Here is a 57,671-nt window from a genome sequence, read left to right as displayed (position 1 = left end):
GTGTTATGTTGGAAAATACGATGTATAGTAAACTTCATATCGGAAAAATCGAAGTTTATACTCTGAAGAAGCGATTATTCTAAAGTTTTCGACCGCTATACACTCTTATCATTCTTTGTTAATCGTTTATTAAGATAATAAATATAAGGACGAAACCATGAACGATGTCATTCGTGACTTTTTCAAAATGGAATCAGCTGGTGGTATTCTTCTCGTGATTGCCGCGGCAATTGCGATGACCATTGCTAACTCACCGCTGGGCGAAACTTATCAATCTGTACTGCATACTTATGTATTTGGTATGTCAGTTTCTCACTGGATTAATGACGGCCTAATGGCTGTTTTCTTCTTACTCATTGGCCTTGAAGTTAAGCGAGAGCTACTTGAAGGTGCGTTAAAATCAAAAGAAACCGCAATTTTCCCTGCGATTGCAGCGGTTGGCGGTATGTTAGCTCCTGCTCTTATTTACGTAGCCTTTAATGCCAACGATCCTGAGGCGATTTCTGGTTGGGCAATTCCAGCGGCGACAGATATCGCTTTCGCTTTAGGTATCATGGCGTTATTAGGTAAGCGTGTACCAGTAAGCCTAAAAGTGTTCTTGCTAGCGCTTGCTATCATCGATGATTTGGGTGTGGTTGTTATTATCGCGCTATTTTACACCGGTGACCTGTCGACCATGGCGTTGCTTGTTGGCTTCATCATGACAGGTGTCCTATTCATGTTGAATGCGAAGGAAGTAACAAAACTTACGCCATACATGATCGTCGGTGCGATCTTATGGTTCGCGGTGCTTAAATCTGGTGTTCACGCAACATTGGCAGGTGTAGTGATTGGTTTTGCTATCCCACTAAAGGGAAAGCAGGGCGAACATTCTCCACTTAAACATATGGAGCACGCGCTTCACCCATACGTGGCATTTGGTATTCTGCCTCTATTCGCATTTGCCAATGCGGGGATTTCGTTAGAAGGCGTATCTATGTCAGGTCTGACTTCAATGCTGCCACTCGGTATTGCTTTGGGTCTACTGGTTGGTAAGCCTCTAGGTATCTTTACCTTTAGCTGGGCAGCGGTAAAAATGGGCGTTGCTAAGTTACCTGAAGGCGTTAACTTCAAGCATATCTTTGCGGTATCTGTGTTGTGTGGTATTGGCTTTACAATGTCTATCTTCATTTCCTCTTTAGCGTTCGGAAATGTAAGTCCTGAATTTGATACCTATGCTCGACTCGGTATCTTAATGGGTTCGACGACAGCAGCATTACTTGGCTATGCCTTACTGCACTTTTCTTTGCCTAAGAAAGCGCAAGCGTAAGATAAAAATGCGCTATTTTGTAAAGCCTCCCAATCGGGAGGCTTTTTTATACCCATAGTTCAGTACATCAGCGACTTAATAGCGACACTTTCGTATTGAGCGGATGTCTAGACCATGGAGATGAACGGAATCATCGAAAAAGGTAGGTTGGTAGATCTGCGGGCGAAAAAAAGCCCAGCCGAAAATTTGACTGGGCGGATACAAACATAGGAGTTAATAAGAAAAAAGCAGCAACGTAACAATTAGATGGAAACAAGTTTGACGGCCAGTGAAACTTAAAATGCCCTAGTTGTTACATTTATTCAGACCGAGCCTTTTCCAAACAGTTCCATTTTTTTTCAAAAAAATTCGATTTAATTCTTTCTGCCCGCTTGTATCGTAAAGAAGTAAGAGAAGAGACGAACAGCGTAACCAACTTAATGGCGGTTTGAAACTCGATAGCCCTCTTTTCTATAGTAGCTATAAACTTAAATTGCATTTCAAACCCGCACCTCCTGCTCCGACCGCCCAACGACATTGCTAGCGTTTCAAATACGATGGTTTGCGAAACTTGGTCATTTTCTTCAGGCGAGCATCATTTGCTTATTAGACTTAAATTCAAAAGATTAGATCACACCTTCTAAGTTCTGGTCAGACCAATTGGCGAAAGTGTGATGTTAATCATTTGTTAATCTAAAGTTTCAGGAGTATATTTTCAAACAGTTGTTTAATACGAGTGATTAAAATGGCCCCGAGAACATCAACAAAAGAAAAAATACTCGATGTCGCAGAAGGACTCTTTGCTGAACATGGTTTTAATGATACTTCGCTAAGAACGATAACAGGTAAAGCGAACGTCAACTTAGCATCGGTAAATTATCACTTTGGCGATAAAAAAACGCTAGTTAGAGCGGTTTTAGATAGATACCTAGAAGCGCTCATGCCGAGCATTAAAACCTCACTAATTGAGTTAAATACGCGTGATAGCTACGACATGGACGACGTCTTTGAGTCATTGCGTTTACCTTTGCGTACATTAAATGATGTGCGCCCCAATGGTACTGCATTATTCATGTTGTTAATTGGCCGTGGTTACACAGACGTACAAGGTCATCTGCGTTGGTTCATCACCACTCGATATGAAGAGGTACTTAACCTCTTCACCTTCTCGATAATGAAGGCAAACCCGGAACTATGTGAGGAGCAGCTGTTTTGGCGACTGCACTTCACGCTAGGTACCTGCGTATTTACGATGGCTTCAAGCCAGGCTCTTTCGGAGCTTGCTGAAAGTAAATTTGAAAAGGAAGTGGATGTGAAATCTGTCGTCGACTTGCTGATTCCTTATTTGTCAGCAGGAATGTCAGCGAAGCAGTTGGCACAAGACAAATAAGAAAGTTAAACCAATAATAAAATTATGCCCAGAGCGGTTACGTGAACAAAAGGATCTGAACTATGAGCTCTCTACGAAGAAAATGGATTAGTGACCCAGCTTTTAAAGTGTTCAAAAAAGTATTGCCACCTCTCTCTAGTACTGAGAAAGAGGCGATGGAAGCGGGTAGTGTGTGGTGGGATGCCGAACTATTTTCAGGCAAGCCAAACTTCACAACATTGCATCATTATCCAACGCCTACACTGACAGCAGAAGAGCAGTCATTTATGGATAATGAGCTTGAAACCCTGCTAGAAATGCTTGATGACCAGAAAATTGTCAAAGAAGATAGGGATTTACCGCCTGAAGTATGGGAGTACTTACGTAAAGAGCGATTTTTCTCACTGATCATTTCAAAAGCGTATGGTGGTCGTGAATTTTCCGCTTTAGCGAACTCAACCATTGTTTCTCGTATTGCGACTCGTAGCATCAGCACCGCTGTATCGGTAATGGTACCGAACTCTCTTGGTCCAGGTGAGCTTTTATCGCACTATGGCACGCAAGAGCAAAAAGATTACTGGTTGCCTCGTTTAGCTGATGGTACCGACATTCCTTGTTTTGCATTAACAGGGCCCGAAGCGGGATCTGACGCCGGTGGTATACCAGATCAGGGCGTAGTTTGTTATGGCACTCACGAAGGCAAAGAAGTGCTTGGCGTGCGAGTTAGCTGGAATAAACGCTACATCACACTTGCGCCAGTGGCGACTGTACTCGGATTAGCATTTAAGCTACAGGATCCAGAAGGGCTACTTGGTGATAAGAAAGAGGTTGGAATCACATGTGCGCTGATCCCCGCTGACCATGAAGGTGTCGAGATAGGCGAGCGCCATGATCCTCTGGGTTCTGCATTCATGAATGGTCCGACTCGTGGTGAAGATGTCTTCATTCCTATGGACTGGTTGATCGGTGGCGCTGATTACGCAGGTAAAGGTTGGCGTATGCTGGTTGAGTGTCTTTCTGCTGGTCGTGGTATCTCTCTCCCAGCGCTTGGCACAGCGATTGGCCACCTTACTACACGTACAACCGGTGCTTATGCTTACGTACGTAAACAGTTTGGTATGTCGATCGGTAAGTTTGAGGGTGTTGCAGAAGCAATGGGGCGCATTGGTGGCCTTACTTATCTACTAGAAGCAACACGTACGCTGACGACGACTTCTCTCGATATGAAAGAAAAACCTGGGATTGTAACCGCGATTGCCAAGTACCACATGACGGAAATCGCGCGTACTATTCTAAATGATTCGTTTGATATCCATGCGGGTCGTGCGATTCAAGATGGCCCAATGAACTATCTTGCTAAACATTATCTCGGTATTCCAGTTGCTATCACTGTTGAAGGCGCGAATATTCTGACTCGTAACCTGATGATTTTTGGTCAAGGTGCGACTCGTTGTCACCCATATGTACTAAAAGAAATGGAAGCTGCTGCGAATCCAGATTCTGAACAAGGGGCGAAAGAATTTGACAACTTGCTCTTTAAACACATCAAACATGCGGTAGGCAATACATTTGGTGCATTTGGCGCGGCGCTAACTGGTTCTCGGTTTGTAAAAGCGCACATGAGTGGCCCAACACAGCAGTACTATAAAGAAATCACAAGATTAAGCCGAGCGCTTGCCGTTAGTGCTGACTTCGCGATGTTAACACTAGGCGGTGATTTGAAGCGTAAAGAAATGATTTCCGCACGTCTGGGTGATGGCTTAAGCTATCTATATATGGCGTCTGCCGCACTGAAGAAGTATGAAGATGAAGGACGTCAACAAGGCGATCTAGATTTTGTCCACTACGCCGTTCAACACTGCTTGTATAACGCATCTAAGTCATTAAATGAGGCTTATACCAACTTCCCTGTGAAATACGTTGGCGGTGTGCTTAAAGGGTTATTGTTCCCACTTGGTAATCATTTTAATAAGCCAAGCGATGAACTGTGTGTGAATCTGGCGGAAGCGATGATGACGCCAGGAGCACAACGTGATCGACTCACGCATCTTTGCTACATCGGAAAATCCGACGACGACAGCGTAGGCTTAATGGAGAATGCCTTCCTCGCAATGTACGAAATCAAACCATTAGAGCGTAAGCTTATGAAGGCGGCGAAGGATGGGAAAGTGGCTCGTAAAGGTCTTTTACACGACCGTTTGCAGCAAGCATTTGAAGCTGGCGTGTTAACTGAGCAAGAAATTGACCAAATCATGGCGGCAGACAAATTGCGTTACAAGGCGATTCAAGTTGACCACTTTAGTCATGACTTTTCTGAAGTACGAACCGATTGCCCAAAAAAGTCGCATTTGAACCCGGCGGCATAGTAAACCGTTAATACTAAGAAAAGCACCTCAATGAGGTGCTTTTTTGTGTTCTTGCAGAGTGGATGTTGGGATAGTGCTCCAACCACTTGCCTTTTCAGAGCATTTTTACAGAAATTAGATGCGAAATCCCGACGAAACTTTTATCCTAACAAGGTTTTTTAAAGGAAGTTGAATATGATCATCAAACCTAGAATTCGTGGATTTATCTGTACTACAACGCACCCTGTTGGTTGTGAAGCTAACGTAAAAGAACAAATTGCGTACACTAAAGCGCAAGGCCCAATCAAAAACGCACCTAAGCGCGTTCTTGTTGTCGGTGCATCAAGTGGCTACGGTCTATCTTCTCGTATCGCTGCGGCATTTGGTGGCGGTGCATCAACTATCGGTGTTTTCTTCGAAAAAGAAGGCACTGAGAAGAAACCAGGTACGGCAGGTTTCTACAATGCAGCTGCTTTTGAAAAGCTAGCGCGTGAAGAAGGCCTGTACGCAAAAAGCCTAAACGGCGACGCTTTCTCAAATGAAGCGAAACAGAAAACTATCGAACTGATCAAAGAAGATTTAGGTCAGATCGATATGGTGGTTTACTCACTGGCTTCCCCAGTACGTAAAATGCCAGAAACTGGCGAGCTAGTTCGTTCAGCGCTTAAGCCTATCGGTGAAACTTACACATCAACTGCTGTTGATACCAACAAAGATGTGATCATCGAAGCAAGTGTTGAGCCTGCAACAGAAGAAGAAATCAAAGACACAGTAACCGTTATGGGCGGTGAAGACTGGGAACTTTGGATCAATGCACTGTCTGATGCTGGTGTTCTTGCTGAAGGCTGTAAGACAGTCGCGTACAGCTACATTGGTACTGAGCTAACTTGGCCAATCTACTGGGATGGCGCACTAGGTAAAGCGAAAATGGACCTAGATCGTGCGGCGAAAGCGCTAAACGACAAGTTAGCAGCGACAGGCGGCAGTGCAAATGTTGCTGTACTTAAATCTGTTGTAACTCAGGCAAGTTCCGCAATTCCTGTTATGCCACTGTACATTGCAATGGTATTCAAGAAAATGCGCGAAGAAGGCGTACACGAAGGCTGTATGGAACAAATCTACCGTATGTTCAGCCAACGTCTGTACAAAGAAGATGGTAGCGCAGCAGAAGTGGATGAGATGAACCGTCTACGTCTGGATGACTGGGAACTTCGTGACGACATTCAGCAGCACTGTCGTGAGCTATGGCCTCAAATTACGACTGAGAACCTAAAAGAACTGACTGACTACGTAGAGTACAAAGAAGAGTTCTTGAAACTATTTGGTTTCGGTGTTGAAGGCGTAGATTACGAAGCGGATGTAAATCCAGCAGTTGAAGCTGATTTTATCCAAATCTAATCGAATGACTGATTAGACAACCGATATACAAAAGGCGCTCATTGAGCGCCTTTTTTGCTTTCATCAGTCAAAGTTATTAACTTAATATTATCAGGATCGTACCTGCCAACGTCATCAGAATATTGGCAATCGCATAGGTACCCGCATAGCCAAGAGCTGGGATGGTGGATTTAGCGTAGTCGTTGACGACATCCATAGCTGGGGCACAAGTTCGGGCACCAATAATGGCACCGAAGAGCAGGGCACGGTTCATCTTGAGTATGTGCGCGCCCACTAAATAGGCCAATACCACAGGCACAACACTAACAATGAATGCTAAACCAATCACTTTTGGACCAACTTGAGTCAAGTGCTCGAACATCTTTCCGCCTGCACTTAGACCTATTCCCACCATAAAGAACATCAAACCCAAATCTTTGACCATATTCAGCGCCCCCTGCGGGACATAGCCGAAAGTGGGGTGATTTGCTCGTAAGAAACCAAGTGTAATACCAGATAACAAAAGACCTACCGCGTTACCCAAGCTGAACGAAACCTGGCCGAATGTCATCGTGATGAGGCCAAACAGAATACCCAAAATAAAGAAGCTGCAAAAAGCGAGTAAATCGGCCATTTGACTGTGGATCGAGATGAAACCGATTTTTTCCGCGAGTCCATGTACTCGGCTTTTCTCGCCGCTCACCTGAAGGACGTCCCCTTTAGCGAGCACAATGTCTAAGTCCATCGGCATTTCTATTTGCGCCCGTACCACGCGGTTTAAGAAACAGCCAAACTCAGACAAGTTTAAATCCGATAAGCGCTTGCCTGCGATAGCGTCACTTTTTACGACAATTTCTTCTTCAACGATGCGCAAATCAAGCAAGTTACGATCAAATACTTCTTTACCGTTGCGGAAGCTAGGATCCAAGCGAGCATGACTATCAGGGAAACCAACCAGTGCAATTTCATCACCCTCTTGCAAAATGGCATCACCATCTGGATGGGCGAGAATACCATTGCGGCGGATTCGTTCAATGTAACAGCCAGTTTGACGATAAATACCCAGTTCACGCAAGTTCTTGCCGTCAGTCCAGTCAATCAATTCTGGGCCGACTCGGTAAGCACGAATAATCGGTAAGTACACTTTTCTTTGGCTTGAATTTCCAAGGCCACGTTCTTGAGCAATTTGCTGCGCAGAATCAGACAGGTTCTGCTTCTGCAGTTTTGGCAACAGCTTCGCGAACATGATCATGCTAATTAAGCCCACCAGATAAGCCATCGCGTAACCTACAGATAGATTTTCTAATACCAAAGAAAAATCCATATTGCGCGGTATAGTAGCAAGGCCGGAGTTTAGAGCGTCTTGTGCACCAACCAGTACTGGTGTTGCTGTCAACGCGCCAGCCATCATACCGGCTGACAAGCCAAAATCGAGGCCGAAATAGTGGCTCAAGCCATACGTTAAGCTGACTGCGGACACGAGAACGGTCATACTTAAAATAAAGTAATGCTTACCATCTCTGAAGAATATGCCAAAAAAGTTTGGTCCAGCTTCAATGCCAACGCAATAGATAAACAGCATGAAGCCAATGGTTAATGCTTCTGCATTGAATGAGAAGCCAAGGTGACCCATTACCAACGAGGTAATTAGAACGCCTATGGAGTTGCCTAGTTGTAATTTGCCAAATCGGATTTTTCCGATGGCAAGGCCAATGGCTAATACGACGAAGATTAGAAGGATAGGGTTTTGCTCAAGAAGGTATACGACGTCTATGTTCACTGTGTGGCTCGGTAAAGTGTGTGCCAAAAAGATTAAGAATTGCGAATTGTAACTAAATATAGCAAAAAGATAAGTGAATTTTTTTAGGTTTTACCATTAGTTGACGTAAGGTAATAACCAACTGAAAAATAATAAAAAAGCCGCATGAAGCGGCTTTCTTAAAAACTGTCTTTATTATTCGTCAAATAGACCTAGGTGCTCTTTCGCGTATGCTTCGAACTCGTCGCAGCCACCGATGTGCTCTTGGTCGATAAAGATTTGAGGAACAGTTTCAACTGGTTTACCAACTGTTTTCTCAAGATCTGCTTTAGAAATGCCTTCAGCATGGATATCAACGTAACGGTAGTTGAAGTCGTCACGCTTCGCTTTTAGCGTTTCTGCGTGTTCTTTTGCACGAACACAGAAAGGACATGCAGGGCGACCAAAGATAACAACGAACATAATCTTATTTCTCCTAAATCTATTCTTTTTTGAAAGCGTACAAAACATAGCGGCTGAGTGCGCTCTCTTTTGTTGCAGTAACTATGCCCGATCCAGATACGGAAATAAAGCGGCAATTACCTCTTGGTTCTATAGGTGAAATCTATCGAATAAAAACTAAACGCGCTCCCTTATTCTATGGCTCTAAAGTATGTGAAGTGACGCATAAAAAACATACATTTTAAGGGGTTAATGATGGCAAGGTGGAATTGGTCAATTTTTTTTATTCAAAAACATAGCAATCTACTCTGGCTATACGCAAATGACTTCAACTCTTACATAAGTGTTAAATCAGAGGGCAAGAGGTTATTTGGGTATATTATTTTGGGAGGATGTGTATGTTTCAGTTTATGACTGCAACAAGGATTATATTTGGTGAAGGTGCACTTCAGTCTTCATTATCCGTTATCAACCAATTTGGCTACAGTGTTTTGCTGGTAACTGGGAAGGACACCCAACGAGCCACGCCCATCATTAACTACCTTAAAGCTCAAAATATGCGTTACCAACACGTAGCAATCAATGGCGAACCTTATATCACAATGGTAGAAGAGACCGCGGTACTCGGTAGAAAATTCCAGCCTGATATGGTGATTGCTATTGGCGGTGGCAGTGTCATCGATATGGGTAAAGCCCTAGCCGCTATTATTCCTAATCAAGGCAATGTTTACGATTACGTCGAAGTGGTAGGAAGAAACGTACCATTAAAGGCAAAACCTCTTCATTTTATTGCAATTCCTACGACAGCAAGCTCGGGCTCAGAGGTGACTCGAAATGCGGTGTTGAAGTCTGGACAAGATAAAGTGAAAGTGAGTCTTCGAAGCCCTGATATGCTGGCAGACGTTGCCATTGTGGATCCGACGCTCACTTATGGAACCGATCAATACACATCCGGGCGTGGCGCGATGGATGCGTTCACTCATTTGATGGAAGCGTATGTGTGTGGTGAGCCAAACCCTCTTACAGATATGGTGTGCGAAGAGGGACTTCGTCGTTTAAGCCGTTCAGTGATTGCTGCTTGTAAGCAAGATAATCATAAGGCTCGCTCGGATTTATCATTCGCTGCGTTGCTCGGTGGCATGGCCATTACTAATGCCAAATTAGGTGCTGCGCATGGGCTTGCGTCGGCGTTAGGAGGTAAGTTAGATGCTCCCCACAGCGTGATCACGGCGCGTCTTGCACCGCACGTGATGCAGGAAAATATTAACGCCGCGAAGCTCGCTGGTAGGAATGATGTGATAAATCGTTATCGTAAACTTGCCCAACTGGTTACCGATCGTGCGAACGCGAATGAGCACGATGGGGTTCTTTGGGTAAATATGGTGTTAGATAAGTTAGCGTTGCCGTTACTTGGCCAATTCGGAGTATGCCAAACTTCTTTTGAACAAGTGGCGAACGATGCGCTTAAGTCGATGGCGATCAAAGGCAACCCGCTACCCCTTAATCAGGAACGTTTGATATACATATTGCAGCAAGTCTGTGATTGCAGTGGAGAGTGTGTGGCAGAGAGCACACAACACGTGAGCTCTGTAGAAGTGCTTGAATCAAGAACGGACTTATCGAGTGTGAACGACTTGGGTTGATGTATTGATCTAAAACACATTGAAAAAAGGGGGAGCGTCGAGCTCCCCTTTATTAAATCTTTCACTAAACAGCAGGACTTAGTACTGACTTAGCTTGTCATAGCGACTATCTTTCAACGCATCTTTTACGCGTTTTAGGTTCTCACGGAAACCTGTACCACGGCGGAGTGTGAAGCCAGTTGCCAGTACATCAATCACCGTCATCTGTACAACTCGACTCGCCATTGGCATATAGACGTCGGTATCTTCAGGAATATCAAGCGTAATAGCGAGTGAACTTGCCTTTTCTAGCGGTGAGTCCTTTGCTGTAATCGCAATGACCGTCGCGCCGTTTTCACGAGCAAGGTTTGCTATTTCGACCTGACTCTTCGTTCGACCTGTGTGAGAAATAAGAACCACAACATCATTATCACTGCAGTTAATACAACTCATGCGCTGCATGACAATGTCTTCAAAACAAGTAATTGGAATGTTAAAGCGAATAAACTTGTTTTGTGCGTCTCGGGCTACAGAAGATGATGCACCAAGGCCAAAGAATGAAATGCGCTTCGCTTGCGTTAGCAAATCGACCGCACGGTTCACTTGCATTGGATCTAGGCTGTTTTTCGCGACATCTAAACACGCCATGGTCGATTCGAAAATCTTATGGGTGTACGCGTCTGGGCCATCGTCTTCTTCCACGTTACGGTTAACGTAAGGGGTACCGTTGGCTAGGCTCTGTGCCAAGTGAAGCTTAAAATCTGGAAAGCCCTTGGTGTCCAGACGACGACAGAAGCGGTTTACAGTGGGCTCACTAACATCAGCCATTTTAGCCAACGTTGCAATGCTTGAATGAATTGCAGTTTGTGGAGACGCCATAATTACTTCCGCAACTTTGCGCTCTGACTTACTGAAATTCTCCAGGTTTTTTTGAATTTTTTCTAATGTATTCATAGTGTTCACGAGGGTATAGAGAACAACTCGCTGGCTCTGTTAACGAAAGGAAACACGAAGATTCCAGAGTAGAGTGGGGCGTTAACGAAAACAACCAGCGCCATAGAATCAGTATAAACCTGATCTTCAATCAGTCTAAACCAATAACGGATACTATTTAGTGAGAATTTGACAGGCCTCAAACAAAATGTTGTAAAAACTACAGAATTGGATGTGTAATCGATGTTTTGTTGCGCCAGTCGCACGAGAATGATGTTTGAGTTACATCAAAACGAAAAAAAATTTCAAATTGATGTAACTCTTTCGGGCCATTAAGACGATTGGATATCAGTGACCACCTGCTGAATTCTTTCCATCAAATTTGGCGCTTGCTTGGCGATTTCACGCTGTTCATCAAGCACCGAACTCAAAATCTCTTTGGTCGTCAGCGGATTTGCCAAAACCACTCGGAACACAATTGTGTTCATGCGCTGCCATTGGTCTGGGTTCAGTCTTGTACGTGAAACAAACGATTTGCCCGTTTCGCGCTGACGCTTTTGAATAAACTGTGTTAATTCATTAATCAGTTCATTCAGTTGTTCTTTTTGTGAACCTTCCGCTTTTGCTAATGCCTCACGGATGAATGGCGGCAAGTAGCGGTACGTGAGGAGACAAAGCTCTGGTTCAGAAACCAATTCGAAATCATCTTGCTGCTTGATTAAATCTGCAAAGTAGCGAGCTTTTTCAATGCTTTGGTCTATCAGCAGCTCATAGCCAGGGCGGCTGATGATGTGCATTGCGGCATAGACTAACATTGCCATGCCCGAACGAGAGCCTTCTAATGTATGGCTGCCTAGGTCTTTTGAGCCTTTACGCAAGATATATTGAGCGTGATGCTCTATGGATTTCATTGCGTCAGGGTCTTTGAACAGAACCATACCAGCGCCCATCGGGATGTAGAGTTGCTTGTGCGCATCAATGGTTACTGAGTCTGCCATTTCCACACCGTTAAGAAGGTGACGATGGTGATTAGACATAAGTGTTGCGCCACCCCATGCGGCATCCACATGGAAATGACAACCGTGAGCTTGACAGACTTCTGCGATTTCAGGTAGCGGGTCGACATTACCTGTCTCTGTTGTACCAGCTACACCAATAACAGCAATAGGCTTGATGTTTTGTTTCTCTAGTTCAACAATTTTCGCTTTAAGGTCGTCGACAATAATACGGTTGTTGGCATCCGTTTTAACCGCAACCAAGCCTTCTTGACCTAAACCTAGTACATCGGCTGCTTTCTTAAGGGAGTAGTGACCACGCTCAGACACCAATACCGCTAAGCCATCGTAGCCATAATGCTTCATGGCTTTAAATAGGCCTTCTTTCTCAACGCCTTTAAATGAACCATTGGCTCTTAACGCCTTGTTACGTGCTACCCAAAGTGCAGTGATATTGGCAATGGTACCGCCGGAGCAAAATGCGCCCAATGAGTGGTTTGCGCTATGCATCCACTGATCGTAAAACGTATCGCTCTGACCATAGATCAAGCGATGTAGCATGCCCAAAACTTGACGTTCAAGCGGGGTAAAGGCTTTAGAAGTCTCTATCTTTACCAGGTTTTGGTTTAAGGCGATCATGATCTTTGACAGTGGCATCAAGAAATAAGGCAGCGCCGATGTCATATGACCAATGAAGCTTGGTGAAGAAGTGTGAACGGAGTGCGACACCAAAGTGTCGAGTAAGTGTTCTGTATGATCTGACACGAACTCTGGCTGCTCAGGAATCTGAGCAGAAGAAAAGTCTTTTTCGATTTCGCGTAAAGGCTTTTCTTCTGCCACGATGTGTTCACGAAGAAATTGATTTAGATTTCGCGAGAGGCTCTCGTCAATTTTGGTTAACGTTGAGTCAGGACCTTCTGGGACAGTGAAGATCTTTAGCAAGCTCTCAAAGCTAACGTCAGCGGTTTTTTGTTCCTTAACCATAGCAAAGAATCTTTGTAGTTATTTTGGTAATGCGAGCGGCACAATCTAAACTAAAACGGGCGCAAAGTCCCGTTTTAATTATTGAAACCCATGTTGCTGAAATGAAAATTTTAGGTGAGGGCTACAATCTTCGCATTAAAAAATCGTTGATTTTAATGTGTTAAAACACTTGGCGTTTTCGAGCATCCTCAACGATTAATTAATCACACTTCTGCTTTTCAATCTTCTCTATTGACTGATTGTACTTATTAAGCGCGGTATCAATTTGTTGTGGATGGCTAAGCAGGTCGGCGAATGCTGAACGGAGTTCGTAGTTTTTTGGATGGTTAGTCGATTGACGGTCACTAAACGTTTGTTTTGCGACTTCACCTAACTTATCACTTCGGCTTGCTAGCTGCTTAACGTCGTGTTGTTCCAATTTTAGCCATGCTTCGATTGGCTGTTCTGTTGCAACACGGCTAGGATCGTTCTCTAGAAAATAGTGAACCGCTTCACGGTTTAATTCAAAGTGATGTTTACGGCCGTCCAAGAACCACTGGCTAACTTCTTTTAGATCTGGATACTGGGTAACCGTCAAATCAACAAGATCTTGATACCACTGTAGTGAGGCATCAACATAGCCGTCGTATTTGCTTGCAAGACATTGTTGATCTGCGGCAAACGTAAAAGTTGAGCTTGTAGCGAGGAGCGCTGCAACGACAAAGCGTTTCATTCTTCTTCCTTCTGGTTGTTATCCCTTTATTAACGCAAGGCACATAAGTTGATGTTTCACCCTTCTTTCTCTTTAGTCGTGATAAATCATTGGGCTAATTGATAAAAAGAAAGCGGATTATTGCCAAAATCTTGATCACTTTGACGTTAACTGGGTATTTGAATTTTTGCCGTATTGTAATGGATGTTAAAGCGAAAACCTGAGATCTAGCTAGCAAGTGATACAAAGAAAAGCATCATAACTGGTACCAGTAAACTCAAAATAAACCCACTAACGATGGCGACTGGGACACAACGCACACCCCCTGTAGTCTGAATAACCGGTAGGGTAAAGTCCATTGCTGTTGCACCTGCATAACCAATTGCTGTGCACGGATAGCTACGAATAAAGAGAGGAATGGCTACCAGCGCGACCAGCTCTCTCATCAATTCGATCAGGAAAGATGCCCCCCCAAACACGGGGCCAAAAGCGTCTCCCATCAAAATTCCTGCGAGTGAATACCAGCCAAAGCCTGAAGCCATCGCGAGGGCTTGATAGAGAGGAAGGTCCAAAAGTATGGCTGCAATAACGCCACCAAGCATACATGTTGCGATCACAATTGCCGCAATGGCCATACCCTGTTTATTTAATAGAATTTGGCGAAGAGTAAGACCACTATTGCGAAGCTGAATACCAATAAAAAATAGGAGCAGGAAGAGTATCCATTCGCTCGCTGTATCCACCCAACTTAAATCGATGGGTAACAGCAGACCAAATACTAGCCCGCCACCAACGACAACAATCAGCTTTACTGATTCTAAAGCCATCGAGGATAATGGCAGCTTCTTTTGATTCTGATTGGTCTGGAGAGGAATAATCCTATCGATAATAGGCAGCGCCAACAGATTACAGGTACTTAAACATAAAAAGAAAGTACTCGCATAGAGGAGAATACTCTGTAAGTTGCTACTTAAGTTATCGAGCGCTGCTAGGCTAAGTCCCATCAACGACAAAATGACGTAAATAAGGTAGGACGTTGATTGATTGATCTTCTCCAGTAACGAGGCTCGAGATATAGGAATTAGATACCCCACAACAAGTGGAGCGAAAATAAATAGCATCCCTGAGAACATAAAGCTCTATGATTCCTTTTTTGAGATAATACCAACACACATAAATCAAATTATTTATCGGTTGAAATTAGAGAGATATTTCACCAAATACCAAACGCTGCTCAGCCTTGAGCGAATCGTTTATCGCGAATTAGGTGTGAGAAAACGATAAATTACAAGCCGCTAGCACTTAGCACTGCACGTATTTGGTCATTGAAGTCAGTATCACTCATATTGCTGAGTTCATACAAGACCTCTGCACCTGTTAAGTTGAATTCAACTTCGTGTTCATCAATGCGTTCATCATGATTGCGGAACATCAATAGGTGATGCGCGATTCTTGCAATGTCTAAATAACTCACTTCCGGTCGCGTTTGCTCGTACTTCTCGTTTGAGGAGACCTCTCTAAAGTCATTGTCAAATCCCCAGCGCTCGAGCACCAGTTTGCTTGTTGCTGAACAACGAGTTTGGAAGATTTGCAACGCAATTTCAGGATCTAGGTAATTGCCTCTATCTAAGTACAGGTGGTACTCGTTAATTAGACAAAACAAACCGATATCGGCTAGCAGACCAACCAGCAATGCTTTTTCTTGCTCCAAGTGCCCATAAGTACCTGGCTCGTGTTTACGAAACGCTTGAACTAATATCACCATGACGGCACCGAGTTCTCGGGATACCGCTGCACTTTTCACCAAGATAGCATTACATTCTTTGGTTAAATTTACTGAATGTTTAAGTTGTTCAATCGCTTGTGCGGTAACAATATCACGCACGCGCAGTATACCAAGGCGAGATACCGCGGTGGTTAAGTCGTTGCAGGTAATGTTTCTGCGATTGAAAATTACAGAGTTTGCTACTCGCAGAACGACCGCCGCCAAGCCGGGATCTTCTAACAAACAGTTAGCAACATCTGAAATAGTGGTGTGTTCTTCGACACATAACTGCTGAATTTTAAGCACGACATCAGGAATAGGGGGTAATGAAATCTTACCCGTTGAGATGGACTGTTCTACCAGCTGAGCAAACTCGGATTCCAGTGCGTTTATAAGCTTATCTTTATTATTTGGCAGCCAAAAAAATGATAAATGTTCCATTGTGACGCTGTACTTGAGATCTTTCGTACAGTGTACCCTTACAGCGTATTCTTTATCAATTAAATGCGTATCACGTGCTCGTAATTGCCAGCGAGATCATAATGATGGCGTGTTTTGGGCATGCCGTGCGTCAAAAAAATATCACCACATGAATAATAAGTGTGAAACTAATCACGTATGCTGAATATATACTTTTTTATATGTGACCTATGTCCTAACTTATTTTTCAACGTTAAGTATGATTAAGCAAGTTGGTGAGCACAACTCACAAAAATATCGCCAACAAATCGACATTTATAATTCGCTATAAGCTGCTGTTTATCTGGTGACATCGCTAATCGGGGTAATTTATTCAGATTAAAGAGGTCAATGGACATGACAGACCAAGCTTTTTTTAAATATGTACGCAACTTTAGTGAGTATCAAAAACGTTCTATGTTCGGTGGTATCGGTTTATTCACCGATGATGCTATGTTTGCGCTTGTCAGCAATGATTGCTGCTACTTACGTGGTGGTAATGGATTGGACGAAGTGTTTACTCAACTGAATTGCGAAAAATATAAGCACGTCAAAAAACAGACGACGGCAACCGTAAATTATTATGACGTAACAGATTTGTTTGAATCCGGATATGCGGGACTCGATGAACTGGTACAAAAATCAATTGAATACTCAATTAAGGAACGAAAATATCAAAAGTCTTCTGCCAGTAGACGTTTGAGAGATCTGCCAAATATGCAGTTAACTCTTGAGCGAATGGTCAAGAAAGCAGGTGTTGATGACGTAGAAACCTTTTTAGAACTTGGACCTGTAAAAGTCTTCAACAAAGTTAAAGTGGCTTATGGCAATGACGTTGATGTTAAGTTGCTTTGGAAATTCGCTGGTGCAACTGACGGTGTTCATTGGAAACTGATTCAAGAGCCGCGTAAAAAGCAGTTATTGGCGCTGTGTGAGTAAGCAAGCTGAACGCACGATGATTGACTCGTTTTGATGGAGTTAGCGGGTCGTAAAGGCAAGTGTTGAAAGCGGAAAAAGGACATTGAAGTTTTTGACCACTTCATTGAGTTAGTCATTAGATTAGACAAAAAACCGAGGCATGGGCCTCGGTTTTTGTTTTTTAATTTGCTCTTTTCTTAAAGCACAAATCTTAAAACTTAAAACGCGTGGTGAACATTACCTGATCACCATAAAAGTCGTTGATACGCGCTTCAGCGCCTAGAGAGAAAAGCTCAGTTGAGTGGAAACGAGCGTATGCTGCACCGGTCCAGTCGTCATCGTTATCAATAGAAACGTAGCCGACTTTGCCGCCTACTTCTAATTGAGGACCTAACCATTGACGAACACCTAAGTTCAGTTCCATACCTACGTCAGTGCTGCTATCGCTTGAAGGTTGTACAACGCGCATTAGCATTTCACCTGTAAGGTCAGCCCAGTTGTTTAGTGGCGAATGAAAGCCAAAACCAGCGGCTGAGTCAAAGTCACTTTCAAACTCAGAGTCGATACGAGCAATAACATGTGCGTTAGGGTGAATTGATTTGCTGAATCCAGCACCAAATGTCACAGGACTTGCGCCAATACGTGCTTCGAAATAGTCGTAGCTAAAGTTGCTCATAGTTGCTGGCGCATTGCGGTCGTTTGCGGCTAGGGCATGGCTTGATGCCACTAGTAAGGCAGCGGCTAATAGTGTTTTACGCATAACTAACGATAAACCTTGTTCATTATTTCCATGGATTCAAGTAACCACTTGAACCGTAATCTGATTTGTCCGACATCATAATAAAAAGGAAGGTCCACGACCAACAAAAATGTGTCGATGTTTTGTCAATTAACTTAATAGTTAGTTGGTTTAAGCAAAAACTACGCCATATACATAACGTCTAAGAGCATCAATCGGATAAATAGTGATGCTTTTCCATACTCGCGCTATTGCGCGAAATAACGTGGATCAGCTGGCTTTGGTGACATTCAAGCTAGAGCCACGCATATTACTCGCCGAAGCTTGCTCTGCGTTCAGCCATGGCATTGAGGATCGCCTCAGAATCAAGGACTTGAGTCCAAGATAATAAGTTATCATCATTTGCAATCATAAAAGCAGTAAGCTGAGACACGATTGCTTTTCTCAATTCTTCACCTCTCCATGGTTTGGCAATGTAATAGTCCAGACTTGCGTTATTGACGGCCTCAACGGTGTCTTCTAAGCCGGCTTGTCCTGTAAGTAAGACTTTGCGGGCCGCTTTTGTGTCACCATTTTGACTGAGTTCGATTAAGAAGCTAATCCCAGTTTGCTCCGGCATAATGTGGTCGCATAAAATGAGCGCAAGCTGAACTTCCTCTTCCGCCATCTCCTCGATCACTTGCCTTGCTTCAGTGACTGATTCCGCTCCTTCGACAATAAAATGTTCCTCAAAGGGAGCGAGATCCTGGAGCACGCTATCCAAGACTTCTCGTTCGTCATCGACACATAAAATTAAATACTTGGTCATATTTCATCTCCTTTTTCGATGACTGGTAACCAGACTGTCATTCGTGTGAACTTGTCGAGCTCTGATTCGACGTCAATCCATCCCTTATGTGCTGTCACGATTTGCTGGCAGATGGACAGCCCAATGCCTAAACCAAAGTTGCCTTCTTTTTTCGTCGTGAAGTTGAGCTCGAAAATGGCTTCTCTTTGCGATTCAGGAATGCCACACCCATTATCTTCAAACGAGATAACGGCGTAATGTGTATGATCTTTTTCTGCAAGACGTGTTTGTATTTTTAAAACGCCTTTTTCCGGAAATGCATCAATGGCGTTAGAGACCAAATTCGTCCATACCTGTTGGAGCGCGATTGGTTGACAAAGGATAGGAGGTAAATCCGCGTAATTAGTGGAAACCTGATGCATTTTTAGTTTGTTTTCGAAGATCACCAAGGTGTCTTCAATACCTTCATGAATATCAGCATAGTGCTGGGTCTCATCATCTGAGCGTGCGTAACCTTTAAGGCTTTTCACCATATCTGCAATTCGCGCAGCACAGACGTTAATTGAGCGAAGAGTAGAACCTGCTTTGTGGTATTGCTCAAGAGTATCGAGAACATGAGAAGATATTTGCTGTTTTTTCGTTAGTTGAGTGAGTAACTCGTGATCTGGCTCTAGCCCAAGGTTCACCACTTTCTTTGCCAGTGTTCGGTCTGGAAGGGCATGATTAAGTGCTTTAACGCGTGATCTGAGCTCAGCGGTTGAAGCGGGTTTTGCGGTTTGAGCTTTGCTCAACAACTCAATGCCTTTGGTTTGTATATCGGAACTGGGTATTTCGTTAAGTAATCGTTCTAGCGTATGAGTTAAATTTTCTACGCCCCTCAATATCGCTGCTATCGGATTATTTAGTTCATGCGCCACGCCCGCAACCAACTGGCCGAGCATTGCCATTTTTTCTCTTTCAATGAGTTGCTGGTGGGCAGACTCCAGCGATTCGAGCGTTTTTTGAAGTTGCAGCTTAGTGTTGATGCTTCTTTGTAACCGGCGGTTGAAGTGGCGTAAGAGCAAGTTTGTAAAAAGAGGCAGTAAGTTTGAGTCGCTTTGCATCACTTTATTGAATACGTTGCGATCGAGTTTGATGACCTCTGTCTTTGTCAGCGTTAGGGCTGTCGAGAAAGAACATTCTCCAGTAACAAACGACATGCCTCCGACAATATTACCTTTGTTATGGCGTACAACCTCTCGCTGCATGCCTTGCTCATCGCGCTTGTACAGAGCCACTTCACCATCGGTGATAAACCACAAGAAGCTATTTGGCTCGCCTTCTACGGTTAATAAGTGTTCAGTTGAATAGGTGCGGCAGGCTCTTGTTTCGTCATTGTCTTTAAAGAACTGTTGGAGAGCTGAGATCACTTGCTCGGCTAACTCAGCATCAGACATCGAGTGGTAGTCGTGTAAAAAGCCCGCTTGATAATGGCTCATCTGATTATTGATGTGCGCTCGCAACAAGCTGTGATGATCCAATATCTGACTGTAACTTAGCAGGTCTTCTTTACCGTTTCGCAATATAAATTGGGTCAGCTCTTTTTGCACTGTGTTAAATAAGACGTGATCTGGCAAAGGTTTAGTGAGGCAGTGGTCGAGCCTGCCCTCATTAACGGCAGTGAGAATTGCCTCTATATCAGACGAGCAGCTAATAAGAATTTTTCTTGCTTGCTCGGTATGCGGCATCCGGTCTAAACCAATAAGAAAATCCACGCCATTAAAATGAGCGTGATGGCTCGCTATAACTAAAGCAACAGTCTGTTCTCTTTCTTCTAGATACTCTAAAGCGCTTTGAGCCTCTTCTATCGATTCGACAGAAAAAATATCAAACTTACTTGAGAAGGCAGACAGCTCCAATCGAAACTGTTCAGCACTGATTGGGTTGTTGTCGAGACACAACACAGCATAACGATTCACAGATGTTTTAGCTCCGGTTAAAACTTCGCCACGCAAACTTTAACAATAAAAGGACATGATGAGTGGGAGCCAAGTATGATTCCTGATTAATGGACTAGAATAAGCATCAATAGTCTGATTTGTCTCAATGTTTTCTCCGCAGAAGGTTTGGGGTAGACTGACCGAAAATACCTAATAAGTGACGTTATGCAAAATCTTAAAAAAATCGGCGCCATTGGTGGTGCTATCTCATTAGCGCTGTGTTGGCCATTGGCTGTCGGACAAATTGGTCAGTCCATCATTGAAGATGGTATTACCAATATGAATGATGAAATGATTAAAGGCGAGGTGGTCGAGTATCAGCGTGGCTATTTGTCTTCAGTCGTGCTGACTCGTTATTCAGTTGTTGACCCTGAGCTTAAAACGCAGCTAGAGCGTGATGGCATGCCAACGACGTTTGATGTAACCAGTGATGTTAGCCATGGTCTAACAAGCCTAACAGCAGATTCAAAATTGGTGGACAATGACTTTTTGCCTCTCACGATGCATAGTCAGACCCAACTAAATGGCAATACGGCATTCACCCTTGACCTAGACAGTTGGCATTATCGTAACGAAGCGCAAGGTGTTTCTGTTTCTACAAGCCCTGCAAAAGTGACAGGGGATGTGACGGTATTGGGTGATCTCAATTACCAAGTTTCTGTTCCTTCTGTTCAAGTGGATTTTGAAAACGGTGAAGAGCTTCATCTGAATGCATTGACAGGTCAGGGTAAAGGTAAGCAAGCAAAAGGCTATTGGCTGGGTGAGCAATCTTTTTCTCTAGAGAAGCTGGATGTGGTTGATTCGAACTTAACGCCTGTCTTTTTGATTGAGAATGCAAGTTACCGCGGCAACACTACGATGAATGAGTCTGGTGATAAGCTGAACAGTCAGCTGAACCTAGATGCTAAGAAACTGCGTTTAACTGATGGTACGGATGTCGATAACTTTAAGTTGGATTTCTCAATTGCAGATGTGGATAGCCAGTCATTTGGCCAAATTATGTCTATCTATCAAAGCTCTCCAATGTTAGACGAGCAGGAAATTGCGAGCTTATTGCCGCATGTTGACACGCTGTTTAGCAAAGGTTTTGATTTATCCGTGAATGAGCTTTCACTTGCGTTTGGTGACGGTAAGTTCCATAACGAGTGGCAATTATCCATTCCTGAAGGTACTGACCACATTACTCAAGACCCAATGAAGTTGATGACGGCGACTACTGGTGAGCTCAGCACTTACTTCTCTGACGAATTAGTGACGCACTACCCATTTATTCAAGAAGGAATTGATGAGCTGCTAATAATGGAGTTGATCGAGAAAGTAGAGGGCGGTTATCAACTCAAAGCAGAAATCGGTGAAGGCAAATTGAAGTTCGAAAATGGACATGAGTTCCCATTAGTGGCGCTACTCATGCCTGCCTTGATGCAACAACAGTAGCCAAGTATTGTTGCGGAATTAATCCAATTTAACGCTTAGTCTTTAAAAAGAGGTCGTAAGACCTCTTTTCTTGTTTTTATCGCTGCGAAAACGTGATATTAATTTCGTAATATTTACATAGCAGGAGCAATGAGCATCATGGAACAAAATACGGACAACGTATTTAACTTCAGTGCAGGGCCAGCGGGTCTGCCGAAAGCAGTCATGCAGCAAGCACAACAGGAACTAATCGATTGGCAAGGCCTTGGTACTTCGGTCATGGAAATCAGCCATCGAAGCAAAGAGTTCATCAAAGTTGCAGAAGAAGCCGAGCAAGATTTACGTGATCTTCTGAATATTCCAGACAACTATAAAGTGCTGTTCTGCCAAGGTGGTGCTCGTGCTCAGTTTGCTGCTGTTCCTCTAAACTTACTTGGTGATGCCGAGACGGCAACTTACATCGACGGCGGTTATTGGGCTGAAAGTGCGGTAGCTGAAGCGAAGAAATACTGCGAGCCAGACGTATTTGATGCAAAAACAGAAATCAACGGAAAAGTAGCCGTTCTACCTGCAAACGAATGGAAAATTGCTCCAGAAGCGGCTTACGTGCATTTCTGTCCAAATGAAACCATTGACGGTATCGAGATTAACGATCTTCCTGTCACCGACAAACCAATCGTTGCTGACATGTCTTCGACGATTCTTTCTCGTGAGATTGATGTATCGAAATACGGTGTGATTTATGCGGGCGCTCAGAAAAACATTGGTCCTTCAGGCATTGCTATCGCTATCGTGCGCGATGACTTGTTAGGTATGGCGAAGCAGGTACTGCCAAGTATCTTGGATTACACTGTTCTGGCTGAGAAAGAGTCAATGTTCAACACGCCACCAACCTTTGCATGGTACCTGTCTGGTCTTGTTTTCAAATGGTTAAAGGCGCAGGGTGGGGTAAAAGCGATCGAGCAAGTGAACCGCGCTAAAGCCGCACTACTGTATGATTACATCGACCAGTCTGATTTCTACCGTAATGGCGTGCACTCAGCAAACCGTTCTTTGATGAATGTGCCATTCCAACTTGCGAAACCTGAACTGGATGCGACGTTCCTTGAACTAGCCGATGCCAAAGGGCTGAAATCACTAAAAGGGCACCGAGCCGTTGGTGGTATGCGAGCTTCCATTTATAACGCCATGCCGCTAGAAGGTGTACAAGCGTTAGTCGATTTTATGCAAGAGTTTGAGAAAAACTACGCATAAAATCAAATTCACTGTTATTCATGAAAGCGTCGCAATTGCGGCGCTTTTGTTTATCTCAACTCACATCACTCCAGGAAGGTAAAATGACCAAGGCGAATATTGAAGCGCTGATCAAGCAGTTCCCACTCTTGGCGCCACTTATCGATCTTAAGGAGGTTTGCTGGTTTAACCCAAACATAACCTCTTTAGCAGAAGGTTTGCCCTATGTGGGGCTAGATGAGAAAGATATTCAAGCTGCGAGTGAACGGCTAGCACGATTTGCGCCTTATTTGATGAAAGCGTTTCCCGAAACGGAAGCTTCGCATGGCATCATTGAGTCTTCTGTGGTGGATGTTCCCAAGATGAAAGTGCGTTTGGAGCAGCAATACGACACGCCAATATTGGGTCGTTTAATGCTCAAAAAAGACAGTCATCTGCCAATTTCTGGTTCTATCAAAGCGAGAGGTGGCATTTATGAAGTGCTCACCCATGCCGAAAAGTTGGCGTTTGAAGCTGGCTTACTCTGCGAAACCGATGATTACAGCAAATTGTTCAGCAATGAGTTTCGGCAGTTTTTTAAGCAGTACAGTATTGCTGTTGGGTCAACGGGTAACCTCGGTATGTCCATTGGCATCATGAGTGCAAAGCTTGGTTTTTCAGTCTCGGTTCACATGTCTTCTGATGCGCGGGAGTGGAAGAAAAATAAGCTCCGATCACATGGCGTCAAAGTGATGGAGTACCAGCAAGACTATGGTGTTGCCGTTGAGCAAGGTCGTAAAGAAGCAGAGCAAGATCCTAACTGCTTCTTTATTGATGATGAAAACTCGCAGACGTTGTTTCTAGGTTACTCTGTTGCGGGTGAGCGTCTTAAGCAGCAGTTTGATGACTTGGGAATTGTGGTTGATGAGCATCATCCGCTGTTTGTTTATCTACCCTGTGGTGTTGGCGGTGGGCCAGGTGGCGTGGCGTTTGGTTTGAAAGTCGAGTTTGGTGATCATGTTCATTGTATTTTCGCAGAGCCAACGCACTCTCCGTGCATGTTGTTGGGCGTACATACCGGCTTGCATGACGAGATTGCGGTACAAGATTTGGGTATCGACAACATGACCGCTGCTGATGGATTGGCAGTAGGGCGTGCGTCGGGCTTTGTCGGTAGAGCGATGGAAAGGCTAATTGATGGCTTTTACACCATTGATGATGCTCGTATGTATCACCACTTGGGTGAGTTAAGTGAACTAGAAGGCATTAATCTAGAGCCTTCTGCATTAGCCGGTATGGTTGGGGGAGTGCACGTCTCGAATAATCATGCTTATCAGTCTCGAATGCAATTTGACGAAGAAAAACTCAGAAACGCAACGCATCTTGTTTGGGCAACAGGTGGAGGGATGGTTCCGGAAGATGAAATGGCGGCTTATCTCAAAAAATCAGGTTGGTAAATGAGCTCTGTATACGTACTTAACTAGGCAATTAACAATACAGGAATAACAAAAGGGCTCATCGTTTGATGAGCCCTTCTCGTCACTGAATATCGAATTATAGAGACTGTAATAGCTGGTAGTAACGACCTTTCTGAGCGAGTAGCGTTGGATGATCGCCTTGCTCGATGATCTCACCTTGTTCCATCAAGCAGATGCTATCCATGCTTTCTAATTCTATTAGTCGGTGTGTAATGAATACCACTGTCTTATTAGCAAAGTGCTCATTGAAAAGCGCCATCACTTTCTGTTCCGTACGCTTATCGAGACCTTCAGTTGGTTCATCCAAGAGTAGGATTGGCGCATCACGTAGCAATGCGCGAGCGATACCGATTCGGCGTTTCTCTCCACCAGATAACTGACGACCACCGTCGCCTAACCAAGCGTCTAACCCTGGAGCCTCAAGAAGGCCACCAAGTTCGACTTTTTGAAGAATCTCAGACAGTCGCTCATCACTTGCTTCTGGAGCGGCCATAAGTAAGTTGTCACGCAGTGTTCCATTCAGTACATCAACGCGTTGACTGACCACTGTCATTGCTTCTCTCAGGTCAGACTCGCTCCAATCTTGCAGTTTTGTACCACCGATTCGAACTTCACCTTGGTTTACATCCCAGTAGCGACAAAGAAGCTGAATCAGTGTTGATTTACCTGAACCTGTTTGACCTACAATCGCTGTTTTAGTGCCCAACGGTAGTGAGAGTGACAAGTCTTTCAGCACCTTTTGCTGACCGTCAGGGTAAGTGAAGTCAATGTTGTCGAATTCAATGTCTAACGTTGTGCCTTTATGTTTCGATTGCTCAGGGAAGACAACGTCCGGTTCAGCCAAAATTACTTCATTTAAACGACGAGCAGAAGTCAACGTTTGACCCAGGTACTGGAACGCGCCCGCAATAGGCATCAAAATTTCAAAACTTGCCATCGTTGCAAATGCAAACAACGCAATCCAAGGATCAGGAGTACGACCTCCTACGCCGTCTGCAGCAAACCAAAGCATCACAACCAGTGTAAGACCGTTCACAAGCATAAGCAGGCCTGAAGCCATGCCAGTTAAATTCGCGTTCACAAACTGATTAGACAACAACTGCTTTTGCTTCTCTAGAATGAGATTGCGATAACGCTCTTCTGCTCCAAAGATACTCAGTTCGCTGTAGCCTTGAAGCCAGTCCAGTGTCGCCACTCGTAATTGCGCTTTATGATGAGTGAGATTCTCGCCATTGTTTTTACCCAGTTTATAGAACAGTACCGGCCATACAAACAACATGACGGTAAGAATCGAGCCAAGCAGTAGGGCGAGATGCCAGTCAAAAAATGCCAGGACAGCCGTTAAACTTAGTATCCCAAAAATACCAATCACGACAGGGCTGATAAGTCGAAGATAAACGTGATCCATCGCATCTACGTCCGCCACTAGGCGGTTGAGCAGATCAGCATCACGCATCGTAGAGACACGACCCGGAATCAGTGGTGCAAGTTTCTTAAAGAAGAAGATACGTAGATCGGTAAGTAACTTGAACGTTGCATTGTGGCTAACGACACGTTCTCCCCATCGACCTGCGGTTCGAGCCATTGCAGCGCCGCGTACCCCGGCACCTGGTAACATGTAGTTGAAGGTTTCACGAGCAACCGTCAAGCCTGCCACCGCTGCGGCTGAAATAAACCAACCCGATAGCGTTAATAAGCCAATAGATGCAGCTAAGGTCAGAAATGCCAATAGCATACCTAGAGAAAGACCAAACCAATGTTTCTTATAGAGTTTTAGATAAGGGAGTAAATCACGCATCTAAGTTCCCCTTGTCTGTTTCACGTTGTGCGAGGTTCGCTTCCAACATGTCTTTAAATAAGCCATCTTCTGTCGACAGTGTGTCGTAATCACCACGTTGAACAATCTGGCCGTCCTGCATAACAAGAATTTGCGATACGCTTTGTAAAGGTGCCAACTGGTGAGTAATCATCAAATTCGTTGTGGCATGTGCGTACTTGTTAATGCCTTCCATGACGAGTTTTTCACTACGAGCATCTAAGCTTGCGGTCGGTTCATCTAATAACCAAAAACGACCATTTTGTAGCATAGCGCGAGCCAACGCTAAACGCTGGGCTTGGCCGACAGATAAACCACCAGAGCGGTCAGATATCGGGTAATCCAACCCATGCATTTCAACAAATTCAGCAGCATGAGAGTCATTCAAAACAGAATGAACGTCTGCATCTTGAATGTTGTGTTTGCCTAACGTGACGTTATCTCGAATGCTGCCATGTAATAGCATTGGGTTTTGACCAATCCAGCTTACGGCCTCTCGCCATGTGGCTAGATCCAGTTGTGACAATTCACAACCATTAATCTTCAAGCTACCTTGATAAGGCATGAAACCGAGGATGGTGTTTACCAAGCTTGTTTTACCTGCGCCACTTGGTCCAACTAAAGCCGTACTTTTGTTGGCTTCAAGAGAGAAGGATAGGGGACCTGCGAGCTGCTGACCTTCCGGACTAAAAATGGTTAACTGGTCCGCTTCAATATAGATAGGGCTGTTTTTATCTAACGCTTGGGTACCATCTTTGATTTGATCGACTTCCAAATCTAGAAACTCGACAATACTTTCTGCTGCGCCAACCGCTTGCTGTTTCGCATGATAGAAAGTGCCCAAATCACGTAATGGCTGATAAAACTCTGGCGCAAGAATCAGAATGAACAAACCAGCAAACAGCGTAACACCAGTGCCGTAGTAGCCGAAATCGAGCTCTCCGATATAACTAAAGCCAAAGTAGACGGCGGTAATTGCGATAGAAATGGAAGTGAAAAACTCTAAAACCGCAGAAGATAGAAACGCGATTTTCAGAACGTCCATGGTGCGAGTACGAAAGACTTCCGAAGCACCCTTCAGAGTTTCAGTTTCAGATTTTGTTCTATCGAATAAGCGAATAGTCGTCATTGCTTGCAAGCGGTCATAAAAGTGACCGGACAAACGCTGCATCGCTTTAAAGTTTTTACGGTTTGCTTCTGCGGCTTTCATCCCAACCAGTGCCATGAAAATAGGCACTAGTGGTGCTGTGACGAGGAAGATCAAGCCTGCCGCCCAGTTTACTGGGAATACGACAACCAAAATAATGAAAGGCACTAATACCGATAATGACATCTGAGGCAAGTAGCGAGAGAAGAAATCTTGCATATCTTCTACCTGCTCTAAGATGAGCGTCGCCCAGCTGCCGGCAGGTTTGCCTTTGATGTAAGCTGGCCCAAGTTTATGAACTTTATCTAAAATGAGTTGGCGAATATAAACTCGAATTTGCTCACCGCAACGGTAACCGGCAAGCTCTCGACCCCAGGTACAAGCAGCTCGACCGATAACCGTGCCACCAAGCCCAACAAAATGCCAAATGAGGTCGGCTTTGTCGACTTGGTCAATGATTAACTGGTGCAGAATGGAGGCGAGCAGGGCTGCTTGAGCCAATAAAAACACGCTTGAAAGTACGCCTAGGCCTATCGCAATCATAAGCCAGCGCTTGGCTAACTTACTTTGTTGCTTAAGCCACTTATTCAAGCTGCTTTGCTTTTTCTTATCCATCGTGAAGGCTTAATGATAATTGTTTTAATGAGGCGGTAGTATACAAAAGAAAACCCAGCGGGAATACCGCTGGGCTTTAAGGATATGACACAAATGTGAAAAGTTATTTGTCACCAAGTGAGTCTAAGAAACGCTCAGCATCTAATGCCGCCATACAACCTGTACCAGCTGATGTGATAGCTTGACGGTAGTTATGGTCCATAACGTCGCCTGCTGCAAATACACCTTCAATGCTAGTTTGTGTTGCGTTGCCTTCTAGGCCAGACTTAACGATGATGTAGCCATCTTTCATGTCTACTTGGCCTTCAAAGATTTGTGTGTTTGGCTGGTGGCCGATCGCAATAAACGCGCCCATCACTTCAAGGTCTTCTGTCGCACCTGTGTTGACGTCTTTAATACGAACGCCAGTTACGCCCATGTCGTCGCCAAGTACTTCATCGAGAGTTCGATCGGTATGAAGAACGATATTACCGCTTTCAACTTTATCCATCAGACGTTTCACAAGGATCTTCTCTGCACGGAATGAATCGCGGCGGTGGATCAGGTGAACTTCTGACGCAATGTTAGATAGGTAAAGTGCTTCCTCAACAGCAGTGTTACCACCGCCCACAACTGCAACTTTCTGATTACGGTAGAAGAAACCGTCACAGGTTGCACAAGCAGAAACGCCGCGACCTTTAAATGCTTCTTCAGACTCAAGGCCAAGGTATTTTGCTGATGCACCCGTAGAAATAATCAATGCGTCACATGTGTACTCACCAGAATCGCCTTTTAAACGAAATGGGCGTTGTGATAGTTCTACTTCGTTGATGTGATCAAACACGATCTCAGTTTCGAAACGCTCGGCGTGCTCTTTCATGCGATCCATCAATACAGGACCTGTCAGACCTTCAGCGTCGCCGGGCCAGTTTTCAACTTCAGTAGTGGTGGTTAGCTGACCACCTTGTTGCATTCCCGTCACAAGCACAGGGTTTAGGTTGGCACGCGCTGCGTACACGGCAGCTGTGTATCCTGCTGGACCAGAACCAAGAATTAATAGTTTACAATGTTTTACGTCGCTCATTATGGCTCCAAAAAGGGCTGAACATTTCCCTCGATTGTATGGAAATTCTTAGTGCTTTAAAAGCATAAACAACGATTGTGATCGAATAATTGGTTATAGATTAGAACCCACTAAAGATTGATAAAGAACGTTGACTTCTAGCATAAAATTCTATTCGTAGTAGAGAAGTCTAGTTTCAAATATCGCCAAAGCGCAAAAGTGAAACATGGCTCTGTATTTTTGCTTTGAATTGGTTTGTTATGTTGTTTTTGTTATTTTGTTGAAGCTATCAACGTTAAAAGCTGGCAATTGCAGAATATTTGCGTAACCTAGTGTGTAAATTAAATGTTAATTAATGTGCCTCATTAAAGGAGACAATGATGTTACATTCACGTGAGAATACTCTGCATTTAACACAGCTCAGCATGGCAGCAATAGAGCAGCTTTCCCCATCGTTTGAAGAACTGCCTCGTACCGAGCATGCAGATGGTCAGTATCGACTAAGACGTTATTCTGTGGTTGGTTTTGATAATGGCAAAGTCATTGACTTAAACAAAAACAGCTTTGTTCAATCGTCTGATATCAACCGATTCCAAGGTGATGTTGTAAGACAATTTGAGCCGATTGAGAAGGATATTCTCATCAGTGATGGTTTCCGAGAAATGTGCGAATTGTTTGTCAATGCGAATCATCTGCCTAACGGCCAGGAAATAGAAATTCACCAAATCCGAATCACAGCGCTAGAAGAAGAAACTCAAGTGGCACCTGAAGGTGTGCACCAAGACGGTTTTGATCACATTGCAATGGTTGGCGTAGGACGCCATAACATCATTGGTGGTGACATCATGCTGTACAGCAGTCATAACCAAGCCCCATTTTTCCGTAAGGTGTTAGAAACGGGTGAGGTTGCAATATTGGCAGACAGTAAACTGTGGCACAACGCGTGCCCAATCCGTTCTGTCATTGATGATGAAGCGGGTCATATGGATGTGTTTGTACTCACGGCTACGGATAAGCGCAATGAACTTCAATCTTAATCTGATCAGAGAGCAGTTTCCGGCGCTCGCTCAATACCATAACGACAAACCTGTGACGTTTTTTGATGGTCCAGGCGGGTCACAGGTACCTCAATCAGTGCTAGACAGCATGGTGGGATATTTAGGTCGTTTCAACGCCAACTTAGGCGGGCATTATTTTTCTAGCCAAAAGACGGTTGACGTGATGCAAAATGCACGCGAGTCAGCGCAAGCTCTGCTAAACGCGCCGTCATCTGGCAATATCGTCTTCGGCGCGAACATGACATCGTTAACCTTTCAGCTTAGTCGTGCGATTAGCCGAGATTGGCAAGAGGGAGATGAGATCATTGTTTCTGCTTTGGACCACTATTCGAATGTGTCTAGCTGGCAGCAAGCGGCAGAAGATAAAGGCGTTACGGTTCATCAGGTTCGTATCAACGAAGATGATTGTACGTTGGACTTGGAGCATTTAAGCAGTCTTCTTTCTGATAAAACGCGCCTTGTAGCGGTGACCTATGCATCGAATACGACTGGTTCTATCGTGGATGTGCAGCGAGTAGTAAGCATGGCGCACAACGTTGGGGCACAAGTTTATGTGGATGCCGTTCATTATGCGCCGCATCATTTGGTTGATGTTCAAGCGTTAGGCTGTGACTTTTTAGCTTGCTCAGCTTACAAGTTTTTCGGCCCGCACGTTGGTATTGCTTACATAGCCGATCAGTGGCTGCACAGTATTCGTCCGTACAAAGTCGAGCCTGCTACCAATATTGGCCCAGGCCGATTTGAAACGGGGACGCAAAGTTTTGAAGGTCTTGCTGGTGTCGTTGCTGCGGTTGAGTATCTGGCTCAGTTTGGTGAAGCCGGTTTACCTCTTCGTCAACGATTGGAGCAAAGTTACCAATTGTATGAACAACATGAGCAACGCTTGAGTGAGCGTTTCTTACAGCGTCTGAGTGCACTAGATGGTGTCAATCTATTTGGCATTGCGAAAGAAGATAGCCAGCTCCGCACACCAACTTTTGCGCTAACATTCGACCGATATTCTCCAGAATTTATCGCGAAAACGCTGGGTGAACACAACATCTGTGTTTGGAACGGCCACTTTTATGCGCTGGGCTTAGTTCGTCAACTTGGTCTAGAAGAGTCGGGTGGTGTAGTACGAATTGGCTGCATGCATTACAACACAATAGAAGAAGTCGATATGTTGTTCGATGTACTAGAAAACATCCTTGATGCGTAACTGATCATATCTTCCTGATAGAAAAACAAAAGCTCGAGTTTGACTCGAGCTTTTTCGATTTTATTTCAACAAACCAGCTATATATGCGATTAGGCGCTTATTTCTACTTCATAGGAAGTGAATTTTCTTACGTTGATCACGCCAGTGTCAAAAATGAGGTATTGACCTTTGATGCCTTGCAAAGTGCCAGTAACAACCGGGTTTTTATCGAAATTATGCGAGGTGATCTTAGTTGGGTGCTGTTGCACCGGATAGCTAAGGTCGGTAATGCTTTCGCTCAATACTTCAATTGCATCTTCACCGAATTTCTGTTTTATCTCAGCAATCTTATCTTCGACCAACGGCAATAGCTCAGCAAAACGATCTTGCAGTGCCATTGGTTCACCGTCGCCTTTCAGCAGTGTGCGCCAATTGGTTTTATCTGCGATATGTTTCGCCAGTTCAACTTCAATTAAACCGGAGATATGGCGAGTTTTTACCTTAAAAATTGGCAAACCCTGAGTCGCACCTTGATCAATCCAACGAGTTGGGATTTGCGTATGACGAGTGATACCAACTTTTAAGCTGGATGTATTGGATAGGTAGACAAAGTGATCCACCATGCAGTTCTCTTCGCCCCATTGTGGCTCGCGACAAGTCCCTTGGTCGTAGTGACAAGTCTCTGGCTTCATGATGCACATATCGCAGCTTGCTAGCTTTTTCATACAGACAAAACAATGGCCTTGCGAATAACTCTTTTTCGTTTTCTTACCACATGAGCAACAAAAAATATTGCCCGTGTGAGTCAGTGTGAGCGTTTTACCCAGAAACGGCGATAGATCAATTTCTTCCTCACCAACAGGTAGACGGTAACTGACAGCACCGTCCAGAGATGCACGCATTTTATTTAGCGTACCAGTTGCAATTAATGACATGACATTACTCATTATTGTGTTTTTGCACAGTATATCCGAAGTGGTGATGAGATGCAGGGTTGACAGGCACATTAAAGCGAAATGTATCGCTCTGAAATGTTATGCACTGGCCTTCATGGGTTAGGAAATACGGCTGTGAAATGCTTCGCAAATAACAAGTGAACCGCATTTTTGAGAGATTTAAAAACGTGATAACGGTTCAAAACACGTTACCATGTATCGAAAGTAAGAACGAAAGCTAAAAGTAATTTTGTTTCTTGATAAATGACTTTGTTTGAAGTTCGAAAAATCATTGAGTACATTGTGTTGTATATAAGCTGAGCAGGTCACTCGCCCATGAAGTGGATCCATAAATTTATCTTTGCCCTCTCTATTTGCACTATTAGTTTGGTTGCGCTTTATAGTGTTCTTGGCGATACACGAAAGCTGACCATTACACCAGAACATTTCAATATCTATGCGACTAAAGACGCCAGCGAAGGTGGCTTGAGTGAGGCTGATATTATTTACGATAAGCAAAGCCTAGTTCTCAGCTGTGACTTAAAGCAAAGCTCGTATGCTTGGCCTTATTGCGGAATCTCTGTTTATACCGATTCCACAACGCCAACACAGGGGATTGACCTTTCCAATTACCATACGATTCGATTGAAAGTGAGATATGAAGAGGCTGGGGTGGGGCCCAATCCAAGCCATGATTTGCGTTTATATCTGCGCAACTATAACCCTGAGTATTCCAAACCAGACGACGAGTACACTATTAAATACAATGGCATGCAGTTTTCTCCGTCCGGTTCAAACGACATCATCGAAATTCCGATTAAAAATTTACAGGTGATGACGTGGTGGTTAGTAGACAACAAAGTCGCGATTGAACACTCTGCACCTGAATTTTCAAACATCACACGTATTGATATCGCGACCGGATCTGGTGCGGCACTTGGCGAGCACAAAATTGTGATTGATAAAATTGAGTTTGAAGGCGCTTACCTTGCACAAGAAACGTTACTGTATGCGCTCTTACTCTCTTGGATGGCGCTTGGACTGGCATTTTCGCTGCACGAATTACGAAAAAATCGAGTCGCTTATGAAAAAGCGAAAAAACGTCATCGTCATTTAGAGAAGGTGAATGGTACGTTGCGAGCTCAAAACTATGAGTTTGCAGAGTTAGCGCATCGCGATGCGTTGACGGGAGCGATGAACCGTCACGCAGTTCAGCACTGGCTTGAGCAGCAATCACGTCAAGTTCGCTGGGGGCATAGTACATTCAGTATCCTTTATATGGATTTGGATAAATTTAAGAAGGTGAATGACAAATTTGGGCACCAAATGGGGGATGACATATTGCGCGAATTTGTCATGGTGGTGGCAAGTTCCATCTACCCAGATGACCGACTTGTTCGTTGGGGGGGAGAAGAATTTGTTGTATTTTGCCCTGACACCAATATTGATCAAGCTGTGAAGAAGTCGGAAATGATTCGCAAAAATGTGGAGAGTCATTTGTGGGTACACGGTGAATCATTAACATGCAGCATTGGCGTCGCCCAAATGCAAAATGAACGCGTCTCAGAAACCATGGCGAGAGCAGACGAAGTGCTTTACCAAGCGAAGCGCAATGGTCGCAACCGGGTCGAGGTTCATTATGGTTTGCTTGCCTGCGAAAAGAAGCAAGCCTAACGATTCGTCACTCAAAGGAATAAAAAAAGGTGGCCAACTGGCCACCAAGAGGGAAACTGCTGAACACCACTTAGGGGGAAGTTTAGGTCATCGATATGATTACCGTGAGCAGCAGTGTAGTGCTAATCGAACTTGCTATTTTTTACCAGAACAACCAAGCGAAAAGCGTTAGTGCAGCAATACAGGCAATGTTTAAGACGAAGCCAATTCGCATCATTTCTTTTTGCTTGATATGACCCGTACCGAACACAATCGCATTTGGAGGCGTCGCAACTGGTAACATAAATGCACAAGAAGCGGCGACGGCAATCAATGCAGAGAGAATGACCGGAGACATGCCTAAGGCCTCTGCGATGGTTGCAAATACAGGGACCAGTAGTGCAGCACTAGCGGTGTTACTTGCAAACTCAGTCAAGAAGACAACAAAAGCAACTACAGCAAGAATCGTCAGAAGGATACCAGCTTGCTCAAGGAAGCCCGACAAGCTATGAGCCAAAAATACGCTTGTACCGGTTGCTTTTAGGACGTTACTCAAACAGATGCCACCACCAAATAGGATTAACACACCCCAGTCGGTTGTTTTCTCAATATCTTTCCACTCGACGGCGCGAGAAGCCCCAAGCAGAAGGATCGCACCTATTGCGACAAGGGTATCGAACTTAGCGAAGCCACCTAGCATAGCGTTAATAGGCTTACTGAAAATCCACAACGTGACCGTCAGTAAGAAAATCGCCAGCGTAATCATTTTGCCGTTTGTCCACTCGACTGGTTGATGGTCAAGGTCAAACTTGTGGCTAAGGTCAGGCTTAGTCATGGTGTACAAAACGAGAATAGCGATTGGCATTAGTACTAATGAGATAGGCACACCGAGCTTCATCCACTCAGTAAAACTTAGGCCGACTTCAGCTGCTGCAATGGCGTTTGGTGGGCTACCAACCAGCGTTGCAATACCACCAATCGAAGCGCTGTAAGCGATGCCGAGCAGAACAAACAAAAAGGTATTGTGGTTTTTCTTGGCGTCTAGCTTTGTCATCACACCCAGTACAAGGGGCAGCATCATAGCGGCAGTGGCGGTGTTTGAAATCCACATCGACAGGCCAGCACTAACACCAAATAGCATGAATACAGCGACAGACATTTTGCCTCGTGCGAGTAACAGCACTTTATCAGCAATAGCTTGGTCTAACTTCTGTTTATGCAAAGCCGCAGCAAGTGCAAAACCACCTAAGAATAGAAAGATGATGGAGTTGGAGAAGTTGTTCAGCGCGGTCTGAGTGTTAAACACGCCTAAAAATACCGCAAGTAATGGTATAAGCAGCGCGGTTATGCTGACGTGAATCGCTTCGGTTAGCCAAAGAATAGCAACAAAAACTAAGATGCTTAGGCCGGTTACTACTTGTGGCTCAAAGGGTAGGGTATTAAACAAGATAATGAACAATACGATATTCGCGTTCAAAATCATGCTGTTGCGAGTGAAGAACCAGTTCTTCAATGTCACAGCGAGTGCGGTCATGGGTAGTGCTCCTTTTGCATTGCCTTTTGTCGGTTTTTTTATGGCAAAGTAACTGACTTGTAGTTATTTATTGATTAAATGTTACTTGGAATGCAAAAAAGAGTTTTGCCTGAATCGTAGAGCAAATTAGAAAATGTGATGTTGAGAATTGGAAATGGGTAGAAAACTACCCATTTGTTTTATAGAAATGTTATTAACCTTGTGAGCTGCGTTGTTCCTCTATTCGACGGGAACTTGCAGAGGCTCATTAGAGGTTTTTTCAGGCTCTTTTACTGCAACGATAGGTTCTTGAGGACCAAGAAACTTGGGCTGCGTATTAATAATGTAGAGGTCTAAAAAGGCTTTCACACGGGCGAGCAATTCTCGAATACGCATTGATGTTTTTTGTTTGTTTGTCGTAGGTCCTGCTACCGCAAGACACTGCGCATCAATGTTGTAAGCATCGGCAATAAACAGCGCTCGCTCACAATGAAAGCGCTGAGTCACAATCAGAAAGCGCTCCGAAGCAAAAATCTTTTTCGCCCTCACAATCGAATCTAGAGTACGAAAGCCAGCATAATCAAGGTGAATCACTTCCTCAGGCACGCCGGCTTTAAGTAAGTCGCGTTTCATCGTCCACGGTTCGTTGTAGGAGCGATGGGCGTTATCGCCACTCAATAAAAACTGTTTTACTTTACCTTGGTTGTAAAGCTCAATCGCCGCATTAATGCGATGAGTGTAGTAAGTGTTGAGGATCTTACCGATGTATTTACTGGTACCGAGAACCACAGCAACCTCATGTTGAGGTATTTGTTCGTATTCAGTGAAAATGCTTTCTTTGGCTTGTAAAACCACCCACCGGTCGATGGCAATAACAGAAACAAGCAGACTAAGTACAGAGATCGACAAAATCAAAGCAAGTCGCTTCCAGGAAAATTTCAGCTTCCACTTTGATCTTATGCGAGAAAACAACAAAACGTTTTATATCCTTAACTAAAAATGTAGTTCTCATCATATCTGATAGAAACAAAAAGAGAGAAGCCCATTTATGCCAAAATCTGGTTAGGATGATAAAAAAATAAAAGCCCCTACATGGTAGGGGCTAATTATTAAACGAAATGTCTCAAGCTTAAAACGCAGTGCGTTTGTAGCGACGGTAAACCGGTTGCCAGAACGATTGTTCAATCGCCACGTTTAATGCTTCATCAGTGATTTCTAATGCGACACCTTGTTCGATTGCCTTCTTACCAACAGCAAACGCGATCTTTTTCGATACCGAGTGGATCTCTTCCAACGGTGGAAGTAGCGCACCACGACCGTTGATTGCTAGAGGAGAGCATGTTGCGAGCGCACGGCTTGATTCCATTAGCATCTCGTCGGTGACACGTTTTGCGTTTACAGCAAGTACACCAAGGCCAATGCCAGGGAAGATGTAGCTGTTGTTACATTGGGCAATAGGGTAAGTGCGACCTTCATGAACCACAGGCTCAAATGGGCTACCTGTTGCAACCAGTGCTTCACCATTTGTCCAACGAATGATGTCGTTCGGTGTTGCTTCTACGCGGCTTGTTGGGTTCGACAGTGGGAAGACAATCGGACGCTTACAGTGTTTATGCATTTCTTCGATGACTTCTTGGCTAAATAGGCCAGGAGCACCAGAAACACCAATTAGTACCGTTGGCTTGGCGTTACGCATAACATCGAGTAGTGAGAAGCCATTTCCTTCATTTTCCCACTCTTTCGTATTGGTATGTTTCTGCACCAAGCGTTGTTGGAAATCAAGAAGGTTAGGCATACCTTCTTGTAACAGACCCCAACGGTCAACCATGTAAACTTGTGAGCGAGCTTGCTCGTCAGAAATCCCTTCCGATACCATTTGTGCGATGATCGCTTCTGCGATACCGCAACCAGCAGAGCCAGCGCCCAAGAAGGTGATACGCTGTTTAGACAGCTGAGTGCCTGCTGCTTTACAGGCTGCAAGTAGAGAGCCAACAGTAACGGCCGCCGTGCCTTGAATATCATCATTGAAGCAGCACACGCGATCTTTGTAACGCTCAAGAAGAGGCATCGCATTTTTCTGAGCAAAGTCTTCGAACTGGATCAAGGCATCAGGCCAACGGCGCTGTACTGCTTGAATAAACTCTTCTACAAATGCATCGTATTCTGCACCCGTAATACGAGGGTGACGCCAACCCATGTACATCGGATCAGCTAAACGTTGCGGGTTATTGGTACCCACATCAAGCACGATTGGTAGCGTGTAAGCAGGGCTGATACCACCACACGCGGTATAAAGTGACAGTTTACCAATAGGAATACCCATGCCGCCGATACCTTGGTCACCCAAGCCAAGGATACGTTCGCCATCTGTCACAACAATCACTTTAACGTTGTGGTTTGCTGCATTATTCAGCAAGTCGTCAATACGGTCACGGTTCGGGTATGAAATGAACAGACCACGACCACGACGGTAAATGTTAGAGAAGTTTTCACATGCTGCGCCGACAGTTGGCGTGTAGATGATAGGCATCATCTCAGAAATGTGGTTTTGCACTAGGCGGTAATACAGTGTTTCGTTGGTGTCTTGGATATTACGCAGATAAATGTGCTTATCCATATCGCTTTCGAAACTCTTGTATTGCTGGTAGGCACGTTCCACCTGCTCTTGGATTGTTTCGGTAGACTCTGGAAGCAAGCCTTCTAAGTTGAATGAACTACGTTCTTCAGCAGAGAATGCACTGCCTTTGTTCAAAAGAGGGGTTGCTAAAAGAGCCGGACCCGCATATGGAATATATAGTGGGCGTTTATCGTTGTTCATTGGGTGCCTTATGTAGGGTTGAAGGATGCGCACCAAATTTTAACGGGTTCACCATTTAGTTGTAAACATGCGTTGATGCACATCAATGTAATGTCGCAAAAAAACTCAGATACCGCCGAAAATATCGGCAATATTGGTTGTTTAGAGATACCTAAAGCAGGATTTTTTTACTTGGGTATAATGTTCTGCATCATCAAATCAAATCCAATTTCTATGTTTCAACTACCTATCGACAGCCTACAAGCTGAGTTTGACCAACATGTGAACCAAAACCATCTCGTGGTGGAAGCCGAAACCGGGTCAGGTAAATCTACCCGTTTGCCTATGTGGGCGGCAAAACACGGACGCGTGCTGGTTATTGAACCACGTCGAATTGCTTGTACCTCGCTGGCTGAATATCTTGCGGAGCAATCTGGTGAGCCAATAGGTCGCAAAGTCGGTTATGCGATCAAGCTTCATGCCTACTTTGATGAAAAAACCGAAGTTGTATTTGTGACTCCGGGAGTCGCACTGCGTTGGTTTGCGGAAAACAAGCTAGCAGGCTTCGATATCGTGATAGTGGACGAATTTCACGAGCGACGCTGGGATATTGATCTATTAACCGCAATTTTGAAGCAAGAAAATCAACATCGGTTGATCGTCACTTCCGCTACGCTGGAGGGCGAAAAGCTAGCGCGTTACCTGAATGCGAAGCGTCTGCGATCCGAAGGGCGTTGCTTTCCAGTCACGGTGACACATCGTTCTTTAGACAGCCGTTATTTACCGAATAAGAAGGGATGTGAACAAGAGGTTGTCAGAGCGGTAAAAGAAGCATTGGAAGATGAAGATGGCGATATTCTTGTTTTCCTGCCTGGACGCAAAGAGATCACCCAATGTGCTCAGATGCTACAAAGTTGCGGCGAAGTCATGGTGGTCAAACTTCATGCCTCGGTTAGTGATGAAGAACGGCACCGCGCGTTAACTACGCAAAGACAACGAAAAGTCGTATTGGCAACCAATGTTGCGGAAACCTCCTTAACGATACCTAACATCCGAGTTGTCATTGATAGCGGCTTAGAGCGTCGAACCATTCAACGTAACGGTCGCACAGCGTTAACGCTGACCCACATTTCTAAGGCCAGCGCCGCGCAGCGAATGGGGCGGGCGGGCCGTGTTGCTGAAGGGGCTTGTATTCGTCTATATGGTGAACACGCGCCTTTAGAATTAGTGACGCCTCCAGAATTGCACAGAGAAGAGCTCGTCGAGCCCATGCTGGCAGCGGCTTGTTGTGGATACCGTCTTTCAACACTCGATTTTCTCGACTCAATTCCTCCAAAGTCGCTAGAGGCATCTCATTCGACGCTGTTATCTATGGAAGCGATTGATGAGGATGGCAATGTCACGCAGCATGGGAGAAAAGTATATCCACTACCCATTGATGCACTGTTTGCCGATCTTGTTACCAGAATTCAAGCGAAGCCAGAGAAGGAAGCAATGATTGATTTGGCTGCCGCCTTATCTGTGCCTGCGCAGCTCTATCAGCGACAAAGTGGCGAAGTCGCTGAGCTTCTATCTCAAGAGGAGCCATACGGATGTGATGCCTCTTTGCTTATCCGTTTGGTTCGGGGGGAGCGACTTCCGGGCATTGTCATTGATGCCAGCGCACTCGAAGAGGCACAAGGTTTAGCGAAACAAATGCGAGAAGTATTTGAATTACCGGAACTTGACGTTGCCTCTCGATATAACCGTGAAGCGCTCTTTTTCTCCATCGCCTCATTACACCCTGAGCTTGTGTTTGTCCGACGAGCTCGTCGAAGAGATGCTCTAGGAAATGGAGTAGTCGAGATGCTGGTTGGGCGTAACAGCCGCTTTCCTGATAAAGAAGAAGCGGCCATTGTGCTAGATAGCCATAGCGTGCCAGGACGAGGCGTTAAGCAAACACTGAACCTCGCATCGGTCATGATGCCTATCCCGCTGACGTTGTTACGCGAACTTGAACTAGGGGAGTGGCAACAAGGCGAGACGAATTATGAAGAGGAGGCCCCAAGAGCAACGATGCATTTGGTCTACGCCGGGCGAACAGTCTGTTCTGAACATCAAGCGTTACAAGGTGATGTTGCTGTTCAGTCTATTGTCGAAATGATAGAAGACGAGACACTGTTACCAGGTTTTGCTTCTCAAAGAAAACAACAAATCCAACACTGGAAACTCTACAACGCATTGGGCCTTAATGTCGAAGGAGAAGAGGTTAACGACTTGGCCTCCTTGACATTTTCTAGCTGGTTAAAGGATCAGTTGGAAACATTAGGCGTTGAAAATGTCGATGATATGGCGTTGTTTGAACCGGAAGACTTAACATTTTACGGTGTTCCAGAATGGGAATACGACGATTTCACGGAGCAGTACCCTTTAGAACTTTCGCTGCCAGAACTCCAACTGGATGTTGAGTATTACGCGTCTCGCAAGCTGGTACAGGTCGTTTATCGAGAGGGAAACCGTAAGGGAGACCCGAAGCGTTGGGAGCTGCCACGCTGGGCTGGTTGGAAGATACAGTATAAAAAGGCCAGTCGAGTGATTGATGTGAAGTAGGTAGGCGGATGGCGTTGTGACAAGAATTGATATTTTTTTGGTGAATCTATAATAATTTCATATTGATAGCGTTACTTACGTGTTGTTTTTAGTTTCTTAATTGAAATATTAATCAATTGAATGCTTATATATGGCGAAGCTGTACATCAGTTGTTACAAAGCTGGTTTTAATATTTCCTTTTGCATGTAAATTAGTGCATAAAAGACGAATGTTTTATATCCCATTGCTATATCAAAACAGTTGAACGATATTTGGTATATCTCATTTTCGAGTGTCGGGGGCATAGAATGGATCAACAAGGAAAGACGTGCATTGAATTCGACTACACTAGCTTTTTAGGGGCAACAGGTAGTAAAAAATGGACCTTTTTAGAGGCATTTGCCACCATCGCGCCTATTTTCGGTTTGATGTGGAAACAGAACATTGCGGAATTGAGCAAGCCTGAAGATCGGTTGTGGGATGCCGCATTAAAATCGATGTCTTCTCGTAAAAGTGATGAATCCAATTTGGTCCGCTTAACCCAGTTAGCTAAACATGAAGGGATCAATGAATTGCGAGTCGTTATGCCATATTCGCTCGATGTTCAGCAAATCGAGTACATAGAATCTCGCAGTCAGTTAAAAGTGGACACGTCAGAACAAGATGTTCTTAACATCAAGTTTTAGGCTGAGTATTTCCACTTCATCGATGTACTACTTAACAATAGTGCAATGAAAAGCGACCTCAAAGTAGGTCGCTTTTTTATTTTGAGGTTTTTGTCACAGGTCTTGGAAGTGTGATGAATATAGAGTATTTGCACTTTAATTAACAAAAATGTAACGTTTGGAAATGCAATTGTCATAACTAGCTTCTAACTTTGTGTTTTTAGGACAAATTACCGACTAAGTGGTTGGTACTGTAAGTTCGAATTAACGTCCCTTATTGGCACACAAGGATGATTGAGTCACCACGTCATTTGGGCACAAAAACAAACACAATAAGAAAGGAAGTCAATATGTCTTTGTCTCGTCGAGACTTTATGAAAGCTGCCTCTTCAACGGCTATTGTTACCGGGCTGGTAGGCTGTGGTAGCGATGCTAGTGAGTCTGTTGCGGTTACCTTTGAGCACGGAGTGGCGAGTGGAGATCCTACTCAAACACAAGTAATCATTTGGACTCGTGTTACAACCTCAGCGAGCTACGCAGATGTAAGCTGGCAAGTTTCATCTAACGAAAATTTTACTGATATCGTGCAAAGTGGCACTTTTGCCACAGACACGAGCCGAGATTTCACGGTAAAAGTCGATGTTCAAAATCTCAACGCAAATTCTCGCTACTACTATCGATTCATGGTTGGAGATGTCACTAGCGAAGTCGGGCAAACTCAAACATTACCAAAGGATGGTGTAGAAAAGGCATCCATGGCGGTTGTTTCTTGTGCAAACTATCCTGCTGGCTATTTCCATGTGTATCGAGAGATTTTAAATCAACATGAGCAAGACCCGTTTGATGTGGTGCTTCATCTCGGTGATTACATTTATGAGTATGGTGCTGGTGGCTACGCTAGTGAAGATGCTGAGGCACTAGGGCGAGAGCCAAGCAAAGGCACTGAATGTATTACCTTAGATGATTACCGAAAACGGTATGCGCAATATCGCCAAGATGCTGATCTGCAAGCGTTACATGCGAGCCTACCAATGATTGCTGTCTGGGATGACCATGAGCTTGCAAATGATACTTGGAAAAATGGTGCGGAAAACCATCAAGAAGAGGAAGGCAGTTTTAATGATCGTCGTGCAGCTGCGGCTGCCGCGTGGACAGAATGGTTGCCCGTTCGTGAAAACACTTTCTCAAACATGCTGATTTACCGTCAGTTTTCGTTTGGAAGTTTAGTCAATTTGATGATGCTCGACACGCGACTTGTGGGGCGTGATAAACCGTTGGATTACTTCTCGCTCAGCTCTCCAACGATGGAAGCGATTGGCGGTTTAGTTGCTCAGTCGCGCAGCGAAGACCGAGAGTTGTTAGGCGCTGACCAACTCGCTTGGCTGATGGATGCGTTCAGTACGCACGACGTAACTTGGAATGTGCTAGGGCAACAAGTGTTAATGTCTCGTATGGAGCTGCCAAGTTCGGTGATGACCGCTATGTTTCAATTGTTTACTGCCACTGAAGAACAAAAAACAGAGGCGTTATTAGCGGTAAACTCTGCGATTACGGGTTATCTCTCTGACCCAAGTTTAGATACCATTTCTCTCCCGTATAACCTAGATGCATGGGATGGTTACTACGTTGAGCGAGAGAAAGTTTATCAACTGGCCAAAGCCAGCAGTGGCAACTTTGTCTGCCTAGCAGGAGATACGCACAACGCATGGGCAAGTGAGCTTAAAGACGTATCTAAGCATCCTATCGGGGTAGAGTTTGCGACTAGCTCGGTGAGTTCCCCTGGGTTAGAGGCCTACCTAGCGTTAGATCCTGTTGCGATCGCTCAAATGGAATACACGTTGCCACACTTAGTGTCAGAATTACAGTGGGCAGACATCAAGCAGCGTGGTTTTATGCGCGTTACTTTTACGCCCGATAAGGCAAAGTCGACCTGGTATTTCGTGTCAACGATTAAAGACAAAACATATCAGGTGACGACTAAGTCAGCCTCTACAACAGATGGCACTACGTTAAATATCGGCTAAACTGAGCCTAATACGAAAAAGTCCGCAGGCTATTGCGGACTTTTTATTGGAAAGCGTTTAGCTAATCTAGCGACAGTGCTAGTCAATCAATCCGTATTCTTTGCTCAGTACTTCGATGATTTCCGCTTTCGGATTCTCACTCAAATGAATCGGCTTGCCTGTAATCTTCTCGGCAATACCAATGTAGGTGCTCGAAATCGCCATCAAAGATTCGACGGGTAAAGCATTATCACGAGCGAGTGCTTCACGCTCTGGCATACGTTCTTTGTTTAGCAAGATATCTGGGTCAGGGAAGTGGTTAAGTAGGAACTGGCGGAAACCTTCTTTTGAGTTCTCTACGATGTGACCTGCTTGGTATTCTTTAGCATCCCATATACGAGACGAGTCTGGTGTACCCACTTCATCCATGTAAATCAGCTTTTCATTGCCAGCAGCATCATGAACATAACCAAATTCGAATTTGGTATCGACAAAGATTTGGTCGATTTCTTCTAACGCTTGGCTGATAACGTTAAAGCCTTCTTTCAGCAGTTTTTCGTAGAGTGCGATATCGTCAGCGCTTGAGAAGTTAAATTCTTCGTAGTTGTCTACGATATTTTGACGAGTGATATTCACGTCATCCGCTTCTGGCACACCGGGAATACCTTTTAGAATGCCTTTTGTGGATGGGGTCATGAGCAACTCTGGCAGTGCTTTGTCTTTTCCTAACCCTTCAGGAAGTTGGATTCCACAAAACTCGCGCTCGCCATTTGCGTAAGCGCGCCACATCGAACCCGTGATGTATTTGCGGCAGATGGCTTCGATTTTTACAGGTTTGGCTTTTTGTACAATCCAAACAAAAGGGTGAGGAATGTCTAGAATGTGGCTATCTGCTAAGCCATTTTCTTTGAATAGTTTGAACCAGTGATTAGAAATCGCATTAAGCGCAGCCCCTTTACCTGGGACACCATTAAGACCACCTTCAGCATGCCAAATACAATCGAATGCAGAGATTCGGTCGCTAATCACCATGATAGCCAAAGGCGCATCTGGAGCGACATCGTATCCTTTTTCTTTGATCAGTCGGGCGCTGTCTTCTTCAGTTAACCAGTAAACTGAACGAACTTTTCCGCTATGAACGGGTTTATGGGTGCGAATTGGCAGGTCGTCATTGACGGCAAGTACTTGATTAGCAAGGCTCATTGCGACATTCCTATCATCTTAATCAAACGTCAGAAAGAGAAGATATTCAGCAAAATGTGGGCGCTGAATAAATCGAATTTGGGTATCATACCAGAACTATTTTAACTCGCCAGAGAAAAAGCAAACGTTTGCCTGTTTTCTTTAATACAAAAAAAGCCCCCTTAAAAAGGAGGCGAGATGCAGGATGGATAACGTCGAACTTATTAGTGGTACTTATTAACTCTGCCTTCGACGAAAAAGACTTCACACTGATAGCGCTGTGCCATGTCGTGCAACATCGATTGATTCATAAGTGCAATTTTATTTGATGCGACAACAGCACTGGCATTACCTGATCGGATGGCTTTGATCACGATCTCGACTTCTGAAAGCTGTTGAGAAGGCTTCATTTGAATCACGTTTCTACAGCAAATATTAGAAGCAGTGAGTTGTTCAAAGTCTGGGCGAGGGCAGTCTGCTGTAAACAAAATCCATTGTTTCTGCTGCGATAAAACAGCCAGCTTAGATAGAAGCTGATCCGAAACGGCCATGGGCTGAGTTGCTTGTGCCAATACGTTGTAACGAGAGTATGTATGAGATTGACTTTGTAACTGCATATTACTGTTCCTTTATACATGCTGTATGTGTATACAGTAGTTTGTTTTAACGACCTGATCAACCCGTTTCTCAAAAGTAATTTGCGGTTTTTTGAGAAGGAAATAAAATAATTTTATCCTAAGTGGTTGAATTTATTTGGTTGTTTTTCATTTTTGATATGTCTAACATCAATTTAAAAATGTGAGGTGAGTAGAAAGTTGGACGAGATACATACAGGGGGTCACTACTGTATATACAGGTGTTTTTTCACGGACAGTGGTTTGTATCCAGTAGGAGAGGGGCTGATAACCGATGCGACATGCTATGTAGGATAGGAGGGAATGCGAGATAGAGATTGGAAATAGGGCTTGGCCGATCAAAAAAGCGCCTTAAAAGGCGCCCTTGAAAATCAGTTCCGTTGATTCCGTCTTGCTTAGCTTGCTCGTTGCAATCGTTCGCGCATTTGCAATTCGCCTTGGTTAAATAGGCGCACGTCGATTTTTGCCATGTCGTAACAAGCTTTACATGAGTAATGGTGCTTGCCATCTAAATAATCGTGACGAGTTACAAGACTAGGTTTTTTACACCAATCACAGGTGCCTTCTTCAGTGAACATTGATTTTCTCCCCACCTAGATTAATTTGAGTCGTTAGGTGTTATTTTGCGCTGAGCATTATGGCATAAAAGCGAGACTTAAGTTAAATGTCTGTTAATTTGTTTGAGAGGGAGATCGATTGCGGCGCTTGATTATATGGCTCTAAAAGCATGCTAGCCAAAGTTTCCTGACCTGTTTTTACTGTTTTGTAACATTTTGTGAGACAAGCTTAAAGGCATGATTGAGTCGCTTCATTTCTTCTTCACTGCCTCTTGTGTCCGGATGATAAAGCTTTGATAGCTGTCTATAGCGTAGCTTTATTGCTTGTAAATCAGGGATGTGTTGTGGTGTGTAGCCAAACATGGCGCATGCGACGCTTAGCTTATGGTTCTCTGCTTGGGTTTTGGATTTCTTAAATTCTTTGAATACTTTCTCTAGCTGGCGTTTCAGTTGCTTGTTCGTAAACTCTAGCTCTTTTATTTTTTCCGCCATTCTCTGATTTTGGCTTTCCTCTTTGGCTTCAAGCGCTTTTCTATTCTGCTTAAGTTTCTTGATTACGAGAAAACTTAAGCCGCTGATGATGAGTATCGCCGCTAGCCAGATCAGCCATAAAAACTGCGAGTATTCTACGTTGGGTTTTGCAATTGTTGTGCTTTTCTCTTCTTGTGTTTGCTCCGCCTTTTTATCGAGCGATTTTATTTGTGAGACTTGTTTAGCTCGTAGTTGATTGAAGCGCTGCTCTAACAGTTGATTATAAGCCTGTTCTGCTGCTGGATTATGCTGAGAAGCCATTTGATACAAAGCTTCAGTCAATTGAGAAGCTGTGACCTTGTCTTGATTGTGCTGAATAAAGTTAGCGAGAAGAAAGCCACGATCGGTTGGGTCATTGAGTGCGATAGAGGTTAGCCAATATAACGCTTGTGTTTCATTTTTTTCACCATATATCCCCTCAGCAAAGTCGTTCGCGAGCTGTTTTTGCGCAGGGAGGTAACCTTTGTTGGCGGATTGCTCTAGCCAGTAGCGTGTTTCTGTTGAGGCTTCCGCTTTGTTTGATGCCAATAATTGCTGTGCATACTCATATTGTTCTATGGGGTCATTTGGAGCTTGAGAGGCAAGCGAGTAACCAGAAAAGCTGAGGCTAAATAAGCAGAGTAGGGTAGACGTTTTGACAGACATTGATATGTCAGGCCTAACGATTATGGTTAGGCCTGCTCCGGTAATTTTTTATTATTACCGCTATGGTGCAACCAAATTACTTCAGTGGCAAGATCTGGATTTCAACACGACGGTTGCACGCACGACCTTCAGAAGTTTGGTTTGAGCAAATTGGGTTACGTTCGCCGTAGCCACGTGCAATTGCACGACCAGGTGCAACGTTTTGAGATACTAGGAATTGACGTACGGACTCTGCACGACGCTCAGACAACGTTTGGTTGTATGACTCACTGCCCGTGCTATCAGTGTAACCGTCGATAACAAGGCTGGTATCTGGGTATTCAACCAAGATGCGAGCAACACCGCGTAGCGTATTATGAATGCTAGCATCAAGCTGGTAAGAGCTTGAAGAGAAGCCGATACCATTTTCCATACGCAGTAAAAGCTGGTTCTCACCAACACGCTGAACTTGTACACCAGAGTTTAGCAAAGCGCGACGCAATTCTGCTTCTTGTTGGTCAAAGTAGTAACCAACGCCAGCGCCAGTCGCTCCGCCTGCGGCCGCACCAATGAGTGCATGCTGACGACGTTCTTTAGCGTCATCGCCCGTTGCTAGACCGATTGCTGCACCAGCGATAGCACCAATAAGCGCGCCTTGCGTGGTTGAGTTAGTTTCGTATTCACCCGTTGTTGCATTTTGGCGTTGAGTGGCTTGACAGCCAGTAAGAGCTAGCACTAGAGCTAGTGCAATAGGCATCTTTTTCAAGGGAAAATCTCCGTATAAAACTGAGGCGAAACCATGCCTCATAATGGGATGCGAATTATGAATAAGTAAGCATTGATATTTGTTATGAGAAAGTAAGATTGATAAGAGTTTCTGTAAGAAAATTCTTATCGTTACTATCACAACTTTAAAAAGTAGGTCCCAATCACATTGGAATATTGGGACCTACGTTAATCAATTGCTGTTCTGGTTATTTCGATGGATTGCCCAACATTTTACGCGCTTGCTCGCCGCCAACACCACGGTTAACGGAGACTCTTCTACCTTTCTTTAAGCCCACTTCGTAGTCTTCGGTTAGGTTTTTCATCGCTTCTTTCAGTTGCTTCTTGAAGGTTTCGCGGTCAATGTTTTGGAATTCTTTATCAATATAATCATTGATTTTGTTGGCCGACTCTTCGTCTGGGGAAATGACTGGAAGTTTCTCTATCGCGCCCTCTACCCAACCAGATACAAATGAGTTCACGCGGCGAGTCACCTCTTGAGAAGAGGTGCCCGTACCTGCGAAGCTGTTTCGGAATTGTCCGGTACTTTCGTTCATCTCGCGATAAATAATATCGAAAGCAAATGCAGCAAAAATCGCGCGATCTGCTTCACCGATAAACTCGACACGTTTGAGCCCTTTGTGATTCAACAACACCGCTTCAACACCGAATTTAGTGTTAATGCCGCGAATCACTCGCAATATGGTAGAACTGATATTCGCTGGTAGTAGGTGGGAAGATTGTGTTTTCCCCATTCTGATAAACTCAATATCGTCTTTATCCAGACCATATTTGAGCATGAGGCGATGTGCCATTTTGATAGCATTGGCAGCCTCATTAACATTAGCGGAATTGCCCAGTTCTAAGCACTTGGCGATTTTTTTCAGAGCTTTTTGTTTATCCATCGACAACCAGTAACGAAAGCAGAAAATTTATGAAGTCAGACATATTACCTTTTTTGACATAAAAACGAAATACAAGGTGGGAGTGAAGGTGGTTTATGGACATAAAAAGAAGCCCCGCGGAAGGCGAGGCTAGGCGTTTTAGTTCGTCATAATCAGTATGAAGTCGTACTTGTGTCTAAGAAGCCATTCTTCATTAAGATTAGTTGGAATTACAATCCGAGCTGGTTGAGTAAATCATCGGCGTCATCGTTTGAACTCGACGATTTAGATTCTTTCTCAGCCATATTTTTACGTGTTGCTTCTAAAATATCGTCTGGATTTTCGTCTTCTGCGATTTCAAACTCTTCTAGTTGGATGAACTCAGTTTTGTCCATCGCTAACTCCAGATAGAAAATGTTGTTATTTTCGGTGGAGAACGTCACTCGGCGAGCTTGAGGGCGGTCAAGGTTGGTGTCAACTTGTAAGATGACTTGCTTATTCAGCGCCATCATTTTTGGCTGGTTTTGTGTGATGTTCGTTTGCAGCTCTTTACGAATTTTATTGGTGAAATCTCCAACCAGTTGGTTCATTAGCTCACCCAGAACATCTCCCACCTCGTCAGAAGTATGAGATATTGCCAGTTCTTCTTCTGGCATACCCATATTACGCATGTAGTTGGTGTAGATCTCTAATGCGGCTTTTGCCGTAAAATTAATTACGACCAGCCCGGTAAACCCGCCATCAAACAGAACAAAACAGCCAAAATCTGGCTTGAGGCTAGTCTTGTGGATTTTTTGCACCATTGCAGAGTAATTTACTTGAGAAGATGTCGCCGAAGTTAGGACGCCAGAAACAGACTGGCAAAGTTTGAGAAGGATATCTTCAGTGGTCACAATTTTATTTTTTTTCATTCTGAAAACTCATCTAGAAACGCGATTCGTTCCCCAATGTAAGGCATCAAGCGTGAAAAAATAAAGCATAAGTTTAATTATTGTATCGAGATTCTGATTTGCTCGTCTTTTTAAATGTTGTAAAGTGACGAAATTCAAAGAATATTACTTCACTTACTCTTTTGTGGTGTTTTGTTTCGTTGAACGCCAACTTGTATGAGAAGTGAGCAAATAATTACATAACCCGCAGCTGATCGGATTCAGCGTCGTAGGGGCAGGAAGCAAATGTTACCAAGATTACACTCGCAAACTGATGTCGATCCTCTTGTTCTTAGTTTTCTGAAAGAGCTTGAGCACGCCGGATTCACTGGTGATATCGAAAGCCAATATTCAAGCCGACTCGCGGTTGCCACTGACAACAGTGTTTACCAGCAACTTCCTCAGTCTGTCGTTCATCCCAAAACGACAGAAGATGTTTCTCTCCTCGGGAAACTGAGCAATAAAGAAAAGTACGAACGAATTACCTTTTCACCTCGTGGTGGCGGCACAGGGACCAATGGTCAGTCGCTAACCAAAGGTATTGTGGTGGATATGTCTCGCCACATGAACAAAGTACTTGAGGTTAATGAGAAAGAAGGCTGGGTTCGTGTACAAACCGGGGTAGTGAAAGATCAGTTAAATGATGCGGTTCGCCCTTACGGTTACTTCTTCTCTCCGGATTTATCAACCAGTAACCGTGCCACGATTGGCGGTATGGTCAACACTGATGCTTCTGGTCAAGGCTCTCTGAAATACGGAAAAACATCCGATCATGTTTTGTCGCTACAAGCGGTGTTTGCTGATGGCTCAGTTTTAGAATCAGATCTGTCCAACGGCTACCCAAAAGAAGGCGAGTTTGCTGCCAAGGCGCTACGAGTTACGGAATCCGTATGTCGTGAAAAACGCCAGCAGATCGTGGATAAATTTCCTCCTCTCAACCGCTTCCTAACGGGCTATGACTTAAAGAACGCGCTAGATGAAGACGATGATCGTTTCGATATCACACGAGTACTGTGTGGCGCGGAAGGTTCATTGGCATTTATTACCGAAGCGAAGCTAAACCTGACGCCAATTCCGAAAGCACGTACTTTGGTTAACGTTAAATACAACAGTTTTGACTCTGCGCTGCGTAATGCACCGTTTATGGTCGAAGCGAAAGCGCTATCTGTAGAAACCGTTGACTCGAAAGTGCTTAATCTCGCGAAGCAAGATATCGTCTGGCACACCGTGAGTGATTTGCTTACCGATGTTCCAAATAAAGAGATGCTTGGCATCAATATGGTGGAATACGCAGGTCAGGACGAAGAAGAGGTTGCTGCGCAGGTTGCAGCGTTGACCGCCAAGCTCGATACCATGTTGGAAACAGAAGAAGCGGGCATCATCGGCTACCAGGTTTGTAACGATGTAGCGAGCATTGGGCGTATTTACAACATGCGTAAAAAAGCGGTGGGTTTGTTAGGCGCAGCAAAAGGTCGTGCTAAACCGGTCGCATTCGCTGAAGATACCTGTGTGCCACCAGAAAACCTGGCAGACTTCATTGTAGAGTTTCGAGAGCTGTTAGACAGCAAGTCTCTGAATTACGGCATGTTTGGCCACGTCGATGCCGGGGTGCTTCACGTACGTCCTGCGTTGGATTTGTGTGACCCGCACCAAGAAGCATTGATGCACGAAGTTTCTGATGAAGTGGTTAAGCTGGTGGCGAAATACGGCGGTTTGATGTGGGGTGAGCATGGCAAAGGTTTCCGCTCAGAATATGGCCCTGAGTTTTTCGGCGACGAGTTGTTTACTGAGCTGAGACGTGTGAAAGCGGCATTCGATCCACACAACAAAATGAACCCGGGCAAAATCTGTACGCCACTTGATAGCGATGCAGAGTTGGTAAAAGTAACCGACACCAAACGTGGTTACTATGACCGCCAAATTGACGTACAAGTGCGTGACAGCTTTAAGCAAGCGATGGAATGTAACGGTAACGGTTTGTGTTTTAACTACGATACCAGCTCACCGATGTGTCCATCGATGAAAGTGACGGCCGATCGTCGTCACTCGCCAAAAGGGCGTGCTGGCTTGGTTCGCGAGTGGTTGCGTCAGCTCACTGAACAAGGCATTGATATTCTTGACTTAGAAAAGCAAACGCTAGAAAACAAAACATCAATCAAAACCATGATTGACCGCGTACGTCATTCTATCAATCGTCGTCACGAATACGATTTCTCCCACGAAGTGTATGAAGCGATGAATGGTTGTTTAGCGTGTAAAGCGTGTGCGAGCCAGTGTCCGATTAAAGTCGACGTTCCGAGTTTCCGCTCACGCTTTTTAAACATTTATCACTCTCGTTACCAACGTCCAGCAAAAGATTATCTGGTTGCGAACATAGAGACTATGCTGCCGATGATGGCGAAAGCGCCAGGTGTCGTAAACGGTGTTTTGAAGCAGTCGTGGGTCAAGAGCTTAACGGCTTCAACAGTTGGGTATGTCGATGCGCCGTTGTTATCAGTACCTACATTGAAACAACGAGTAGAGTCGCTGACAACGCCTTATGATCTGCAAGCGCTCAGCGGTTTGTCTTCGTCTGAAAAGAGCAAGCATGTTTTAATTGTTCAAGACCCATTCACTAGCTACTACGACGCCGATGTTGTAGAAGACTTCGTTAAATTATTGAAAAAGCTGGGTATGCATCCGGTGCTTCTGCCATTTAAGCCGAATGGTAAAGCACAACACATTAAAGGCTTTCTACGTCAGTTTAAGGATACAGCAGCCGATACAGCGAAGTTTTTGGCGATGGTAGCGGATCTGGATATTCCATTAGTTGGTGTCGACCCTGCATTGGTGCTGTGTTATCGAGATGAATACGCTGAAGTACTTGGCAGTAAGCGAGGTGATTTCGATGTACTAACGGCCCACGAATGGCTTTACCCAAGACTAGAAGCGTTTGAAAGCGGAGAGCATAACGCGCAGGAACCTTGGTATCTGTTTGCGCACTGTACTGAAAAAACCAAAATGCCGAATGCGGAAAAAGAGTGGGGCGCTATTTTTGCTCACTTTGGTGCGGTTTTAAATACGGTACCGGTTGGTTGTTGTGGTATGGCGGGTACGTTTGGTCACGAGGTCGATAAGTTGTCGATGTCGAAAGACATTTACAATTTAAGCTGGAAGCCAAGCTTAGATAAGTTAGATAACGAGAGATGTTTGATTACTGGCTACTCTTGCCGCAGCCAAGTGAAACGCTTTGAAGGAACAAAGCCCAAACATCCCGTTCAGGCGCTGTTAACTTTGATATAATCACATCAAATTAAGCCCAGTTTTACTGGGCTTTTTTAGAAGTCACATACAACAATTTCAAAGGATATGAATCTTGAGAAAACTTGAACTCAAAGTCCCACCTGTTGCGGTGTTTTTGTTGGTCATACTACTCATGTATGGACTGACAGTTCTGGTGCCGAGCCTGAATATTAGCGTGCCCTTTGTCGAGGTTGTGGTTGGCGGACTAACTTTGCTCTCTGGTTATATGGGCATTGCTGGTGTGTATGAATTCCATAAAGTAAAAACGACGGTTAACCCTGTAAAGCCTGACACGGCCTCTTCCGTGGTGAGAACTGGCGTATTTGCTTTTTCGCGCAACCCGATGTATATGGCGCTACTGCTTCTAATCATTGCAATTGGTTTGTGGTGGCAGCATTTGAGTGTGGTGCTTTGTGGCGTCGTATTTGTCAGTTATATGAATCGATTTCAAATCAAGCCAGAGGAACGTGTTCTAGAGCGATTGTTTGGTGAAGAGTATGTGGATTACAAAAACCACGTCCGCCGCTGGATCTAAGCATTGCGTTTAGTTTTATTTGGATGAGACATAAAAAGAAAGCCCAACGATCGACGTTGGGCTTTCTTTTAGTAAACACGTTTTTTGAGCGCTTCTGATAGGGCAGTCGATTAGGCTGCCTTAACGAACTTTGCTAGGAATGCATCCTTACGTTCATTGAAACGGCGTACAAGATCGTCAACCGCTTCTTGGTCATATGGCTTCAAGCCGCTTGCAACCATGCGTTTGATGCCTTTGCCAACGACTTCACCGTCTTCTTTGAACGCAAAGTTTAAGGTGACTATCCCACGTTTGCCTTCCACGTCGAACGTTGCGCCAGTGAAATCCACTTCAGGATGCGTAAGGTCTAAGCGTGAAAATTCAACTTCCATGCTTTCATAAATAACCAATGGACGTTGGCAGTTGATCATCATTTGCTTCTCTTCCATAAGAGGAACCATGATGTGAGGGAAGTTCATGCCAGAGAATTGCACGTAATTTGTTACGACATGCTCAATAAATGCGGGATCGTGGTTAGTCTCACCTTCACGGGACATGTGTAAGTATTCTTTACCTGCCTCGTCAACAACGGCGCTTTCTTTTTCACACTTATTTTCAATATGAAGTGCTACACCATCGCTTACCATGCCAGAGAAGTTAAAACGCATCTTTTGGCTGATGCCTTCTTTACTAAGAAGCACTGCAAAAAGTAAGTCCCCAGGGACACAAAAGCGTTTGTTGTCTTCATCGTGGATTGGGTTGTAGTCACCTGCGACACGTTTTGCAAAGTGGCTTGCTTGTTCGCGAGTGAACTGAAACTGGTGATTAGTGTTTGAAAAATAAGGTGTTAGAAACATAATTTTTACGTAGTAACCAAAACTGTGTGGGATTATATGCGAATATCTGCGTAGCAATGGTCCATCCAGTGAAAACTTCACCGTATCCTAACAATAAGACACTATTTCGGCGGATAAATCGTTAAAAACGCATACTTTAGCAACGCTTTTATTTGTGAAAGCAATAAACAGCGACTTTATTACGTCGGCTATTTTTAAAAGTATAGCAATAACAATATGCAAGTGTTCATAAAGATCGCTGGGAATACGTTTAATGAGGAGATAAAAAAGCTCCACGCGAAACGTGGAGCCTTCAAATTATCATCCGGTTTTTAGATTAAGTGCTGGTAATGCTGGATTACTGAACACTTGGTAACAGACTCTCTGGCATGAGCGTGTTGTGAATAGCCAGCTTAAGCAGAGTATTGGCCTGTTCAATGTCCGGCGCAAAGTAGCGATCTTTATCGTAGAACGATACTTTTTCACGCAACATTTGTTTGGCAATCTCGATACGCTCAGAGGACTTGTTTGGTGCTCTAAAGTCTAGGCCTTGTGCTGCTGATAGGTATTCGACCGCTAGAATACCGCGAGTGTTTTCTCCCATTTCTTTCAATCTGCGAGCCGCGAAGGTTGCCATTGAAACGTGATCTTCTTGGTTTGCTGATGTTGGCAAGCTGTCTACTGACGCTGGGTGAGCGAGCGTTTTGTTTTCGCTTGCTAGCGCAGCAGAGGTGACTTGGGCAATCATGAAACCAGAGTTCACACCACCATTATCGACTAAGAACGGTGGTAATTTTGATAATGCGCTATCGATAAGCAATGCCATACGACGTTCAGACAGGCTGCCGATCTCAGCAATCGCCAGTGCTAGGTTGTCAGCTGCCATTGCAACAGGCTCAGCGTGGAAGTTACCGCCAGAGATGATGTCGTCATCTTCAGCAAACACCAATGGGTTATCTGATACGGAGTTTGCTTCTACTTGCAATACTTCTGCAGCGTTGCGGATTTGCTGCAAACACGCCCCCATTACTTGAGGCTGACAGCGCAACGAATACGGGTCTTGCACTTTTTCACAGTTAGTATGCGAATCACCAATGTCACTTGATGTATCCAATAGATGACGGTAGGCCAGTGCTGCGTCCATTTGGCTGCGATGACCACGTACACGGTGAATGCGTGGATCGAATGGACGTCGGCTGCCGAGAGCGGCTTCGACAGACATTGCGCCACATACTGTAGCCGAAGCGAAAAGATCTTCCGCGATAAACAGACCTTCTAATGCGAACGCTGTTGATGCCTGGGTACCATTTAGCAGCGCTAAGCCTTCTTTCGGCGCCAGAGTTATGGGTTCTAGACCTGCGATTTTTAACGCTTCTTGCCCAGAAATGATGTTACCGTTGTGACGAGCTTGTCCTTCACCTAGTAATACTGTGCTCATGTGGGCCAGAGGAGCTAAGTCACCTGATGCGCCAACAGAGCCCTTTTTAGGTACACAAGGGTAAACTTGTGCGTTAACTAGGTCGGTCAGCATATTAATGACTTTTAGGCGAATACCAGAAAAACCACGAGACAGACTATTGATTTTCAATACCATCATCAGACGAACCGTTTCGTCTGACATAAACTCACCGATACCTGCCGCATGAGAAAGAACGATACTGCGTTGCAGAGTTTCTAAATCTTCTGGTGCTATTCGTGTGTTAGCCAATAGACCAAAACCAGTGTTAATTCCGTAAACCGTTCTATCTTCCGCGATGACACGATCCACGACTTGCGTGCTTTCTTCAATGGCCGGAATGGCTTCAGGATCCAAAGTAAGGTTGACTGGTGAACGGCTCACTTGGCGTAGTTCGTTTAAGCTAATATGACCTGGCTTTAGCGTTAAATTTAACATCTCTTTCATCCTTACTTGAGCTTCTTCAGTTCTTCGTTGAGCATTGGCAAATCTAGCCCTTGCTCTGCTGCACATTGTTTAGCAATATCGTATCCCGCATCAGCATGACGCATCACGCCTGTTGCTGGGTCGTTATGCAGCACGCGGGCAATACGTTTTGAGGCATCTTCACTGCCGTCACAGCAGATAACCATACCTGAGTGTTGCGAGAAGCCCATACCTACGCCACCACCGTGGTGCAGTGAAACCCAAGTTGCGCCGCCCGCCGTATTGAGTAGTGCGTTTAATAGTGGCCAGTCTGATACGGCGTCAGAACCGTCCATCATGCCTTCTGTTTCTCGGTTCGGGCTTGCAACGGAGCCAGAGTCTAAGTGGTCACGACCAATGACAACAGGCGCCTTAAGTTCGCCATTTTTCACCATTTCGTTGAATGCTTGACCAAGACGCTCACGATCTTTAAGACCAACCCAGCAAATACGCGCAGGTAAACCTTGGAACTGGATGCGCTCGCGAGCCATATCTAGCCAGTTATGTAAGTGCGGATTATCTGGAATTAGCTCTTTTACTTTTTGGTCGGTTTTATAAATGTCCTCAGGATCGCCAGAGAGAGCAGCCCAACGGAAAGGACCGATACCTTCGCAGAATAGTGGGCGAATGTAGGCTGGAACAAAGCCAGGGAAATCAAATGCGTTTTCTACGCCTTCTTCCAAGGCCATCTGGCGGATGTTGTTACCGTAGTCGAGTGTTGCGGCGCCGCGATTTTGTAGCTCTAACATGGCTTGAACTTGCACTGCCATGGATTTTTTGGCTGCTTTAACAACCATTGCTTCATCTTGCAAACGCATTTCTGCCGCATGAGACATGCTCCAGCCTTGTGGTAAGTAGCCATTGAGCGGGTCGTGTGCAGATGTTTGGTCTGTTACTACATCAGGCGTGATATTACGTTCTACCAACTCAGAGAAAACGTCTGCTGCATTACCTAGTAGACCAACTGATACTGGTGTGTCTGATTCTTTGATGATAGCAAGCGCTTCATCTAAAGATGTCGCTTTCTTATCGACATAGCCTGTACGTAGGCGGTAATCGATACGCGATTCATCACACTCTACCGCAATCATGGAGAAGCCCGCCATCGTACCAGCTAGAGGCTGAGCACCACCCATACCACCAAGACCGCCAGTTAGAATCCATCGGCCTTTTGCTTCGCCGTCAAAGTGCTTTTTCGCAACAGATACGAATGTTTCGTATGTGCCTTGGACGATGCCTTGTGAGCCAATGTATATCCAGCTGCCAGCGGTCATTTGGCCGTACATCATCAAGCCTTGTTTATCGAGCTCGTTGAAGTGTTCCCAGTTTGCCCAATGAGGAACGAGGTTTGAGTTTGCGATAAGCACGCGTGGGGCGTTTTTATGGGTAGGGAAAACACCAACAGGCTTGCCTGATTGAACTAAAAGCGTTTGGTCATCTTCGAGTCTTTCAAGTACTTCAACAATC

General features: G+C 44.6%; 44 protein-coding genes (1 of these 44 only partly in view). 17 read left to right on the top strand and 27 right to left on the bottom strand.

All coding sequences use genetic code 11. The features are described 5' to 3' along the window. Window positions 1–157: 157 nt before the first annotated feature. The 4 genes from nhaA to fabV all read left to right on the top strand — a co-directional run bounded on the left by nhaA (window position 158) and on the right by fabV (window position 6,400). Window positions 158–1,309, top strand: a complete 1,152-nt coding sequence (gene nhaA, locus MSG33_RS10875; RefSeq protein ID WP_006742626.1) for a Na+/H+ antiporter NhaA — start codon at window positions 158–160, stop codon at window positions 1,307–1,309. A 724-nt stretch (window positions 1,310–2,033) separates the two neighbouring features. Beyond that, window positions 2,034–2,678, top strand: a complete 645-nt coding sequence (locus tag MSG33_RS10870) for a TetR/AcrR family transcriptional regulator (RefSeq protein ID WP_005393225.1) — start codon at window positions 2,034–2,036, stop codon at window positions 2,676–2,678. A gap of 62 nt (window positions 2,679–2,740) precedes the next feature. Beyond that, window positions 2,741–5,023: an acyl-CoA dehydrogenase gene (locus tag MSG33_RS10865; protein WP_006742625.1), complete on the top strand. Its 2,283-nt coding sequence runs from the start codon at window positions 2,741–2,743 to the stop codon at window positions 5,021–5,023. 174 nt (window positions 5,024–5,197) lie between these two features. Then, window positions 5,198–6,400, top strand: a complete 1,203-nt coding sequence (fabV, locus tag MSG33_RS10860; RefSeq protein WP_006742624.1) for an enoyl-ACP reductase FabV — start codon at window positions 5,198–5,200, stop codon at window positions 6,398–6,400. A gap of 76 nt (window positions 6,401–6,476) precedes the next feature. Here fabV and MSG33_RS10855 read toward each other — a convergent pair whose 3' ends face one another. After that, the gene (locus MSG33_RS10855; RefSeq protein ID WP_006742623.1) at window positions 6,477–8,159 is read right to left on the bottom strand and encodes an aspartate:alanine antiporter; all 1,683 of its coding nucleotides are present in this window, start codon (window positions 8,157–8,159) and stop codon (window positions 6,477–6,479) included. Between the two features lie 174 nt (window positions 8,160–8,333). After that, window positions 8,334–8,600, bottom strand: a complete 267-nt coding sequence (locus MSG33_RS10850) for a GrxA family glutaredoxin (protein ID WP_005378026.1) — start codon at window positions 8,598–8,600, stop codon at window positions 8,334–8,336. Window positions 8,601–8,977: 377 nt separating this feature from the next. Here MSG33_RS10850 and MSG33_RS10845 point away from each other — a divergent pair, with 377 nt between their 5' ends. Then, the gene (locus MSG33_RS10845; protein ID WP_248381017.1) at window positions 8,978–10,222 is read left to right on the top strand and encodes an iron-containing alcohol dehydrogenase; all 1,245 of its coding nucleotides are present in this window, start codon (window positions 8,978–8,980) and stop codon (window positions 10,220–10,222) included. A 78-nt stretch (window positions 10,223–10,300) separates the two neighbouring features. On the opposite strand, the gene MSG33_RS10840 is transcribed toward MSG33_RS10845, so the two are convergent. From MSG33_RS10840 to MSG33_RS10820, 5 genes are all read right to left on the bottom strand, one after another. Next, window positions 10,301–11,155, bottom strand: coding sequence for a MurR/RpiR family transcriptional regulator (locus MSG33_RS10840; protein WP_005378021.1), 855 nt, complete (start codon window positions 11,153–11,155; stop codon window positions 10,301–10,303). Window positions 11,156–11,466: 311 nt separating this feature from the next. Then, window positions 11,467–13,113, bottom strand: a complete 1,647-nt coding sequence (panP, locus tag MSG33_RS10835) for a pyridoxal-dependent aspartate 1-decarboxylase PanP (RefSeq protein WP_006742621.1) — start codon at window positions 13,111–13,113, stop codon at window positions 11,467–11,469. Between the two features lie 199 nt (window positions 13,114–13,312). After that, window positions 13,313–13,825 (bottom strand): hypothetical protein, encoded by a 513-nt coding sequence (locus tag MSG33_RS10830; protein ID WP_012841922.1) that lies wholly within the window; start codon window positions 13,823–13,825, stop codon window positions 13,313–13,315. 206 nt (window positions 13,826–14,031) lie between these two features. Continuing rightward, window positions 14,032–14,937: a lysine exporter LysO family protein gene (locus MSG33_RS10825; protein ID WP_176320389.1), complete on the bottom strand. Its 906-nt coding sequence runs from the start codon at window positions 14,935–14,937 to the stop codon at window positions 14,032–14,034. Between the two features lie 152 nt (window positions 14,938–15,089). Next, window positions 15,090–16,010, bottom strand: a complete 921-nt coding sequence (locus MSG33_RS10820; protein ID WP_005393212.1) for an HDOD domain-containing protein — start codon at window positions 16,008–16,010, stop codon at window positions 15,090–15,092. Window positions 16,011–16,379: 369 nt separating this feature from the next. Between MSG33_RS10820 and MSG33_RS10815 the strand changes: the two genes are divergently transcribed. Continuing rightward, the gene (locus MSG33_RS10815) at window positions 16,380–16,967 is read left to right on the top strand and encodes a TfoX/Sxy family DNA transformation protein (protein WP_005393210.1); all 588 of its coding nucleotides are present in this window, start codon (window positions 16,380–16,382) and stop codon (window positions 16,965–16,967) included. A 190-nt stretch (window positions 16,968–17,157) separates the two neighbouring features. On the opposite strand, the gene MSG33_RS10810 is transcribed toward MSG33_RS10815, so the two are convergent. From MSG33_RS10810 to MSG33_RS10800, 3 genes are all read right to left on the bottom strand, one after another. After that, window positions 17,158–17,706 (bottom strand): hypothetical protein, encoded by a 549-nt coding sequence (locus tag MSG33_RS10810; RefSeq protein ID WP_005393208.1) that lies wholly within the window; start codon window positions 17,704–17,706, stop codon window positions 17,158–17,160. A 289-nt stretch (window positions 17,707–17,995) separates the two neighbouring features. Further along, a complete protein-coding gene (locus MSG33_RS10805) occupies window positions 17,996–18,493 on the bottom strand; it encodes a response regulator (protein WP_012841921.1) in 498 nt (165 codons plus the stop codon). Then, entirely contained in the window at window positions 18,490–20,430 is a 1,941-nt protein-coding gene (locus MSG33_RS10800; RefSeq protein ID WP_248381015.1) for an ATP-binding protein, read from the bottom strand. The genes MSG33_RS10805 and MSG33_RS10800 overlap by 4 nt, the downstream gene beginning before the upstream one ends. 186 nt (window positions 20,431–20,616) lie before the next feature. Between MSG33_RS10800 and MSG33_RS10795 the strand changes: the two genes are divergently transcribed. The 3 genes from MSG33_RS10795 (at window position 20,617) to MSG33_RS10785 (ending at window position 24,533) form a co-directional block, all read left to right on the top strand. Beyond that, the gene (locus MSG33_RS10795; protein WP_248381012.1) at window positions 20,617–21,885 is read left to right on the top strand and encodes a DUF945 family protein; all 1,269 of its coding nucleotides are present in this window, start codon (window positions 20,617–20,619) and stop codon (window positions 21,883–21,885) included. A 138-nt stretch (window positions 21,886–22,023) separates the two neighbouring features. Beyond that, on the top strand, window positions 22,024–23,118 hold the full coding sequence (gene serC / locus MSG33_RS10790; RefSeq protein ID WP_005393203.1) for a 3-phosphoserine/phosphohydroxythreonine transaminase: 1,095 nt from the start codon (window positions 22,024–22,026) through the stop codon (window positions 23,116–23,118). Window positions 23,119–23,201: 83 nt separating this feature from the next. Then, a complete protein-coding gene (locus MSG33_RS10785; protein WP_248381010.1) occupies window positions 23,202–24,533 on the top strand; it encodes a D-serine ammonia-lyase in 1,332 nt (443 codons plus the stop codon). Between the two features lie 97 nt (window positions 24,534–24,630). Here the strand turns inward: MSG33_RS10785 and cydC are convergent, their stop codons facing one another. From cydC to trxB, 3 genes are all read right to left on the bottom strand, one after another. Continuing rightward, window positions 24,631–26,352, bottom strand: coding sequence for a cysteine/glutathione ABC transporter ATP-binding protein/permease CydC (gene cydC, locus MSG33_RS10780; RefSeq protein WP_170902128.1), 1,722 nt, complete (start codon window positions 26,350–26,352; stop codon window positions 24,631–24,633). Beyond that, window positions 26,345–28,132, bottom strand: coding sequence for a cysteine/glutathione ABC transporter permease/ATP-binding protein CydD (cydD, locus tag MSG33_RS10775; protein ID WP_048626259.1), 1,788 nt, complete (start codon window positions 28,130–28,132; stop codon window positions 26,345–26,347). Before cydD ends, cydC begins: the two co-directional genes overlap by 8 nt. A gap of 103 nt (window positions 28,133–28,235) precedes the next feature. After that, window positions 28,236–29,195, bottom strand: a complete 960-nt coding sequence (trxB, locus tag MSG33_RS10770) for a thioredoxin-disulfide reductase (RefSeq protein ID WP_248381007.1) — start codon at window positions 29,193–29,195, stop codon at window positions 28,236–28,238. 359 nt (window positions 29,196–29,554) lie between these two features. Here trxB and MSG33_RS10765 point away from each other — a divergent pair, with 359 nt between their 5' ends. Together MSG33_RS10765 and MSG33_RS10760 are read left to right on the top strand one after the other, a co-directional pair. Beyond that, window positions 29,555–30,211 (top strand): 2OG-Fe dioxygenase family protein, encoded by a 657-nt coding sequence (locus MSG33_RS10765; RefSeq protein ID WP_074191154.1) that lies wholly within the window; start codon window positions 29,555–29,557, stop codon window positions 30,209–30,211. Beyond that, window positions 30,195–31,430, top strand: coding sequence for a cysteine desulfurase-like protein (locus MSG33_RS10760; protein WP_085343147.1), 1,236 nt, complete (start codon window positions 30,195–30,197; stop codon window positions 31,428–31,430). The genes MSG33_RS10765 and MSG33_RS10760 overlap by 17 nt, the downstream gene beginning before the upstream one ends. Before the next feature lie 89 nt (window positions 31,431–31,519). On the opposite strand, the gene MSG33_RS10755 is transcribed toward MSG33_RS10760, so the two are convergent. Next, complete coding sequence (locus tag MSG33_RS10755; RefSeq protein WP_248381006.1) at window positions 31,520–32,344, bottom strand: DUF2797 domain-containing protein; 825 nt, start codon at window positions 32,342–32,344, stop codon at window positions 31,520–31,522. Window positions 32,345–32,680: 336 nt separating this feature from the next. Here MSG33_RS10755 and MSG33_RS10750 point away from each other — a divergent pair, with 336 nt between their 5' ends. Continuing rightward, a complete protein-coding gene (locus tag MSG33_RS10750) occupies window positions 32,681–34,018 on the top strand; it encodes a GGDEF domain-containing protein (protein ID WP_114322450.1) in 1,338 nt (445 codons plus the stop codon). Between the two features lie 142 nt (window positions 34,019–34,160). On the opposite strand, the gene MSG33_RS10745 is transcribed toward MSG33_RS10750, so the two are convergent. The 3 genes from MSG33_RS10745 to MSG33_RS10735 all read right to left on the bottom strand — a co-directional run bounded on the left by MSG33_RS10745 (window position 34,161) and on the right by MSG33_RS10735 (window position 38,328). Next, entirely contained in the window at window positions 34,161–35,531 is a 1,371-nt protein-coding gene (locus MSG33_RS10745) for a DASS family sodium-coupled anion symporter (protein WP_005395853.1), read from the bottom strand. 219 nt (window positions 35,532–35,750) lie between these two features. Then, complete coding sequence (locus tag MSG33_RS10740; RefSeq protein WP_248381003.1) at window positions 35,751–36,485, bottom strand: ElyC/SanA/YdcF family protein; 735 nt, start codon at window positions 36,483–36,485, stop codon at window positions 35,751–35,753. A gap of 154 nt (window positions 36,486–36,639) precedes the next feature. Next, on the bottom strand, window positions 36,640–38,328 hold the full coding sequence (locus MSG33_RS10735) for an NAD-dependent malic enzyme (protein ID WP_005395857.1): 1,689 nt from the start codon (window positions 38,326–38,328) through the stop codon (window positions 36,640–36,642). A gap of 213 nt (window positions 38,329–38,541) precedes the next feature. Here MSG33_RS10735 and MSG33_RS10730 point away from each other — a divergent pair, with 213 nt between their 5' ends. From MSG33_RS10730 to MSG33_RS10720, 3 genes are all read left to right on the top strand, one after another. Further along, window positions 38,542–40,896 (top strand): helicase-related protein, encoded by a 2,355-nt coding sequence (locus MSG33_RS10730; RefSeq protein WP_248381202.1) that lies wholly within the window; start codon window positions 38,542–38,544, stop codon window positions 40,894–40,896. A 288-nt stretch (window positions 40,897–41,184) separates the two neighbouring features. Further along, complete coding sequence (locus MSG33_RS10725; protein ID WP_005377965.1) at window positions 41,185–41,562, top strand: hypothetical protein; 378 nt, start codon at window positions 41,185–41,187, stop codon at window positions 41,560–41,562. A gap of 329 nt (window positions 41,563–41,891) precedes the next feature. Further along, the gene (locus MSG33_RS10720) at window positions 41,892–43,565 is read left to right on the top strand and encodes an alkaline phosphatase D family protein (RefSeq protein WP_248381001.1); all 1,674 of its coding nucleotides are present in this window, start codon (window positions 41,892–41,894) and stop codon (window positions 43,563–43,565) included. Window positions 43,566–43,643: 78 nt separating this feature from the next. Here the strand turns inward: MSG33_RS10720 and MSG33_RS10715 are convergent, their stop codons facing one another. From MSG33_RS10715 to MSG33_RS10685, 7 genes are all read right to left on the bottom strand, one after another. After that, a complete protein-coding gene (locus MSG33_RS10715) occupies window positions 43,644–44,747 on the bottom strand; it encodes a phosphoribosylaminoimidazolesuccinocarboxamide synthase (RefSeq protein ID WP_046874826.1) in 1,104 nt (367 codons plus the stop codon). A 203-nt stretch (window positions 44,748–44,950) separates the two neighbouring features. Next, complete coding sequence (locus tag MSG33_RS10710) at window positions 44,951–45,343, bottom strand: SulA-like leucine-rich domain-containing protein (protein ID WP_109168452.1); 393 nt, start codon at window positions 45,341–45,343, stop codon at window positions 44,951–44,953. A 413-nt stretch (window positions 45,344–45,756) separates the two neighbouring features. After that, window positions 45,757–45,939: a hypothetical protein gene (locus MSG33_RS10705; RefSeq protein ID WP_005377960.1), complete on the bottom strand. Its 183-nt coding sequence runs from the start codon at window positions 45,937–45,939 to the stop codon at window positions 45,757–45,759. 177 nt (window positions 45,940–46,116) lie between these two features. Beyond that, window positions 46,117–47,094: a J domain-containing protein gene (locus MSG33_RS10700; RefSeq protein WP_170902119.1), complete on the bottom strand. Its 978-nt coding sequence runs from the start codon at window positions 47,092–47,094 to the stop codon at window positions 46,117–46,119. 76 nt (window positions 47,095–47,170) lie between these two features. Next, window positions 47,171–47,830 (bottom strand): OmpA family protein, encoded by a 660-nt coding sequence (locus MSG33_RS10695; protein ID WP_005377956.1) that lies wholly within the window; start codon window positions 47,828–47,830, stop codon window positions 47,171–47,173. A 217-nt stretch (window positions 47,831–48,047) separates the two neighbouring features. Continuing rightward, on the bottom strand, window positions 48,048–48,743 hold the full coding sequence (locus tag MSG33_RS10690; RefSeq protein WP_005395879.1) for a DUF2786 domain-containing protein: 696 nt from the start codon (window positions 48,741–48,743) through the stop codon (window positions 48,048–48,050). A 209-nt stretch (window positions 48,744–48,952) separates the two neighbouring features. Next, entirely contained in the window at window positions 48,953–49,633 is a 681-nt protein-coding gene (locus MSG33_RS10685) for a DUF3334 family protein (RefSeq protein WP_006742601.1), read from the bottom strand. Window positions 49,634–49,897: 264 nt separating this feature from the next. Here MSG33_RS10685 and MSG33_RS10680 point away from each other — a divergent pair, with 264 nt between their 5' ends. Together MSG33_RS10680 and MSG33_RS10675 are read left to right on the top strand one after the other, a co-directional pair. Beyond that, window positions 49,898–52,933, top strand: coding sequence for an FAD-binding and (Fe-S)-binding domain-containing protein (locus MSG33_RS10680; protein WP_248380997.1), 3,036 nt, complete (start codon window positions 49,898–49,900; stop codon window positions 52,931–52,933). Between the two features lie 73 nt (window positions 52,934–53,006). Further along, window positions 53,007–53,468, top strand: coding sequence for an isoprenylcysteine carboxylmethyltransferase family protein (locus MSG33_RS10675; RefSeq protein ID WP_005395882.1), 462 nt, complete (start codon window positions 53,007–53,009; stop codon window positions 53,466–53,468). A gap of 110 nt (window positions 53,469–53,578) precedes the next feature. On the opposite strand, the gene MSG33_RS10670 is transcribed toward MSG33_RS10675, so the two are convergent. The 3 genes from MSG33_RS10670 to hutU form a co-directional block, all read right to left on the bottom strand. Then, window positions 53,579–54,304 carry a DUF3581 domain-containing protein gene (locus MSG33_RS10670; RefSeq protein ID WP_109168447.1) on the bottom strand — a complete coding sequence of 242 codons (726 nt, stop codon included), beginning with the start codon at window positions 54,302–54,304 and terminating at the stop codon, window positions 53,579–53,581. Window positions 54,305–54,641: 337 nt separating this feature from the next. Further along, on the bottom strand, window positions 54,642–56,177 hold the full coding sequence (gene hutH / locus MSG33_RS10665; RefSeq protein ID WP_012841910.1) for a histidine ammonia-lyase: 1,536 nt from the start codon (window positions 56,175–56,177) through the stop codon (window positions 54,642–54,644). Between the two features lie 11 nt (window positions 56,178–56,188). Next, a protein-coding gene (gene hutU, locus MSG33_RS10660; protein WP_005395885.1) for a urocanate hydratase crosses the window boundary here: on the bottom strand, window positions 56,189–57,671 show its 3' portion. It continues 215 nt past the right edge of the window; only the last 1,483 of its 1,698 coding nucleotides appear in the window; its start codon lies beyond the right edge, outside the window — the gene reads right to left on this strand; its stop codon occupies window positions 56,189–56,191.

The organism is Vibrio sp. 1CM7H, assembly GCF_023161645.1.
Taxonomy (GTDB): Bacteria; Pseudomonadota; Gammaproteobacteria; order Enterobacterales; family Vibrionaceae; genus Vibrio; species Vibrio diabolicus.
The sequence above is the reverse complement of the archived record's forward strand: the minus strand, read 5'-3'. Positions and strand labels throughout refer to the sequence as shown.

What these genes read in the sequence shown, in the direction of transcription:
- nhaA (WP_006742626.1), top strand. Translation starts at nt 158, where the DNA reads ATGAACGATGTCATTCGTGACTTTTTCAAAATGGAATCAGCTGGTGGT.
- MSG33_RS10870 (WP_005393225.1), top strand. Translation starts at nt 2,034, where the DNA reads ATGGCCCCGAGAACATCAACAAAAGAAAAAATACTCGATGTCGCAGAA.
- MSG33_RS10865 (WP_006742625.1), top strand. Translation starts at nt 2,741, where the DNA reads ATGAGCTCTCTACGAAGAAAATGGATTAGTGACCCAGCTTTTAAAGTG.
- fabV (WP_006742624.1), top strand. Translation starts at nt 5,198, where the DNA reads ATGATCATCAAACCTAGAATTCGTGGATTTATCTGTACTACAACGCAC.
- MSG33_RS10850 (WP_005378026.1), bottom strand. Translation starts at nt 8,600, where the DNA reads ATGTTCGTTGTTATCTTTGGTCGCCCTGCATGTCCTTTCTGTGTTCGT.
- MSG33_RS10845 (WP_248381017.1), top strand. Translation starts at nt 8,978, where the DNA reads ATGTTTCAGTTTATGACTGCAACAAGGATTATATTTGGTGAAGGTGCA.
- MSG33_RS10840 (WP_005378021.1), bottom strand. Translation starts at nt 11,155, where the DNA reads ATGAATACATTAGAAAAAATTCAAAAAAACCTGGAGAATTTCAGTAAG.
- panP (WP_006742621.1), bottom strand. Translation starts at nt 13,113, where the DNA reads ATGGTTAAGGAACAAAAAACCGCTGACGTTAGCTTTGAGAGCTTGCTA.
- MSG33_RS10830 (WP_012841922.1), bottom strand. Translation starts at nt 13,825, where the DNA reads ATGAAACGCTTTGTCGTTGCAGCGCTCCTCGCTACAAGCTCAACTTTT.
- MSG33_RS10825 (WP_176320389.1), bottom strand. Translation starts at nt 14,937, where the DNA reads ATGTTCTCAGGGATGCTATTTATTTTCGCTCCACTTGTTGTGGGGTAT.
- MSG33_RS10820 (WP_005393212.1), bottom strand. Translation starts at nt 16,010, where the DNA reads ATGGAACATTTATCATTTTTTTGGCTGCCAAATAATAAAGATAAGCTT.
- MSG33_RS10815 (WP_005393210.1), top strand. Translation starts at nt 16,380, where the DNA reads ATGGACATGACAGACCAAGCTTTTTTTAAATATGTACGCAACTTTAGT.
- MSG33_RS10810 (WP_005393208.1), bottom strand. Translation starts at nt 17,706, where the DNA reads ATGCGTAAAACACTATTAGCCGCTGCCTTACTAGTGGCATCAAGCCAT.
- MSG33_RS10805 (WP_012841921.1), bottom strand. Translation starts at nt 18,493, where the DNA reads ATGACCAAGTATTTAATTTTATGTGTCGATGACGAACGAGAAGTCTTG.
- MSG33_RS10795 (WP_248381012.1), top strand. Translation starts at nt 20,617, where the DNA reads ATGCAAAATCTTAAAAAAATCGGCGCCATTGGTGGTGCTATCTCATTA.
- serC (WP_005393203.1), top strand. Translation starts at nt 22,024, where the DNA reads ATGGAACAAAATACGGACAACGTATTTAACTTCAGTGCAGGGCCAGCG.
- MSG33_RS10785 (WP_248381010.1), top strand. Translation starts at nt 23,202, where the DNA reads ATGACCAAGGCGAATATTGAAGCGCTGATCAAGCAGTTCCCACTCTTG.
- cydC (WP_170902128.1), bottom strand. Translation starts at nt 26,352, where the DNA reads ATGCGTGATTTACTCCCTTATCTAAAACTCTATAAGAAACATTGGTTT.
- cydD (WP_048626259.1), bottom strand. Translation starts at nt 28,132, where the DNA reads ATGGATAAGAAAAAGCAAAGCAGCTTGAATAAGTGGCTTAAGCAACAA.
- trxB (WP_248381007.1), bottom strand. Translation starts at nt 29,195, where the DNA reads ATGAGCGACGTAAAACATTGTAAACTATTAATTCTTGGTTCTGGTCCA.
- MSG33_RS10765 (WP_074191154.1), top strand. Translation starts at nt 29,555, where the DNA reads ATGTTACATTCACGTGAGAATACTCTGCATTTAACACAGCTCAGCATG.
- MSG33_RS10760 (WP_085343147.1), top strand. Translation starts at nt 30,195, where the DNA reads ATGAACTTCAATCTTAATCTGATCAGAGAGCAGTTTCCGGCGCTCGCT.
- MSG33_RS10755 (WP_248381006.1), bottom strand. Translation starts at nt 32,344, where the DNA reads ATGTCATTAATTGCAACTGGTACGCTAAATAAAATGCGTGCATCTCTG.
- MSG33_RS10750 (WP_114322450.1), top strand. Translation starts at nt 32,681, where the DNA reads ATGAAGTGGATCCATAAATTTATCTTTGCCCTCTCTATTTGCACTATT.
- MSG33_RS10745 (WP_005395853.1), bottom strand. Translation starts at nt 35,531, where the DNA reads ATGACCGCACTCGCTGTGACATTGAAGAACTGGTTCTTCACTCGCAAC.
- MSG33_RS10735 (WP_005395857.1), bottom strand. Translation starts at nt 38,328, where the DNA reads ATGAACAACGATAAACGCCCACTATATATTCCATATGCGGGTCCGGCT.
- MSG33_RS10730 (WP_248381202.1), top strand. Translation starts at nt 38,542, where the DNA reads ATGTTTCAACTACCTATCGACAGCCTACAAGCTGAGTTTGACCAACAT.
- MSG33_RS10725 (WP_005377965.1), top strand. Translation starts at nt 41,185, where the DNA reads ATGGATCAACAAGGAAAGACGTGCATTGAATTCGACTACACTAGCTTT.
- MSG33_RS10720 (WP_248381001.1), top strand. Translation starts at nt 41,892, where the DNA reads ATGTCTTTGTCTCGTCGAGACTTTATGAAAGCTGCCTCTTCAACGGCT.
- MSG33_RS10715 (WP_046874826.1), bottom strand. Translation starts at nt 44,747, where the DNA reads ATGAGCCTTGCTAATCAAGTACTTGCCGTCAATGACGACCTGCCAATT.
- MSG33_RS10710 (WP_109168452.1), bottom strand. Translation starts at nt 45,343, where the DNA reads ATGCAGTTACAAAGTCAATCTCATACATACTCTCGTTACAACGTATTG.
- MSG33_RS10705 (WP_005377960.1), bottom strand. Translation starts at nt 45,939, where the DNA reads ATGTTCACTGAAGAAGGCACCTGTGATTGGTGTAAAAAACCTAGTCTT.
- MSG33_RS10700 (WP_170902119.1), bottom strand. Translation starts at nt 47,094, where the DNA reads ATGTCTGTCAAAACGTCTACCCTACTCTGCTTATTTAGCCTCAGCTTT.
- MSG33_RS10695 (WP_005377956.1), bottom strand. Translation starts at nt 47,830, where the DNA reads ATGCCTATTGCACTAGCTCTAGTGCTAGCTCTTACTGGCTGTCAAGCC.
- MSG33_RS10690 (WP_005395879.1), bottom strand. Translation starts at nt 48,743, where the DNA reads ATGGATAAACAAAAAGCTCTGAAAAAAATCGCCAAGTGCTTAGAACTG.
- MSG33_RS10685 (WP_006742601.1), bottom strand. Translation starts at nt 49,633, where the DNA reads ATGAAAAAAAATAAAATTGTGACCACTGAAGATATCCTTCTCAAACTT.
- MSG33_RS10680 (WP_248380997.1), top strand. Translation starts at nt 49,898, where the DNA reads ATGTTACCAAGATTACACTCGCAAACTGATGTCGATCCTCTTGTTCTT.
- MSG33_RS10670 (WP_109168447.1), bottom strand. Translation starts at nt 54,304, where the DNA reads ATGTTTCTAACACCTTATTTTTCAAACACTAATCACCAGTTTCAGTTC.
- hutH (WP_012841910.1), bottom strand. Translation starts at nt 56,177, where the DNA reads ATGTTAAATTTAACGCTAAAGCCAGGTCATATTAGCTTAAACGAACTA.